Consider the following 57,671-nt stretch of genomic DNA (forward strand, 5'->3'; position numbering starts at 1 on the left):
GTGCCTTCCCGGCGGCGAGCACCGACTTCGAGTAGAAGCGTTTGACCAGCGGTCGCACCATGACCGGGATCGCTTTGGTCACGGTCTTGTTGGCCGCTTCCCCGCTCTTGATGGTGAAGGCCACGCGGATGAGCTTCCACAGGTCCTCGGGGTCGTGCACGTCGATCGGTACCCGGTAGAGGACGGAGATGTCGTAGGCCAGGCGGAGCTGGAGCTGGGAGATGAACGCGACGTCGACCATCATGGTCGCCACGGCTGCCGGGACGGTCGCCGGCGAGGCACCCCCGAGACTTCCGATGGTGGCGGCGACGGTCGCCGTGTACGCCCCGGCGGAGAGCCCGCCTTCGAGTGCGGCGTACCGGGCCGCCATCTTGATCCGCTGATCCACGATGACGTCCGCGGGCACACCCGCGTACCGGTCCTGGAAGTACTGCCAGTCGACCTTCTCCGTGTACGCGTTCATGGCGTGAGCGGCGAGCTTGGTGAACCAGTTGCCCGACTTGATGTCGTCCGCGCTCAGGCCCTTGACGAAGTCCTTGATCTCGGACTGCTCCTGCTCGACGACCTTCCGGTCGGCGGCGTCGTCGGCTCCGTCCGTGTCGGTGTCGGCAGCGTGCGTGGGCGCTTCTGTCACGGCGCGTTCCCCCAACTCTTCCGCGGTCGGCCGAGCCGCGGGCGCGGGCCCCGGCTGCCGTCTCCGCGCGTTGCTTCGTCGAGCGGTACCTCGGCCACTCGACGTCCTCCCCAAGAGGCGCAACCTTAGCGCCTCGTCACGCGATTCGCGCCGGTTTGGGGGCACGGGGACGCGGGTGTACAGGCGAGGGCTGTACGCGCGTGGGGCGGGCGCGTGTGCGCGGTAGGGGCGAACCGCACGAGGCAGCATCACGGCAACGCTGCGTGTCTTCAGAGTGAGCTGTGAGTGACGATCAGGTGTGGTGCCTGCGGCGGGGCGAGGTGCGGGCGGGCGCCTCCGTGCGGGTGAGTGAGGTGAGGTCACCGGTGACGGCTCAGGGCAGTGAGGGCGAGGCGGGCATCCTGCGGTGTGAGGAGCAGTGCGGCATCCTGCGTGCCCAGGCCCTGACCCCACGCGAGTCTCTGGGGCTCCCTTGAAAAGATGCTGGGAGAGCCATGAACGCGGAAGACGCGACGTACGGTCAGACCAACTTGCTCTGGCGCACGAGCAGTTACAGCATCGGGTCGGGCGGGGAGTGCGTTGAGGCGGCCCTGGCGGCCGACGGAGTACGAGTGCGCGACACGAAGCAGGTCGCGCAGGCTGGGCCAGTGCTCAAGGTGGGCTCGGCGGCGTGGGCAGCGTTGCTTCAGACGGTCTGAGCTGAACCGTTCGGCTGGTCGGTACTCCCTGTAGGCGGGGAGTGCCGACCAGCGCTATGGGGAAAGCTCCTCAGCTCTTGGACGGGGTCCAACGCCCGGCAGCGATCTCCTTATCCGAGCGAGCTTGGAAACAGGCGTGCGCGGCGCGCATCTCGGCCTAGTGATCCGCCTTGTAGAAGGAGCCTTGTGACCGGCCGGGGGTGGGGTGGTCTCCGGGTCTCAAGATGGGCCATGAGGTCGATGTAATCCTGTTTGTAGCCGTGCCGTCTCCTCCGCCAGACACGTCGCCCGCTGCGCCTCCGTCCGAAGCGCGTGCACGTGCCGGAATGCCTCCCCGTACCGCCGCTGCTCCTCCAGTGGCTGCAGGAGCAGGACCAGCCGGCCCGGGCTGACCGCCAGCGCCGCACTGCCAGTCGACGCGCCCGCGATGTTCTCCTCCGCACCCAGGAATCCGGCGAGGAACCAGGCGTCCAGGCCTGCCGGGTCCGGCCGGAAGAGGTGGACCTGTGCGGTGATACGCACGCAAGGGTCTCGACCGGACGGTGGATTCAAGGGGGGCCGTTCTCGCGTTGCGGAACGCGTCCGCGGCGGAGGGTGTTCTCGCCGGGCGGAGCGGCTGCCCTGATCCCCCGGACGGAGCCGGGCTCTTTCTTTTCTCTTCAACTTCTAGTCCAATAGCGCCACTTGGATCACACCCGTGTCATGCGTTGCGGATGTCCCCGACCAGGACGCCCCCTGTCCGCAGCCGACCGAGGAGACATACATGCCCAGTTCCCCCCTGAGTCGTCGCACGTTCGTGCTGCTCGGTGCCGCGGTCGCCGCGGCTGCCGGGGCCCGGACCTCGGTGGCCGTCGCCGCTCCCGCCCGTACGCCGACGCCCTTGCGGATCGTCGACGACAGGGCGACACCCGCCACCCGCGCGCTGTACGCCTATCTGAAGCGGCAGCAGGGCAAGGGCATCCTCTTCGGGCACCAGCACGACCTCACCTACGGCTTCACCTTCGCCACCCCCGACGGCAAGGCGTCCGACACCAGGGCGGCGGTCGGCGACTACCCCGCGGTCTTCGGCTGGGACACCCTCATCCTCGACGGCGACGAACGCCCCGGCATCGAGGGGGCACCCCACGCCGAGAACATCGCCGCGCTCAGCCGGTGCATCCGGCAGGGGGACGCACGCGGCGGGATCAACACCCTCAGCGCCCACCTGCCGAACTTCGTCACCGGCGGGGACTTCTACGACACCACGGGCCGCGTGGTCCGGCAGATCCTGCCCGGCGGCGCGAAGCACGCGGCGTTCAACGCCTTCCTCGACCGCGTCGCGAAGGCGGTCAAGGGCGCGCGCCGGCCCGACGGGACCGCGATCCCGGTGATCTTCCGCCCCTTCCACGAGAACAACGGCAGCTGGTTCTGGTGGGGCGCCGGCCACACCACCTCGGGTGAGTTCATCGAGCTGTTCCGCTACACCGTCGAGTACCTGCGCGACACCAGGGGCGTGCACAACCTGCTCTACGCCTACTCGCCCAACGCGAGCCTCGGCGGCGACCCGGCCGGCTACCTGAAGACGTATCCGGGCGACCGCTTCGTCGACATCCTCGGCTACGACTCCTACGACGAAGCCGCCGGACCGACCCCCTGGCTGGACGGCCTGGTGAGGGACCTGGCGATGGTGGTCCGGCTCGCCACCGAGCGCGACAAGGTGCCGGCCTTCACCGAGTTCGGGGAGAGCGGCACCGAGGTCCGCGACCCGCAGTGGTTCACCCACCTGTTGCAGGCCCTCAAGGCCGACCCGCTGGCCCGCCAGGTGACGTACATGGCCACCTGGGCCAACTTCGGCGGCACCAGGCGCGCCTACGTGCCGTACCCGGGCCACGCCCTGCTGCCGGACTTCGCCGCGTTCCACCGGGACTCCCACACTCTGTTCGCCGCCGACCTCCGAGGCGTGTTCTCGGCGCGCACCACCGCCGTCCGGAACGGCCCGGTCATGCATCTGGTGACCCCCACGGACCGACAGCGCCTGACGGCCTCCAGGACCACCGTCCGCGTGCGGGTCACGCCCGCGCGGGCGAGCCGGGTCACCTACTCCGTGAACGGCGGACGCGCCAGAGCGCTGCGTCTCGACGCCGACGGCTTCTACTCGGGCGACTGGTCGATCGGCCCGGCCCTGCGGAAGAACGGCTCGGCGACCCTCACCGTGCGCGCGCGGGTGGACGGCGAGACGCTCACCGACTCGGCCGTGGTCCTCCTCGGCGAGGCCGCACCGCTGCCCGCCGGCTGGATCGACGACTTCGAGGGGTACGCCGGTGACGACATCGCCCTGAGCGAGGCGTACACCCACCTCAACTCCCACAGCCTCGCCCTGTCGCCGGACCACAAGTCCTCGGGCTCCTACGGACTGGCCTTCGCGTACGACTTCTCCGGCGCCGAGTTCACCGGCATCGGCAGGTCGGTCGTCGCGGACTGGTCCGCGTTCACGTCCCTGGCGATGTGGCTGCGCGGCGACGGTTCGGAGAACGCCGGAGCGCTGGAGATCGTCGCCGACGGCATCCCGTTCCAGTACCGGTTCCCGCTCGCCGACACCGGCGGGCAGGAGATCACGGTGCCGTTCGGCGAGTTCCAGCCCGCGCCCTGGGACACCGCACACCCCGGAGCCGTGCTCGACGCGGCCCGCCTGGCCAAGGTCACGGCGTTCACCCTGTACCTCGGCCGGGGCAGCGGCACGGTGACCAAGGGCGTCGTGTACGTGGACAACATCAGGGCCGTCACGGAGCCGCGGAAAATACGGTGACCGGTCGCCTTCGCCGTCCCTACACTCGGCACACACCACGCGCCGCACCAGATCGCGGCGCGTGCTCCATGTGACGTGTGACGAGAGAGGGGAGACCGGCCGTGTGTGACCGCACCGCTGTCGTCGTCCCCTCTTCCCTGTACGAGGTGATCCTCGTGTCCTCGTCCGTCCGGTGCCCGCTGCGCGGCCGGTACCGGATGCCCGTGACGCGGGCCTGACGACGAATCCACGCGTCGAGGCGGAGGACAGCCCTGTCCTCGCCCCGTCCTCGGCATGCCCCGTCCTCCCCAGCCCCGCACGGGAATCGCGCTGCCCTGATACAGCTCAGCTGAAAGGCCACGGGCCATGCGCACCATCGACACCACCACTCTGACCGCCGTCCGCAATTTGGGCATCCTCGCCCACGTCGACGCCGGGAAGACCACCGTCACCGAGCGGATCCTCTATGCCACCGGGACCACGCACAAGCGGGGCGAGGTCCACGACGGGACCACCGTCACCGACTTCGACCCGCAGGAACGCGACCGGGGCATCACGATCTTCTCGGCGGCCGTGAGCTGCGTTTGGGACGGCCACCGGATCAACCTCATCGACACGCCGGGCCACGTCGACTTCGCCGACGAGGTGGAGCGCTCGCTGCGGGTGCTCGACGGCGCGATCGCCGTGTTCGACGCGGTCGCGGGCGTCGAGCCGCAGAGCGAATCGGTGTGGCGGCAGGCCGACCGGCACGGCGTCCCGAGGATCGCCTTCGTCAACAAGCTCGACCGTGCCGGAGCCGACCTCGACACCGCGGTCGACTCCATCCGGCGGCGGCTGCACCCCGCGCCGCTGGTCCTGCAGTTGCCCATCGGGACGGAGGACGGTTTCACCGGCGTGGTGGATCTGATCCGGATGCGGGCACTGACCTGGATCGACGGCAGCGACGTCGTCCACGAAGGACCCGTACCCGACGCTCTGCGCGACGAGGCGGAGCGCCGACGACGGCGGCTGGAGGAAGCCGTGGCGGAACTGCACCCCGTCGCCCTCGACGAGTTCTGCGCGCGGTCCACCCTCTCCGCGCAGACGCTCACCTCGGCACTGCGTGACCTGACCCGAACCGGCGAGGGCGTCGTCGTCCTGTGCGGCTCCGCCTACCGCAACCGCGGCATCGAACCACTGCTCGACGCGGCCGTGGCGTATCTGCCCTCACCGCTGGACGTGCCGCCCGTACGCGGCACGCACGACGGTACGGAGCAGGCACGGGCAGCCGACCCGGAGGCACCCCTCGCCGCGCTGGCGTTCAAGGTCAGCGCGACGGCCACCGGGCGGCTGACCTACCTGCGGCTGTACTCGGGGACGATCCGGAAGGGAGACACCGTGCTCGACGCGGGCACCCGGCGCACCGAGCGGATCGGCCGGATCCTGCGGGTGCAGGCCGACCGGCACGCCGAGCTGGACCGGGCGTCGGCCGGCGACATCGTCGCCGTGATCGGCCTCAAGGCGGCGCGACCGGGGACCACCCTGTGCACACCGGCGGCTCCGCTGCTCCTCGAACCGCCGTCCGTCGCCGATCCCGTGGTGTCGGTGGCCGTCGAGGCCCGCCGGAGCACGGACACCGACCGGCTGGCGTCGGCGCTGGCACGGCTGGCGGAGGAGGATCCCTCGCTGGTGGTGCGGACCGACCCCGAGACCGGGCAGACCGTGCTGTCCGGGATGGGGGAACTGCATCTGGAGGTGGCGGTGGAGAAGATCCGCCAGACGTCCGGCGTGGAGGTGACCGTCGGCCGGCCACGGGTCGCCTATCGCGAGACGGTCGTCCGGGGTGTGTCCGGCCTGGTCTTCCGGCACGTCAAACAGGACGGCGGCGCCGGGCAGTTCGCTCATGTCGTCCTCGACGTCGCCCCCCTGGAGGCGGCGGAGGAGGACACGGCGGGCGGTGCGACCGGCTTCGTCTTCCGTTCGACCGTCGTCGGCGGACGGGTGCCGCAGGAGTTCGTGCGCGCGGTCGAGGCCGGATGCCGTGACGCCCTCACCGAAGGGCCGCTCGCCGGTCACCCGGTGACCGGGCTGAGCGTCACCCTGACCGACGGGGCGACCCACTCCAAGGACTCCTCGGAGATGGCGTTCCGCACGGCCGGGCGGCTGGCGCTGCGCGAGGCGATGCGGGGCAGTGTGATGGCCCTGCTGGAACCGGTCGCCGAGGTCACCGTGACCGTGCCCGCGGAGGCGGTGGGCGGGGTGCTCGGGGATCTCGCGGCGCGGCGCGGGCGGGTGTCGGACTCGGTGGCCCGGGCGGGGTCGGTGGTGGTCACTGCGACCGTGCCGCTGGCCGAGCTGTTCGGGTACGCGACGCGGCTGCGCAGTCGTACGCAGGGGAGGGGGACGTTCACGGCTCGCCCCGCGGGATACGCGGTGGCCCCTGCCGCCGTGGGGGTGAGTGAGCGTTAGGGCCGCCCCCGCCCGCCGCTGCCGCCGTCTTCGCCCTTCAGGTCGGGGCCGGTTGCTCGACGGCGAGTGCGGGAGCGTGGTGCCAGGTCGCGCAGTTCCCCGCGCCCCTTTTCGGGGGGCGCGGGGAACTCTCTCCGCGTCAGGCCCAGGGGGTCGCCGCCGTGAAGGAGCTGTCGGCTCGGAAGGTGTCCGTGGCCTGGTAGGTGTCCACACGCAGCTCGTAGTTGTAGTGGCGCAGGTAGCGGCCCGGGTAGTTGTACGACTCCAGACTGACGGAGCCGGATGTGCTGCCCGGTCGGGCGCAGTACGTGGCGTCCTTGTCGAAGACGGCCGTGCCGTTGCTCGTGTCGAAGCGGACCCGGAAGTCCCAGTGGCGCAGATAGCGGCCGGAGGAGTCGCGGAAGGAGTAGCAGTTGGGATCGGCGAGGCCGGGCACGATCGTGAAGGTCGCGCTCTGCTTGACGGCGGTGGTGCTGGAGGAGGTCACCGGGTCGATGTAGCCGAGGCTGTCGGAGCGGACCACGGCATAGCGGCCGGGGAAGTTGACCGACTGCAACGACCGGGTGGTGTTGGTCGGCAGGGTCGCGCCGCCGGACACCGTCTCCTTCAGGACGGTCAGATGGCGGACGAAGCCGGTGAGGCCCGGCAGTTCGGTCGGGGTCGACCAGGTGGCGAAGTTGTCGTAGCTGTCGCTGTACCAGTACTTACCGGCGCTGTAGCCGTCGTAGTAGATGCGCCAGCCGCCGTTGTCGAGCGGGACCAGGGCCGGGCCCTCGACCCAGTCACCGAAGCCCGCCCAGTTGCCGGTCTTCCGGAAGGTGTAGGGGCCGGTGAGGCTGGAGGCGGTGGCGTACTCGATGTACTTCGTCGTCTCGTTCTTGGTGAACGCGTGGTACGTGGAGCCGACCTTGACGATGAAGGTGTCGATGTAGTTCGGGCCGATGCCGGACAGCTGGGTGGGCGTCGACCAGGTGGTCAGCGCGGAGTTGGTCGCCGTGATCTTGTAGGCGGTGAAGTGGGTGGCGGTGCTCGCCGACGTCAGGGACACGATGACGTTGACGCTGCCGTCGGTGTCGATGAACCACTCGGGCGCCCAGGTGCGGGTCAGGCCGCTGATCGGGATCGTGTAGTTGTACAGGAAAGTCCAGTTCACCCGGTCGGTGCTCCGGGCGAAACCGATCGTGTTCCCGGTCCAGTTGGTGGTGTAGGTGAGGTAGTAGAAGCCGTCGGTGTGCTTGAAGACGCTGGGGTCGCGGATCAGCCCGGAGGGTGGGGTGTACGCCGGGCCCTTGCGGAGGGTGAAGCCGGTCGCGTCCGGTGAGTCGTACACGTACATGTTCGACTCGCTGGAGTTGGTGAACGCGGTCATCGTGTACCGCGTCGCCTGCCCCGCCGGCGGATGGGCGGCTCCGGCCGGTCCGGCGAAGGCGGTGGTGAGGCCCAGCAGGGCGGCCACCGAGGTCAGCAGGGCGAGGACCGCCCTGAGGGTTCTGTTCAACGCTCGTCCCATTTCTGCGTGAACTGCCCTGAGGCGTGGGGATGTTGTTCGAAATGTCGCACATCGTGCGGAACTTCGGTCAGAAGATAAGAGTGAGGTATGTGCACGTCAATGGCTTGCGCAGGGGTTTCTGCGAAGCGTGATTCCGCTTTGCGCCCGCGGTGACTCCGCGGTGCCTCCCGCTCACCCCCGCGGGGGACCCCGGCGTTGCCTCCGGCCCCGCGTTTCCCCAGCTCACCCCGTGTTTCCCGACCACCTTCCCGGCGGGCAACAGGAAACCCGTCGACCGCCTGTGGGCAAGGGGGCAAGTCTGGATCCGTCAGCACGCAGCGAGACGGACCAGCGAGGCCGAGGGGGACCCGATGAGACGCACGCTCATGTCTCTGTGGGCAGTCGTGACGGTCGTGGCGACCGCCGCGACCGGATGCACCGGGGACGCCGAGGCGGACAGGCCCGGCTCGGCCACCACGGCCGCCCGCCAGGCCCGGCCCCAGCCGCTGACCTGGCGGCAGGAGCTGCGCGTCAGCGACGCCCAGCAGCGCCTGATGAAGCAGTGCATGAACCGCAAGGGCTTCGACTACTGGGAGGACCGCACCCTGACCCTGAGCGAGAGCCGCCCGGTGCGCTTCGTCCAGGACGACGTGGAGTGGGCCCGAGTACACGGGTACGGAGGCCGGATCGACGCGAAGAGCCGGCGTGTTCACGAGCGCAACCCCATCGGCACCTACCGCGAGGGCCTCTCCGCGTCCCGGCGTGCCGCCTTCGACACCGCGCTCGACGGGGGCGACGACGCACGCATCCTCACCGCACCAGTGCCGGGGCTCAAGGGCGAGATCCGCAAGAGGATCGGCGGCTGCACGGAGGAGGCCGAACGCAAGCTCTTCGGCGATCCGGCCGAGTGGTTCCGCACCGGCAAGGTCGCGACGGGTCTCAGTGGTGTCTACGGCGAGGACCTGATGAAGGACCGCCGGCTCACCGCGGCGATCGCGGCCTGGTCACGGTGCATGAAGAAGGCCGGGCAACCCTACAAGGACTCCCAGGCGGCCCGCGAAGCCGTCCGGGTCAACACCGTCCGACTGGGCGAGGCCCGCGCCGACGAGGCGTTCGCCGCCGAGCGGAGGACCGCCGTCGCGGACGCGACCTGCGCCCGCGAGACGTCCCTGCGGTCCGTGGCCCGGGCCCGGGAGACGTACTACGAAAACCGCCTGCGCGACCGGTACGGCAAGGACGTCGACACCTACCGACGTCTCGGTCAGCAGGCCCACGACCGGGCGGTGCGCATCGTCCCGGAGCGGGACTGACCATCTCGGCTCCGGACACGGGCACCGCTCTGCACCACCCACGCACACCAAGTGAAACGAGGGGAAACACCATGCGCAAGTTCACCGTCGCGGCAGCGCTCGTCGGACTCACAGCCCTGGGCGTCGTCGTACCCGCCGCTGCCTCGCAGGCGGCCGACAGCGCCGTCGCCGGCCCCGGCTGCAACGGGCAGTGGGGCCCGCGCAACGGCAACATGTACGCCTGGCAGGACCTGGACTGCTCGGGTCCCCTGCTGATCACCGCCGCCGGAGACAGCTCCAACTGGGGCAATGCCGCCAACGACAAGGCCACCTCCGTCATGAACCGCGGCTTCGTCGGCAGCCTCGACCACGTCGCGTTCTACGAGCACGACCAGTTCCGCGGCGGCCACGCCTGCCTGGCGCCGGGCGAGCTCTACGCCGACAACCTGACCGACGACCGGTTCACCAACGGCGTCATCGTGAACGACCAGATCACCTCGCACCGCTGGGTCAACCGGAGCGCCTGCGGCGCCTTCGTGCAGTAGTCCTCCCGATCGGCGGGTGCGGCCCGGGACCGACCGACCCGGGCCGCACCCGCCGCCTTCGGAGGGCACAGCACTCATCGACACAGGGAGGGAACGGCATGATGCGCAAGCTCACTGTCACAGCGGCGGTCCTCGGGCTCGCCGCACTCGGGCTCGCCGGGCCCACCACGGCCGCGCAGGCGGCAGTGGGCGCCGTCTCGAACTGCGAAGACAAATGGCCTCCGTCCGGCACGGCCGTCGCGGCCTGGGACGGCCCGAACTGCACCGGAGAACCTCTGGCCATCCCCCCGGCGGGCGACTGGGGCGCCGCCAGTGACAGGGCCTCTTCCGTGATGTACCGCAGCCCCTTCGTCGGCGGCCTCGACCACGTCGCCTTCTACGAGAACGCGAACTTCTCCGGCGGACACGTCTGTCTCGCGCCGGGCGAACTGTACGCCGCAGACCTGACCCACCACCGCTTCAGCAGCGGTGTCGTCGTCGACAACGACATCAGTGCGCACCGGTGGGTGAACAGGAGCGCGTGCGCGGCCTTCCTCAGCTGATGTCGCAGGTCTGAGGGAGAATTACATCCGGAACCGTCTGCCCGCGGTTCCGGATGTTCGTGTTTTCGCCACTCCGAGTGAAAGACTTGGCCGCCCCCCTGGACCCGGCAGTAACCTGGGCACCCGCCGTCTCACGGCCGCACTGCCTTGGGGGACACCTTGGGGGACCCGCAGCACGGACAGCAAGCAGACCCTCATCACGCACGGGACCGGGACGCGCTGACCACGCTGTCCTTCCCGGCACAACTGAGACGGCTGAGACAGGAACGCGGACTGTCGCTCACCGACCTGGCCCGGCAGATCCACTACAGCAAGGGCTACCTCAGCAAGATCGAGACCGGGACCAAGCGCGCGACCGTCGACGTGGCCCGGCTGTGCGACCAGGTGCTCGGCGCCGGCGGGGAGCTGCTGCGGCTGGTGCAGCAGGCACCGCCCCGTGACGGCGAACCCCGGACCGGCACAGACGCCGGGGAGCGGCAGTCCGACGAGAACTGCCCCTACCGCGGACTGGCGGCGTTCACCCCCCGGGACGCCGGCATGTTCTTCGGCCGGGACCGCGCGACGGCCGCGCTGGTGGAGCGGATCTTCGACCGGATCGGCAGCGGGCCGCTGATGCTCGTCGCACCGTCAGGCGCGGGCAAGTCGTCCCTGCTCAACGCCGGTCTCGTACCGGCGCTTCGACGCGGCGACCTCCCCATGCCGGGCGCCGACCGCTGGCCGGTGGTGCTGCTCACCCCCACCTCGCGCCCCCTGGACGAACTGCTGGAACGCATCGCGAAGGCGCTGGGCAGCGACCTCGGCATCACCGTCGACGAGGTGCGGGACAACCCGGGAGCCCTGCTCGGCGCCGTACGGGCCCGGTCCGACGACCCGCCGCGGGCCGAGGGGGTGCGGCGGCCCCCGCCGCCCCGACCGGTGCTGATCGTCGACCAGTTCGAGGAACTCTTCACTCTCTGCCCGGACGAGGAAGAACGCCGCTCCTACGTCCGGGTGCTCAGCGCCCTCGCGACCTCCCGGCCCGCGGAGCACCTGCACCCGGCGGCCGTCGTGGTGCTCGGCGTGCGCGCCGACTTCACCGGACGCTGCCTGGAACTCCCCGAACTGGCCCGGACCTTCACCGACGGGCTGTTCGTCCTGTCCCCGATGACCGTCGCGGAACTGCGGCAGTCCATCACACGCCCCGCCGAACTCGTCGGCATCGCCCTCGAACCCGGCCTGGTCCCCCTGCTGTTGAGGGACGCGGGACTCCGCGACGACCCGGACACCGGACCACGGTCCCTGACGATCGGCTCCGACGAGACACCTTCCGGCGCGCTCCCCCTCGTCTCCCACGCCCTCCTCGCCACCTGGCAGCGGCGCCGCGACTCCGCGCTGACCGTCGACGGGTACGAACGGGCCGGCGGCATCCAGGGGGCGGTCGCCCGCACCGCCGAGACCGTGTTCGCCCGGCTGTATCCCGCCGAACAGCAGACGATCCGCCGCATCCTGTCCCGGCTGGTCCTCGTCATGGACGGAGCCGGGGCGACCCGCCGCCGCATGAGCCGGGACGCCCTGATGGCGCAGCTCGGCGACGCGGACGGGGCCGCCGCCGCGCTCGACGCCTTCGTCCGCGCCCGGCTCATCACGATGGACAGCGACACCGTCGAGATCACCCACGAGGCCCTCCTGCACGCCTGGCCCCGGCTCCGCGACTGGATCCACGCCGACCGGGCCGGCCTGCTCCTCCACCAGCAACTCGCCCACGCCGCCGCCGAATGGGAGCGGGAGAACCGCGACCCCTCCGCCCTCTACCGGGGCGCCCGCCTCGACACCGTACGGACCTGGGCCGACGAGTCGGACGGCTGGAGCAGGCTCGCGCCCGACGAGGAGGCGTTCCTGAGGGCCAGTCAGGCCGAGGAGGACGGCCGCCGCAAACAGGCCCGACGGCAGGTACGGCTGCGGCAGTCCATGCTCGCCACGCTCGCCGTGCTGCTGGGTCTCGCCGTCACCGCTGGCGCACTCGCCTACCAGCAGCGCGAGGGCGCCCTCGACCAGGAGCGCGTCGCCCGCTCCCAGGCCCTCGCCGCGCGGTCCGCGTCCCTCGCCGGGGGCCGGCCGGAGGCGTCGATGCTGCTCGCGGAGGAGGCCTACCGGACCGCGACCACGGCCGAGGCCCGCGGCGCCCTGCTCAGCACCCAGTCGCAGCCCTTCTCCGCCCGGCTCGACGGCCACCGCGGACCGGTGAACGCGGTGGCCTTCGCCCCCGACGACCGCACCCTCGCCACGGCCAGCTCCGACGGCACGGTGACCCTGCGCAGCACGGCCGACGGCCGCCGTACCCTCGCCCGGTTCACCGTGCCCGGACGGGCGCGATCGGTCGCCTTCAGCCCCGACGGCCGTACGGTCGCGGTGACGTCGACCGACGGACCGGTGACCCTGTGGAGCACCACCGGTCACCGCAGGACGGGTGTGCTCCCCGACGCCACGAAGGGCGCGCGGGCGGTCGCCTTCGACCCGCGCGGGGGCAGACTCGCCGTCGCGGCCCCCGACGGCACCGTCCGGGTGTGGGACACCGGGCCCCGGCACCGGTCGGTCGCCACCCTCCGCGGACACGAGGGCACCGTCAACGCGCTGGCCTACGCTCCCGACGGGCGGACGCTCGTCTCCGCCGGCGCCGACCGCGCCGTACGGATCTGGGACACCCGACGGAACGAGTCCGTCGACGACCTCAAGGGCCACACCGACGAGGTGCTGGGTGTCGCCTTCTCCCCGGACGGCACCACGGTGGCCTCCGCCGGCGTCGACCGGACGGTACGCCTGTGGGACGTGCGCGACCGACGGCTGACCGCCACCTTCACCGGCAGCAGCGACGACATCAACGCCGTCGTCTTCACCCCGGACGGAACGACGGTCGTCGGCGCGGTCGGCGACGGGACGACACGGCTGTGGGACGTGCGCAGCGGCCGGCAGACATCGGTGCTCGCCGGGCACACCGACTACGTCCTCGGGGTGGCCGTGACCTCCGACGGCGCCCTGCTGGCCACGGCCGGCTTCGACCAGTCCGTCGTCCTGTGGGACCTGGCCGGGCCGGTCCTGACGTCCCGTCCGTTCACCGAGGTCTGGCAGACCGCGTACAGCCCCGACGGGAAACTGCTGGCCACCGCCGACGCCGACCGCACCGTACGGCTGTGGGACGCGCGGACGCACACGCTCGTGGCAGCGCTGGAGGGGCACACGGAGACCGTGTTCTCGGTGGCCTTCTCGCCCGACGGGCGGACTCTCGCGTCGGCGGGCTCCGACGGCACGGTCCGGCTGTGGGACGTCGCGGAGCGCGCGCCGCTGAAGAAGCTGACCGGGCACAGCGGGCAGGTCTTCGCCGTCGCCTTCGCCCCCGACGGACGGACCCTCGCCTCGGCGGGCGCCGACCACACGGTGCGCCTGTGGGACGTGCCGAAGCGCCGACAGCTCACCGTGCTCGGCGGCCACAAGGACTTCGTCAACGATGTCGCCTTCAGCCCCGACGGGCGTACCCTCGCCGGCGCCGGCGACGACCTGACGGTACGGCTGTGGGACGTCGCCTCCCACCGTGACCTGGGCGCGCTCAGGGGGCATTCGGGCGCCGTGCGGGGTGTGGCCTTCAGCCCGGACGGCCGTACCCTCGCCAGCAGCGGCAACGACGGCACCGTACGCCTGTGGGACGTCCGGCAGCGCCGCTTCAAGAACGCGCTCACCGGCCACTCGGGCGCGGTCCGCGGTGTGGCCTTCAGCCCGGACGGCCGCACCCTCGCCAGCAGCGGCAACGACCGCACGGTACGCCTGTGGGACGTCACCCGACGACAGCCGTGGGCGACGCTCACCGGCCACACGAACGCGGTGTGGGGCGTCGATTTCGCCCCCGACGGGCGGACCGTGGCCAGCAGCAGCACCGACGGCACCGTACGGCTGTGGGACCTCGACCCGGGCGCACGGCTGGCGGACATCTGCCGGCTGCGCGCGGAGATCGGCCCCGAGGAGCGCGCCACACTGCTGCCCGGGGTGCCCGACTCGGCGGACTCGGGGAACTGCGCGAACCGCTGAGAGACACGCCGGGGCGCTCCGCCGCCGCGCGGCAGCCCTCGGAAAACGCCCTGCTCACAGGGGGTTTCCCAGGTGTTTCCCGTTGCCCGGTGGGATGGGGCGACACCTGGATCTCGACGAGCGGGGTGGTGGTCGAGCAGGCTGCTGCCCGACCACCACCAGTTCATCGGACCAACAGGAAACGGGGGTTCCGGCATGGTGAGCCGGACCAGTCTCATCCGCACACTGATCGCACTCATGGCCCTGCTGATCTGGGCGCCGGTGTCCACGGCCGCCGCCGCCCCGACGGCCCCGGCCGCTCCCGCCGCCGGCTGCGGCGTCCTCGCGCCGGGCGCCTCGGCCGCCGCCGAGCGGGCGATCGCCGCGGCCTGCGCCGAGGTCGCCGCCGGCACCTGGTACACGTGGGGCGGCGGCCACGGCGCCCAGCCCGGAGCCACCTACGGGCAGGTGGACCCCACCGACCCGGCCAGTGAACACGACCCCGAGCGCCGCGGCTTCGACTGCTCCGGCCTCGTCCGGTACGCCTACGCCCGGGCCACCGGCTCCGACATCCTCAACGGCGTCGCCAGCCAGCAGTACTACACGCACCGCGCCGCCCAGCGCTTCACCGCCGCCCAGGGGCTCGCGCCGCTGCTGCCGGGCGACCTGCTGTCCTACGGCAACAAGAAGAACCTGCACCACATCGCCATCTACCTCGGCGCGGGCAAGATGGTCGAGGCCAAGCAATCCGGCACCAAGCTGATGGTCAGTGACGTCCGCCTCGGCGGCGACTACTACGGCGCCGTCCGCGTCAACACAGGCCAGGTCACCGGCCATATCCACCAGACGTGGGGCACCGACGTGTGGACCAAGGCCGAGCCCAGCATCGGGGCCGAGCGCGTCTACGCCTTCCCGTACTCGACCACCATCCGCGTGTACTGCCAGAAGCACGCGGAGAAGGTCAACGCGGAGGGCTACGAGAACGACGCCTGGTCCTACCTGCCGGACTACAAGGCATGGGTCACCAACATCTACATCAAGGGCCCGGCGTGGCTCTCGGGTGTACCCAACTGCGACGACGTGTCCTTCCCACCCCCCGGCCAGTGACACACCGCGCCGGTGACCGTCGGGGGGCGGCCACCGGCGCGAGCCGTGCCCGGACGACGTACCGCAGGGCACCCCGGCGCTGTGTGGGGACCTGGAAGAGATCAACTTCATTTCAGCGCGCCATGGGGGAGAGGGCGAAGTGCCCGCCGCGGTTGTCCGACTCCAGCACGATCCGCTCCAACTCCCCGTCCGTCTGAGGTGGGAGAAAAACTGCCCTGCAGAGGGATCAATCCGCGTTCCACGCGCGGCAGGGTGGGTGCGTCCCCGTACGCATCTACCCAAGGACCCAACCCACTTGCGCAACAGTCGAACAGCCTTCCTCCTGGCGGTCAGCGCCGTCACCACGCTGGTCCCCGCGCTGGCCCCCGCCACGGCATCCGCCGCGCCGTCCGCCGCGGAGAACCCTCTCCGCCCCTACCTCCAGCAGAAACCGGCCTGGCACCGCTGCGACAAGGCGCTGCCCGCCTCCCTTCAGTGCGCCACGATCAAGGTGCCGCTCGACTACGGCAGACCGGGAGCCAAGAAGCTCGACCTCGCGATATCCCGAATGAAGACGAGCACCAAGAAGGAACGCCGCGGTGTGCTCCTGCTCAACCCGGGTGGCCCGGGCGGGACGGGCGTCGACCTGCCGTACTTCTTGGCCGGCGAGCTGCCGAAGGCCGTGAAGAACAAGTACGACCTCGTCGGCTTCGACCCGCGTGGCATCGGCCGGAGCTCCCCCGTCAGCTGCGGCCTGAGGCCGAGCGAGCGGAACTGGGAACGGCCGTACAAGGCCGAGACGTTCGACAAGGACGTGAAGTGGGCCCGGACCGTCGCTGAGAAATGCGACAAGAAGCAGGGCGACAGACTGCGCCACATCACCACCCGCAACACCGCCCGGGACATGGACGTCATCCGCGCCGTGCTCGGCGAGAAGAAGATCTCCTACCTCGGATACTCCTACGGCACCTACCTCGGCGCCGTCTACACGCAGATGTTCCCCAAGCGCTCCGACCGCTTCGTGCTGGACAGCGCCGTCGACCCGGCCCGGATCTGGCGCGGGATGATCCAGGTCTGGGCGGAGGGCGCCGAGCCCGCCTTCACCCGATGGACCGAGTGGACCGCCGCACGGCATGCCACCTACCAGCTGGGCGCGACTCCCGAGGCGGTCCGCAAGACCTTCTACGACCTGGTCGCCCAGGCCGACCGCAAGCCGATCGACCTCAACGGCACGCTGCTGACCGGCGACGACATCCGCTCCGGCCTTCGGGGCACGTTCTTCGGCACGCGCGACGCCGCCGAAGCGGTCGTCCAGCTCAAGAAGGCCGCCGCCGGGGCTCGCCCGTCCGCCGACCGGGAGGTCAGGACGCCCGAGCCGCTTCCGCCGTCCTTCGGCCGGGCCGTGCCCGACGACAACGGCGACGCCGGCTTCTGGGCCGTCGTCTGCGCCGACACCCGTGCCTGGCCGCGTGATCCCGAGCAGTACCGCAAGGACGCGATCCAGGACAAGGCCAGGTATCCGCTGTACGGCGACTTCGCCTCCCACATCAAGCCGTGCGCCTTCTGGAAGAAGAACGGCAGCGAGCCCGCCACCAGGATCGGCAACAAGGTGCGTGCGCTGATCCTCCAGAACGAGTGGGATTCCCAGACGCCGCTGACCAGCGGCCAGGGGCTGCGCCGCGTCATGAAGGGTTCCCGGATGGTCACGGTCGCCGGAGGGGTCGGGCACGGCATCTACGGCACCAAGTCGTGCGCCGACAAGACGGCCACCACCTACCTGACCACCGGCAAGCTCCCCGCGAAGGACATGACCTGCAAGGCCCGTCCGGCCGCGGACGGGCGCACCGCCCCCAACCCGCTGCCGCTCCCGACACCCCCGGGCATCCCGGGGATGGTCAGCCGCTTCTGATCGTCAGGAGTCCCGGTGGGGCGGAGGGCTACGAGAACACGACCGCGGTACGTGGAAAGTCCCGGACAGACCCGCCTCACCTCACCACCGCGGCGGTGGGTGCCTCCCGTGCGGGGGCGCCCACCGCCCCGTCGTGTGCCTCCCGTGCGGGGGCGCCCACCGCCCCGTCGTGTGCCATCGCCGGGAGGCGCCGCCGTACCGGGCCGGTCAGTTGGCCAGCGGCAGCCGTTCGACGTGGGCGACCCGGATGGAGTCGATGTCGGCCAGCGTGTGGTCGTCCTCCAGCTCCACGTACTCGTCGAAGTCGCCCTTGTCGGAGTCCGTCTCGCCCGGTTCGAGGTGGGTGGCGCTGACGTACGCCTGGCCCACGAAGTCGCCGTCGTCGTCGAAACCGTTGACGAGCACCGTGTAGTTGGCGGGTTCGGCGCCCTTGTTGGTGATCTTGTAGTCGAACCGGTACGCCGTGCCCGCGTCGCAGTCGTTGTAGTCGAACTCGTCGCTGTCGTCGCACTGCTCGCCCTCGTCGAGCAGGTCGTTGTCCTCCTCCGTGAGCTTCCCGCCCGAGACCTCGACATGGCTCAGGGCGTCGTCGCCGTCGCCCACCGCCCACCAGGTGACGCCCGCGCCGACAAGCAGGGCCCCGACGACACCGACGGCGACCAGGACGCCCCGCTTGCCGGGCCGGGGTTGCGGGCCGGTCGCCGGATGCCCGTAGGGCGGTGGTGCGGCGTGGTACGGGGGCTGGGCCGGCGCGTACGCGGGGGCCGGGGTGGGCGCGGGTGCGGTCTGCGGTGACTGCGGTGATTCGTCGGTCATGGCGCGGCTCCTCGTCGGGATGGATGACTGTTCACCGTCATCCACACCGTCGGCGACGAAAAGGTTGCGCCGTTCGCCGATCACGGAAATGACCACCGCCCCGTGGCCCGGCCGTGGGGCGGACGGACCGGGCCACGGGAGTCCCGGATCAGTAGCCGTAGATCATCTTGTAGGCGACCTCGGGGAGGAACTGTCCGGCCGAGGAGCCGGAGCCGACGCCGCAGTTGCCGTCGGACTCCCCCGGGACCTTGATCCACAACAGCATCTCGGCGCCTCCGCCCATCTGGGTGGTGGGGCCGATACGGCGGCCCGAGGGGTTGCACCACTGGCCGTTGGAGCCGTTGCCGTTGCGGCTGGTGTCCACGACGAACGGCTTGGTGTAGCCGTAGCGCGCGCTGAGCTGGCTGTTCACGGCGTTGCCGTAGGCGGTGTTCTCGGCGGTGGTGAGGTAGTTGGAGATATTGAGCGAGAAGCCGTGGGCCTGGCGGAGGCCGGCTTCGTGCAGGCGCCGGGCCATGGTCGCCGCGTCCGTCCAGGCGGGGTTGCCGGCGTCCATGTACACCCAGGTGTTGGGGGCCTGGCGGCTGAACTGCGTGAGGGCACCGCTGAGCATGCCCTGGCGTTCGGCGATCTGCGCCTGGTTCATGCAGCCGTAGTCCCCGAGGGAGTCCGGCTCCAGGATCACCAGGGCGGGGCGGTTGCCGATCCCGCCGGCGAACTGGGAGATCCAGTTCGCGTAGGCGGACGGGGAGGCGGCCCCGCCCGCGGAGTGCCCGCCGCAGTAGTCGCGGTTGTAGATGTTGTACGCGACGAGGATGGGCAGCTTGTCCCGGCTGTCCGCGGCGCCCGTGAACTGGCCCGTGGCGGAGCCGATCGAACCGCTCCACGAGCCGAACCAGCGGGCCATCGGGGTGTTGGCGATGGAGGCGTTGATCGCGGACGCCCGGCCGTCGCCGGGGTTGGCTGCGACCCACCGCTTCGCGCTGGAGTCGGGGTCCACATAGAACCCGCTGGTCATGCTGGTCGGGTCGGCGGCATGGGCGGACGGAGCGGCGGTGAGGGCGAGCGGCAGAGCACAGAGCGCTGCCATCAGGACGCGGAGCCTGCGGCGCATGACATCACCTCGGTTTCCTGGCAAGGATGCGTCGCGCTTTCGTCCCGAGCGCGCGACGCGCGGAGGAAGTGCGTGGAGCGGCGTGCCCCAGATGAGGTGGGAGCGCTCCCATTGGAAGCGCTTCCAGTGGTGCTGAGAACCTTCGGGGTATGGTCGGTATCGTGTGGCTGGCTGGTAGAACTGTCAAGAGTCGAGGTGTGAAACTCCCTCTGTGCAGGGCGAGTTCCTGGCTCTATGGTCACCTGTGACCGGAAGCGCTCCCAGTTTCCGGCCAGGGGGAGGGGTGTGGGGGTCATGGCAGAGGATCCGTCGCGTCGCCAGCCCACGCTCGACGCCGTGGCCGAGCTCGCGGGCGTCTCCCGCTCCGTGGCCTCCCGCGTCCTCAACAACGCGCCGCACGTCAGCCGGGAGAAACGCGAGGCGGTCGAACGGGCCGTCCGGCGGCTCGGCTACGTGCCCAACCCGACCGCCCGCGCGCTGGCCACCCGTCAGACGGGGGCGGCTGCCCTGGTCGTTTCGGGTGAGGACCCGTCGATCTTCGCGGATCCGTTCTTCGCCCAGGTGATTGTGGGGGCGTCGGCCGCTCTGGAGGAGGCCGACCTGCATCTGATGCTGTGTCTGGCCGCGACCGACCGGGGCCGCAAGCGGGTGGAGGAACTGCTGCGCGGCAAGGGCGCCGACGGCGTCATGCTGATGGCCCTGCGGGAGAACGATCCGCTGGTCCGGACGGCCGAGGAGGCGGAGATGCCCGTCGTGTTCGGCGGACGCCCCGTCGGGACGGCTCCCCGCTGGTACGTGGACGTCGACAACACCGGCGGAGCGCGCGAGGCGACCGAGTACCTGCTCTCCTCCGGCAGGACCAGGGTGGCCGCGATCTGCGGGCGGCTGGACACCGAGGTGGGCCGCGCCCGGTACCGCGGCTACCGGGACGCCATGCTGGCCGCCGGTCTTTCTCCGTTCCCGCCGAACGAGGGGGACTTCACCGAGCCCAGCGGAGCCGCGGTCATGGCTGCCCTGCTGGCGGAACACCCCGATCTGGACGGGGTGTTCGCCGCCAACGACAACATGGGGGCGGGTGCACTGCGCACTCTGCGGGAGGCCGGGCGTCTGGTTCCCGCCGACGTCGCCGTGGTCGGGTTCGACGACCTGGCCGTGGCCCACATCTCCGATCCACCGCTCACCACCGTCCACCAGCCGATAACGGCCCTCGGACGGGAGACGGCGCGCATGCTCGTCGCGCTCGTCAACGGGCAGGACCCCACTCCGCTGATCCTGCCCACCCGCCTCGTCATCCGCTCCAGCGCCTGACACCGCGGTGCCCGGCCGGCAACCGGTCGGGCTCGTGCTCATCGCGGCTCGGGCTCATCAAGGCTCCGGACCGGGGAGGGTCTGCGCGCACCAGATCGTCTTGCCGTAGGTGGTGTGCCGGGTGCCCCAACCCTGCGTGAGCTGGGCGACGAGCAACAGGCCCCGGCCGCCCTCGTCGAAGGCGCGGGCCCGGCGCAGATGCGGGGCCGTGTTACTGGCGTCGGAGACCTCGCAGATCAGAGCGGTGTCACGGATCAGTCGCAGCCTGATCGGCGGCTCGCCGTATCTGATGGCGTTGGTCACCAGCTCACTGACGACCAGTTCGGTGACGAACGACGCCTCGCCCATGCCCCAGGCGTCCACCTGGTCGACGGCGAACTGCCTGGCCCGCGGCACCTGCGCCGGATCCGGTTCCACGTCCCAGTCGGCGACGTGGTGGGGGTCCAGCGCGTGGGTGCGCGCGAGCAGCAGGGCGGCGTCGTCGGTGCGGCGATCGGGAAGCATCGTGTCCATCACCGTGTCGCAGAGGGCCTTCAGCGAGGCGGCCGGCTGGTTCAGTACTTCGAGCAGTTCGGCGGTCCCCTGGTCGATGTCGCGCTCGCGGCTCTCCACCAGTCCGTCGGTATAGAGAGCGAGCAGACTGCCTTCGGCAAGCTCCAGCTCGGCCGTCTCGAAAGGCAGCCCGCCGATGCCGAGCGGCGGCCCCGGTGTGGCCGGCACCGGGGGCCTGGTGCCGTCCGGGGAGATGACCAGCGGCAGCGGGTGACCGGCGCTGGCCAACGCCAGGCGCCGGGAGACCGGGTCGTAGACGGCGTACAGGCAGGTGGCCCCGGACTCACCCGCCGGCTGGAAGCGGCTGTCCGGCCGGAGATCGCCGGCGAGGTGGATGACCAGGTCGTCGAGGTGGGTGAGCAGCTCGTCCGGCGGCAGGTCCACGTCAGCGAGGGTGCGGACCGCCGTGCGCAGCCGCCCCATGCTGGCCGAGGCATGCAGGCCGTGACCGACGACATCGCCGACGACCAGGGCGACTCGGGCCCCGGACAGTGGAATGACGTCGAACCAGTCACCGCCCACTTCCGCTTCCGTTCCCGCGGGCAGGTAGCGCGACGCCACATCCACCGCCTCCTGGCTCGGCAGCTGCTGGGGGAGCAGGCTGCTCTGCAGGGTCAGCGCGGTCGTGCGCTCGCGTGAATAGCGGCGGGCGTTGTCGATGGCCACGGCCGCCTTGGCGGTCAGCTCCTCGGCGAGGATCAGGTCGTCGGCGGTGAAGGACTCGGGCCGGTCGCTACGGGAGAACGCGACGACGCCGAGCAGCGCCCCGCGGGTACGGAGCGGCACGGTGATCCGGCAGGTCAGACCTTCTGCGGCGATGGACTCGTCGATCGTCGGGTTGCCCGGCGGCCAGAGGGCCGGGTCGGCGGCGAGCCCGGGCCCGAAGGCCCATTCACCGCCTTCGCCGGGTTCGGCCGCGAGCTGGACCGAGGACCTGCCGGTGGCCATGCAGCGGGCGGCGACGGAACCGGGTGCGTGGCGCACCGGTTTCGGGGGTCCGGGAGGCCGCGTGGTGTCCTCCGCCGCGCTGTGCCGGACGGCACGGCTGAGCGTGAGGGATTCACCGGGCGTGAACGCGGGCGGGGAGGGCGGTTCCTCTCCGCGCAGTACCTCGTCGAAGAGATCCACGGTGACCTGGTCGGCGAAGCCCGGCACCGGAGCTCTGGCCAGCTCCAGGGCGGTGCCGATCACGTCGAGTGTCCGGCCGATTCCGCCGCCGGCCTCGTTGAGGAGGAGCAGGCGCTGCCGGGCCCAGTACTCGGCGCTCATGTCGAATCCCCAGTTGGCGACCGCGCGGACCGTGCCCTCGGCGTCCCGGACGGGCCACATGCTGGTGGCCCAGGCGTTGGCGTAGTCGCTGCCCAGCGGCTGGAAGACGGTGATGAGACGCGCGGGCTCGCCCGTCCGCGCCACCTCGGAGAGCTTGTCGGTGTACGCCTTGTCGTCCAGCTCGGGAAACAGCTCGCGGTACTTCTCACCGAGCACCTGCTCCTCGGAGTGCGCCATCACCCGGCAAGCGGAGGCATTGACCCAAAGAAACCGCAGCTCAGGGTCGTAGACGCCCAGAGCGAAGGGGCACTGCTCGAAGGCCCGGTCTGCGATCACCGGGCGGCGACCCCAGCGCTGGACGGTCACCACGTGGCCCAGTGTCCGCCCGTCGGTGCCGAGCAGTGGGTGAGCCGTCACCACGCAGTCCACCGGAGGGCCGTCGCGGTGGCGCAGGGGGATGGACCGGGTGGTCCGGGGGCCGGTCCCGTGGCTCCCGGGGAAGCCGGGTGGCGGGGGACCGGCCAGCAGATCGGTGACAGGACGGCCGACGGTCTCCTTCGCCGTCCAGCCCAGCAGCAGCCGCCCGGCCTCGCTCCAGCCGCTCACCAGGCCGTCCGGGTCCACGACGACAGCGGCAGTAGGGGCATCCTGCTGGTCGGCCATTTCCACGCACCACGCCTCCGTCCGGACAGCCGGCCCGTCAGGGCTGGTTCCAGCGGCTGCTACCCAGCGTAGATCCGTCCCCGTGTCCCGGCGCTCCGACCGGTGCGGTCGGGAGCGCCGGGACACGGGGACCGTGGGGCCGGGGGCGCGCCCAGTGGTGCTCAGACGGCTTCCTTGCGTACCTCCTCCAGGAGCACCGGACGCCGCTCCGCCACCGACAGCGTGCACGCCTCGGCGATCCAGCTGGCCTCGATGGCGTCGGCGACCGTGCAGGGGGAGGGGCGGGTGCCGGCGACGACCTCGGTGAACGCGGTGAGTTCGGCGCGGTAGGCGGGGGCGAAACGGTCCATGAAGAAGTTGTGCGGCGGGCCGGCCGGGAACGTGACGCCCGGCTCGGCGGAGCGGAGGGGGAGCTGGCCGTCCAGGCCCGCCGCGATGCTGTCCTTCATACCGTGCACTTCGAGACGGACGTCATAACCGCGGGCGTTGTGACGGGTGTTGGAGATGACACCGATGGTGCCGTCGTCGAAGGTGAGGAGCGAGGACGCCGTGTCGACGTCACCGGCCTCCTTGATGTACTCCGCGCCCTTGTTGCCGCCCGTCGCGTACACCTCGACGACCTCGCGGCCCGTCACCCAGCGCACGATGTCGAAGTCGTGCACCGCGCAGTCCCGGAAGATGCCGCCCGACACCGCCACGTACGCCGCCGGCGGCGGGGCCGGGTCCAGGGTCGTCGACCGTACGGTGTGCAGCGCGCCCAGCTCACCGCTGAGGACCGCTTCTCGGGCGGTCACACAGCCCGCGTCGAAGCGGCGGTTGTAGCCGATCTGGACCTCGACGCCGCTGTCCCGCACGGCGCGCAGCACGGTGAGGCTGTCCTCGACCGTCTTCGCCACCGGCTTCTCGCAGAACACCGGGACGCCCGCCTCCACGGCGGCGAGGATCAGCCCGGGGTGCGCGTCCGTCGCCGCCGTGATCACGACTCCGTCGACCCCGGACGCGAACACCGCCTCGGGGGAGTCGGCCACCGTGGCGCCGAACTTCTCCGCCGCCGAGGCCGCGGCCGCGGCCACCGGGTCGGAGACCACCAGCTCCTCCACCACGTCCAGCCCGGCCAGTGTCCCTGCGTGGAAGGCGCCGATGCGGCCCAGCCCCAGGATGCCAATGCGCATGATCGAGTGTCCCTTTCAGATGTGCGGGGGAAAGAAGGATAAGAGCAGGTCAGAGGCTGTCAGTCGGAAGCGCCGATGACGTTCTGGTCCCAGTCGATCACCGAACCGGTGACCACACCACTGCGGTCGGACAGCAGGAAGACGACGAAGTCGGCGATCTCGTCGACCTGGCCGAGCCTGCCCATCGGCAGACGCTCCGCCGCTCGCTGCCGCCAGTCGTCGCCGGCACCGTGGAACTCCCGCTGGATCGCGTCCTCGCCCTCGGTCTCCGTCCAGCCGATGTTGAGGTCGTTGATCCGGATCCGGTCCCAGCGGTGGGCGTGGGCGGCGTTGCGGCTCAGACCCGCCAGACCGGCCTTCGCGGCGGAGTAGGGCGCCAGGAACGGAGGGCCGCCGTGCGCGCAGTTCGAGCCGATGTTGACGATCGTGCCGGGCACCCCGCGGGCCACCAGATGCGCCACCACCGCCTGCATCGCGAAGAAGGGGGCGCGCAGGTTGATCGCGATGTGCGCGTCGAACAGCTCCGGTGAGGTGTCGAGCAGCGAGCCGCGCGAGGTCAGACCGGCCGCGTTCACCAGGCTGTCGACACGGCCGTGGATCGCGATCACCTCGTCCACGCTGCCGCGCACCTGCGCCGGGTCGGCGAGGTCCGCCCGTACGAACGTGGCTCCGGTGTCCGCCGCCAGCTTCTCGCCGACCTCGGCACGGCGGCCCGTGAACGCGACGGTCGCGCCCTCGCGCAGGGCCGCGTGGACGATGCCCGCGCCGACGCCCTGGCTGCCGCCGTTGACGAGGACGACCTTGTCCTCCAGGAGTGCCATCCGGGGGTGCTTCCTTTCGTTCGGCTCCGACGCCTCGGCCGACCGGCGGTGCCGGCTGCCGGCCGCGGCCCTCGGGTCAGGTGCGGCGCCGCTCGGCGCCGGCTCGCAGTTCGTCGCGCAGCCGCGCCGGGCTCCAGCCCTCGGCCACCGCACGCCACAACGTGTCCGCCTGGGACGGCGGGGCGAGTCCGTCGACCGGGGGGTCCCGGTCCAGGTTCGTGGGGAAGGCGTAGCCCTCGGCGGTGGCCGCCACCACGCGGCGCAGCCAGTCCTCCGCGGCGCCCGCGGCCTTCCGGGCGAGCAGGGCGGGGAACACCGCGTTCGCCATGGCCTCGCGGTCCACCGTCTCCATCGCCCGGCCGAAGGCCGAGGAGACCTGGAGCAGGTTCGCCATCCGCCGGATATCCGTCGAACGGTTGTGCCCGGCGGCGTGGAACAGGGCCGGGTTGAAGAAGACCGCGTCGCCCTTCTCCAGCGGGAGCTGCACGTGGTGGGCGTCGAAGTACGCGACGAACCCGGGCAGGCGCCAGGCCAGGTAGCCGGGCTCGTACTTCTGCGAGTGCGGCAGGTACAGGGTCGGGCCGGACTCGACGGGCATGTCGCAGTGGGCCACCGCGCCCTGCAGGGTCAGCACGGGGGAGAGGCGGTGGACGTGCGCCGGATACGCGGCCGCCTGCTCCCGGCCGAGGAAGCCGAGGTGGTAGTCGCGGTGCGCGCTCTGCGCCGCTCCGCCCGGGTTGACCACGTTGATCTGTGACGTCACCTGGTAGCCGGGGCCGAGCCAGGCCTCAAAGACCAGCGCCAGCATGTCGTTGGCGTAGTAGTCGGCGAACGCCTCCGGGGCCCGTACGGCCGTCTTCTCCAGGGCGTTCCACACGCGGTCGTTGGCTCCGGGCTTCGCGAAGTGGTCACCGCGGGCGTCACCGGAGGCCCGTTCCTCCTCGATCAGCGCGGTGAAGACGGCGGTGGCCGCGTCCACGATCCGCGGGTCCGGGAAGGCCCGCCTGAGGACGACGACACCGGGACCGTCGAGCATCGCCCGGACGAGTTCCGCCTGCACCGCGCGCCGGTCCGTCGCCCTGCGCAGCCGCTCGCTGTCGTAGACGGGGACGTTCCGCTCGACGCCGTCCGCGTACGGGTGGTCGCCGGGGTCGGTGGTGCGCCCGACCACGGCACGGAACGTGTCGAGGTCGCAGTCCCTCTCGGACAGCCAGGTCGCCGAGCCCGCGGCGGTGAGGGCCATGCCGGGTCCTTTCACTGGTCTGGTCTGGTCGGTCGTCGACTCTCGGGGCGGTCGGGGCGGGACCTCGACCCGTGAGGCCGATCGACGGGTCCTCGGCTCACGGGACCCGGTCGGCCGGTCTTTCGCCGCGTCTCCGTCTCTGTCAGTCTTGGGCCCGGACCACCCTCATTCAACCCTCAGAAGCACCTCAAAAACCCCTCATTCACAGCCGGGAACGCAGCGATGGGACACCCCTACACGATCCGTGAGATCGCCCGTCAGGCCGGGCTGAGCCTGGCCACGGTCGACCGGGTCCTCAACGGCCGCGGCGGGGTGCGGGAGAGCACCGCCCGCGAGGTCGAGCAGGCGATCAAGGACCTGGACCGGCAGCGGACCCAGGTGCGCATCGGCGGCCGTACGTTCATGGTCGACATCGTGATGCAGTCGCCGGACCGGTTCTCCACCGCCGTCCGGGAGGCGCTGGAGGCCGAGCTGCCGTCCCTGCACCCGGCGGTCGTGCGCTCGCGTTTCCACTTCCGGGAGACCGGTCCCGTCTCGGAGATGGTCCGGACGCTCGACCGGATAGGGCGGCGCGGCTCGCAGGGCGTGATCCTCAAGGCCCCCGACGTCCCCGAGGTCACCGCCGCCATCGAACGGCTGGTAGCGGCCGGCGTCCCCGTCGTCACCCTCGCGACCGACCTGCCGAGCAGCCCGCGCAGCGCGTACGTCGGCATCGACAACCGGGCTGCCGGGGCGACCGCCGCGTATCTGGTCCGGCAGTGGCTCGGCGACCGGCCCGGCGCCGTGCTGGTCACGATCAGCCGGGGCTTCTACCGCAACGAGGAGGAGCGCGAGATGGGGTTCCGGGCCGCGATGCGGGCCGCCGAGCCGGGTCGACGACTCGTCGAGGTCACCGACAGCGACGGCCTCGACGCCACTCAGCGGGACCTGGTCCGTGACGCGCTGGAGCGGGAGCCGGACGTCGCCGCCGTCTACTCGATCGGTGGCGGGAACACCGCGACGCTCGACGCCTTCGCCGCGGCGGGCCGGGAGCCCCACGTCTTCGTCGCGCACGACCTGGACCACGACAACACCCGGCTGCTGCGGGCCGGCCGGCTGTCCGCCGTGCTCCACCACGACCTCCGCCAGGACCTGCGCCGCGCCTGCCAGACCATCATGCGGGCCCACCAGGCCCTCCCGGACGAGGGCCCGTCCCTGCCCTCGGCGATCCAGGTGGTCACGCCGTACAACATGCCGCCGGGGAACGGGTAGAGGGAGAACGCCGAGAGGTCGGTCGGTTCGCCGTCTCATACCTACGGGCAGCCATTGCGTACCGGGGTTACGTAACCTCACCGACGTGTCCGGCACGCACCCCGGCTACAACATGGACATGACGACACTGAGAGCGGACAAGGGCACCCCCGAGAAGATGCCGAGCGCCCTGAAGTGGGCCGTCGGCCTGCTGTGGCTGCAGGGCGTGCTGGCCGTCGCGGGCGGTTTTCTCCTGCTGGGCGTCGTGAACGACGCCGCCGACCACGGCCAGGAGGACACCGGTGTACTGGGTTTCTTCGCGGTCCTCCAGCTGGTGCTGGGTGTGCTCCTCATCGTGGGGGCCGCCCTCGCCCCGAGACGGTTCTCCGCGGTGCGCATGATGGTCATCGTGATCGAGACCCTGAACGTGGCCGGTGGAGTGATCGGCCTGTTCGCGGGAGGCGTCAACTTCCTCCCGGGGATCGTCATCGGCATCGTCATCCTGCGGTCACTCGCCTCGCGGGAGGGCAGGGCCTGGTTCAACCGCTGAACGACGGCCCAGTCGTCCGCCCGGCCATCAGCGCCGCCAGGGCGGCCCGGGAGGAGACCCCCGTCTTCCGGTAGACCCTGGAGATGTGGGTCTCGACCGTGCGGCGGCTCAGGCAGAGCCGGTCGGCGATCGCCGGGCTGGTGAGGCCCTCCGTGACCAGTTCGGCGATCTCCCGTTCACGAGCCGTCAGTTCCGCCAGCCGCCGCTCCGGGCCGTCGGCGTCGGCCACCGCCGGGCGGGTCGCCTCGGCCAGGCCGGTCAGCATCAGGGCGCCACCGCCGGCGGCGAGCTGGTGTCCGCGGTGCCAGGCGGCCTGCCCGCGCCGCGCACCGTCCGGATCCGCCGCCAGCGCGGGGGCGCCGAGGAGCAGGGCGAACGCCTCCCAGAACGCCGCACCGCTGCGGTGGCTCTCCTCGGCCGCCTCCGCGAACAGTTCGGCCGCCGCGCGGGTGTCACCGAGGCTGAGCGGTATGTGGGCCTGGCTGCGCAGGGCCGAGGCCCGCTGTACGGGCAGGTCCAGACGCTCGGCCTCGGCGCGGGCCCGCTGCGCCCAGTCGCCCGCCGCGTCGAGATCGCCCGTGGTGACGGCGGCGGTCACGAGAATCTCCAGGAACAGCGGACGCATGGAGGGCTGGAGCCGCCGCAGGTCCGGGCCGCCCGCGCGCAGCAACGCCTCCCGTGCCCGGGCCGGGTCACCACCGATCAGCGCCGCATAGCCGAGCACGCTCCACGCGATGGAGGCCCACCAACCGACGCCCAGGCCCACCGCGGCCACCGCCTCCTCGGCCGTGGCCAGGGGCCGGGGATCGCCCGGCGGGCAGGCCGCGATCAGCGCGTGCGCCTTCGTCGCGAGCACGAACGCGAGGAGTTCGTCGCTGCCGAGACCCCGGGCGATCTCCTCGGCCTCCTCCGCCAGCTCCACCGCCGACGACAGCCGGCAGGTCTGTACCCGGACATGTGTCCCGCACAGCAGCAGATGGGGCAGGAGCGAGAGCCGGCCGGTGCGGCGTGCCACGGCCAGGCCGCGGTCTGCGTGCCGCTCGGCGTCGGCGAACCGCTCCAGGAACGCCTCGGCCCAGCCCAGCCGGGCCAGCGGTTCGCACAGGTCGGTCAGGTCGTCGTCCGGCAGGGCGTCCACGATGGCCGCCGCCTCGCGGGCGAAACCGCTCGCCGCCGCCGTCTCGCCCTCGTACGCCTCCCCCAGCGCGGCGACGGTCAGCGCAGCCACCACCGCGCTCTCGTCACCCAGGGAACGGGCAACCGCCAGGGTGCGCGCCACTTCGGAGCGCACGGTCGGATACGCCGTGTCGTGCGGGGCCGAGGACCCCAGCTCCAGCCCCAGCGCCACCTGGTCGGCGGGCGACGGCGCCGGGTCGCGGTGCAGTTCACGGCGGAGCAGGGCGACCGCCTCCGCGTACCGCCCCAGGTGTCGCTCCATGACGGCGCACAGCACGACGGCCGAGGCGTGCGACGCCCTCCCGTCACCCGGATCGGGCAGCGCCATCACTTCGTGCAACAGGTCACGGCTGGCGCGCAGTTGGCCGCAGGCGCCCAGCGCGCGGGCCCGCAGCAGCATCAGCTCCCGCCGCCGACCGGCGTGTTCCGGTGTGTGCGGCAACTGCCGGAGCACCACCCCCAGCCAGTGGGCGCAGCTCGCGGGCGCCGTGCGGGCGGCCTGTTCGGCGGCCTCGGTGAGCACGGCCGCGGCGTCCGGGTCCCAGCCGGACAACGAGTGCTCGGCGTGGTGCGCCCGTTCGGCCAGGGGGGCGCCGATACGGGCCAGTTCGGCGGCGGCCCGCCGGTGCGTCTCCGCGCGCAGCCAGGGGTCGGTACCGTCGTGGACGAGGCTCCGCAGCACGGGATGCCGCAGTGTCAGCCGCCCCTGCGGGTCCGTCCGCAGCAGGTCGCGTCGGGTCAGAACGGCCAGGTCGGCGGTCAGCCCGGCCTCCTCGTGGCCGCTCACCGGGCCGAGCAGGGCGGGCGTGGCGTGGTCGCCGAGCGCGGCCACCACCTCGATGAGCCGGCGCTGCGCCGCGGTGAGCGGGGACAACTCGTCGAGCAGGAGGGCACCGAGACCGGTCGCGGACAGCCGGCTGACCGACGCGCCCTCACGGCGGGCCTGGAGCAGGGTCAGCAGGTACAGCGGGTTGCCCTCGCTGGCGGCAACCAGCCGTACGGCCTCGGCCCGCTCCAGGTCGGGGGTGAACCCCTCGACGCACTCCCGCTCGCCGAGCGGCCCGAGGCCCATGCTCCGGACCAGTCCGGTGTCCGCGCCCCGGGCCAAGGTCGCGGCGAGCGGGGGCGGGGTCTGCCGGTCGCGACGGGCCACGACCAGCAGGACACTGGCGCGCACGGGATGGCGGACGAGATGGTCGAGGAGCTCCAGTGACGCGGCGTCCGCCCAGTGCAGGTCGTCGAGCACCACGACCAGGGGGGAGACGCCGGCGTGGGTCAGCAGGGCGGCCGCGGCCCGGTGGAGGCCGAAGCGGTCCCCCAGGTTCGGAGTGCCGCTCAGCAGGGGGGCGGCCTCGACGAGCGAGGGGCAGGACGCGAGCACCTCGCGATCGAGGTCGGCGAGGGCGTCGGTGAACGGCTGGAACGGGATGTGCCGCTCGTACTCCGTCGCCCGCCCCCGCAGCACTGTCGCCCCGCGCCCCGCCGCGCGCAGGCAGAGCTCGTGGACGAGCCGGCTCTTGCCGATGCCCGCCTCACCGCTGACGTCGAGTACCGCGGGCCGCCCTCCAGCGTCGTCGCCCGGCCCCGGCGGCCGTTCCAGCAGGGTCAGCAGCCGGTCGAGGTGCCCGAGTTCCGCCTGCCTGCCGACCAGCGGTGTCCGTTCCGTTCCCATGTGTCTCCATGTCCCCCGCGAGGTCGCCCAGTGCATCTTGTCCCACGTCACTGACAATCCCCCGATGCCCCCTCGGAACCGGGATCGCGCGGCGCCGCCCGCCAGCGGTCCGCCGGTGCCGGGCGGCCGCCGACCCGGTCCCGCGCCGACCGGACGGAGCCGGTGAACTTCCCCGGCCCACGGGCTCATAGGTACTGAGCTTGAACTCGTGATGTCGCGTATGGCTGACTGGCTGGCCATCTACTACCTGCCGCCCTGTGCCCCCACCTCAATCCCGTCGAGGGCATCCGGGCCCTGCTACGGCGCGGATGGCTTTCCAACGTCGCCTTCACCGCCCCGGAGCACCTCATGCAGCGCGTCCGAAGCGGCCTTGGCCACGTCCAGTACCGCAACCACCTCATGGACGGCTGCCCTACCGAGACAGGACTGACGATCAGCCCTTGATCACCGACGGCACATGATCGAGCGTGGGCGAGTGTCAGTCCGGCCAGATGATCACCGCGTCTCCGTCCCGGGCTGCTGCTTGGAAGTACGGCGCCAGGGGGAGGCCCCACGGGAGAGGGTGTGACAGGCCCGGCAGTTCATTGGATCAGGTCGGTGTGTGGATGCTCGGGGGAGGTCGGGCAAACGTAGAGCTGCATGTTGTCCGTGCTGCCCACTTCGACCTTCGTCGGCTGCGCCGGGTCCTGGCCGGCGCGATGACTGGCGGCGTAGGCGGAGGCTTGGTCCTCGTACGGCGCCCAGCCGCGCTTGCCGTAGTCCCATTCGAAGGAGGCAATGGTCAGCAGCGGGACCATCTGCACCTCGCAGACACTGCAGTATCGGGGGTCGGGGTCGGTGCGGCCCCACGGGGGCCAGCCGCCGGCCTTCCAGCCAGGAGCGTTTGCCAGATTGCAGTCATAGAACTCCGCCGGACAGCTCGCGTACGAGCTGTCCACGTCGGCGCCGGCGGCCTGCCATCTGCTCCAGTCTCCCACCATCAGTCGCATCTCCGGGCTGAGATCGAGGCTGTGGGGATACTCGGTGATCGCTTCTGGTGCCAGTCGACAGGGCTCCGGCACGTAGCCGTCCCAGTCCGCCTCGTACGGGTCCGGCGGCAGTGCCAGGACATCGTCGACATCGGCCGCAGATCGCCAGAAGAGTGCAGTCGCGGGCTTCGCATACGGTTCGTGGTCGTAGGGACACCACAGCACTTGGAGCACGTCGGCATTCCCGGGCGGCCGCAGGAGAGGGACATCGCGCACGTACAGCTGGGCGACGGGCAGCATGGGGACCGGACTCTCCGCGGGCCAGGGAGGGCCGGCTTCGAGTCGCTCCATGAACGTGGCGTTGTTGCGGTGCTGGATCGCCGTCTCCTCCGGCGTGGAGTGAGGACCTTGGGGATCACGGTGGAGTCGGGCTCGTCGGCGCCTGTCGAGGCGTATGTCTGCCGGCGACTTGCTCCGTCCGGTGCCGGGGTGCACGGCTTCGCAGTGCGGCCACGGCTCCTCGGCGGGCCACAGCAACGGGCCACCGACAGAGCTGTCCCGTACCGAGGGCGACCCGGCACGTGGATGCAGCCGAATCGCCGCACGCGCCAACGGAGCCAGCTCAGGAAAGACCGCGGTCACCTCAACAGGCCGCGGGGGAGTCGTACGCACGAAAACCATGCCGGTGATCCTGCCACCAGCCACCGACAGTCCCCTGCCACCTCAACCGGCGTCAACGCTCAACTGGCTGTAACGCCCACCCACCCAGCCACGGTGGCGACAAGTCTGCCTAAGGGCTGTCCCGTAATCCCCGGCGGGCGCACGACGCCGGCTACGGCACCTCGCCGCGTTGTCGGAACGCCCGCATACATCCAGTATGCGGACGCCCCTCCGCCTTGCGATGCACCGCATCCGACGCCGTGCGCTGATCCACCGCGGATTACGGGACAGCCCTTAGGCGGCAACCATCGTGCCTCTGCTCACGCTGCCGGGGAACCAGGGCTTGCGCCACCCGACGTCACGAGTTCAAGCTCAGTAATCCGGGTACGGAACACCACGCTCCTCACGGCACCGCACCCGCATGACGACCAAGTGACCGGCGCACCACCGCCGTTGCCGGACTCGGATCGGAACCCAGGCGTTTCACGACTCCGCGGAGGACGGATGCTGATCACCGGTGTGCCGGCGGGGGTCGTCCTCCTGCTCCTGCCGGCGCCCCGGCCGGCGCGGAACGTACTGCGCCCCAAGTCCGAGGCGGCGTGCGAGATGGCGGTAGGCGACCGGAGACTCGTCGCCGTGTGGACGGACGGCCCTGTTGGCGGCCGGCGGCCGGGACGCAGTGGTCCGGGCCCGCCCCGTGCTCGCGGCGCACCGTGGTCCGCCACGACACGGTGTGGACCGATCTCCCTCGGCAGGGAGCCGGCCTCGTTCGACGCCCTGTGGAGCCCCCGCATCGTCACGCGCGTCAACGACTACGACGTCCGCGTCGCCAAGGTCGAGGGCGAGCACGTCTGGCACGTCCACGATGCCACCGAGTTCTTCCTGGTGCTCGACGGAGAGCTGCACATCTCCTTGCGCGAGCCCGCCGGGGAACGCACGGTCCTGCCCCCGCGAGGGTCGGTCCTCACCGTGCCACGAGGCACGGAGCACAAGGCGTACGCCCCGTCCGGCGCCGCGATCCTCATGTTCGAGCCCGCCGGCACACTGACCGTGGGCGACCGCCACGAGGAGATCCCGGACCATGTGGACGCCACGACCGGCCACCCACTCGGCACCTGAGCCGGCATCCGGGCGTGCCCCTGTCGGCCGAGCGTGCGCGCCGTCGCGTCCGTCAGCTCGACACCAGCTCGGGCGCGCGGCGCTTGGCGGGGGCCTCCACCGTCACGGTCACCGTCACCGGCTCCGGGACCCCAACCGGCTCCGGCACGGTCACCGTGGCCGTCGCCGTCTCCCGGCCCTCACGGTTGCGGTACAGCCAGGCGATGTCCCGCCCGAACGACCAGAGCAGCGAGCCCAGCGCGACGGCGACGACGGCGAAGTCCGCCGCGTACGGCAGCAGTCCGGAGGCGGCCACCAGCAGGAACACACCCTGGATCGCGGCGACCGTCTTGCGGGCCATGCTGTGCGGGAGAGAACCGTTCAGCCACGGCATGGCCTTGGCGGCGGCGACGAAGCCGTACCGCATCAGGCCGATCAGCAGCACCCACGGGCCGAGCGACATCGACACGTACACGCTCAGCACGAGGATCAGGAACGCGTCGACCTCCATGTCGAAGCGGGCGCCCAGCGCGGTCGACGTTCCGGTGCGCCGGGCCACCTTGCCGTCGACACCGTCGAGTATCAGGGCCACGGCGGTCAGCGCGACGAACAGGGAGACGGGCGGCGAGCTCTGGAAGGAGTCGGCGACCAGCGCGGTGACGGCGCCGACCAGCACCGCCCGGCCGAGCGTGACCCGGTTCGCGGGGCCGAAGGAGCGGGGCCGGGTGCGCAGCAGCGCGCGGTTGAGGACCGCCCAGGTGGCGAACGCGAACGCCAGCCCGGTCAGCCAGCCCGCAGGACCCAGTCCGATCGCCGTGCCCAGGAAGGCGAGGAGCAGCACCTGGGCGCCGGCGCCCACCGCCGTCTCAGAGAGCACCAGCCGGCCGTCGTAAGTGTTGTTCAGGGCCACCGCAAACCTTCCGAACGTGTGTGGAAGAGTCGATCATCGCCGCGTACCGTTCCGCGACTTCCACCGCTGCGTACGTGGAGAACCGCCCGACCGTTCACGGAGACCCTCATGAAACACACAGCCCGCGCCTTCTGGCTCAGCTCCCCCGGACAGGGCGAGATCCGTGAGGAGCGCCTCGCCGCCCCGGCCGACGGCGAGGTGCTCGTCCGCGCGCTGTACTCCGGTGTCAGCCGTGGCACGGAGACCCTCGTGTTCAGCGGTCACGTACCCGAGAACCAGTACGCGACGATGCGTGCGCCCTTCCAGGAAGGGGAGTTCCCGGCACCGGTGAAGTACGGCTATCTCAGCGTCGGCCGGGTCGAAGAAGGGCCGGACGCACTGGTCGGCCGGAACGTCTTCTGCCTGTATCCGCACCAGAGTCGCTACGTCGTCCCGACGAGCGCCGTCACCGTGGTGCCGGAGTCCGTTCCCGCAGCCCGTGCCGTCCTCGCCGGCACCGTCGAGACCGCCGTCAACGCGCTGTGGGACGCCGCGCCCCTCGTCGGTGACCGGGTCGCCGTCGTCGGGGGCGGCATGGTCGGCTGCTCGGTCGCCGCCCTCCTCGCCAGGTACCCCGGCGTACGGGTCCAACTCGTCGACGCCGACCCCGCCCGCGCCGACACCGCCCGCGCCCTCGGCGTGGACTTCGCGCTGCCCGGCGACGCGCTCGGGGAGTGCGACCTCGTGGTGCACGCCAGCGCCAGCGAACAGGGTCTCGTGACCTCGCTCGGCCTCCTCGCCGCCGAGGGCACCGTCGTCGAGCTGAGCTGGTACGGCGACCGCCGGATCGCCCTGCCGCTCGGCGAGGCCTTCCACTCGCGCCGGCTCACCATCCGCAGCAGCCAGGTCGGCACCGTCTCCCCGGCCGGGCGCCCCGGCCGTACGTACGCCGACCGGTTGGCGCTCGCCCTCGAACTCCTCGCCGACGCGCGCTTCGACGCGCTCGTCACGGGGGAGTGCGCCTTCGAGGAACTCCCGGACGTGCTGCCGAGGCTCGCCGGCGGAGAGCTGCCGGGGCTCTGCCATCGGGTACGGTACGCCGCCGAGTGACCCACTGATCGGTCAGCGCAGCCGCCCCACCCGCCCCTGAACTGCCCCGACGGAACGCTGACCTCCAAGAAACCGCAAAACTCGGCTGAACAACGGGTAGGGAGCAGCCGTACTACACGGCATGCCCCGGCCCGGGGGCAGACGTACCGCACTGGAGGGTCGTCCGTTGTTCAGCATCACCGTCCGCGATCACATCATGATCGCCCACAGCTTCCGCGGGGAGGTCTTCGGACCCGCGCAGCGTCTGCACGGCGCCACCTTCCTCGTGGACGCCACCTTCCGGCGCGCCGAGCTGGACGACGACAACATCGTCGTAGACATCGGGCTGGCCACACAGGAGCTGGGCGCCGTGGTGAGCGAGTTGAACTACCGCAACCTCGACAACGAGCCCGACTTCGCGAACACCAACACCTCGACGGAGTTCCTGGCCAAGGTGATCGCGGACCGGCTCGCCGAGCGGATCCACAAGGGCGCCATGGGCGAGAACGCCAAGGGCATCGCGGGCATCACGGTCACCCTGCACGAATCGCACATCGCCTGGGCGAGTTACGAGCGTGCCCTGTGACCGACACGACCATCGACCGGGCGGACCTCGGCACCGCCCCCCAGGCAAACGGTGCCGCTCAGGCGGACGGGGGAGAGCAAGTGAGGCTCGGCTACGTGCCCGTGCAGAACGCGGCGCTGAAGAACGCCGCGATCGTGCCCATGTCGCTGCGCTCCGTGCACTTCGTGATGCCGGGCGGCGTCGACGACCTGGCCCGCCCCAGCGGCGGCAACGCCTACGACCGCCGGATCTGCCTCGACCTGCCCGGCTTCGGCTGGCAGGTGCACCGGCACGCGCTGCCGGGCAGCTGGCCGCGCCCCGGCGCGGAGGCGCGCGCCGAACTCGCCCGTACGCTGCGGGAACTCCCCGACGGCACGGTCGTCCTCCTGGACGGGCTGGTCGCGTGCGGTGTCCCCGAGATCATCCTCCCCGAGGCCGAACGCCTCTGCCTGGCCGTCCTGGTGCACCTGCCGCTCGGCGACGAGACCGGCCTGGAGCCGGACGTGGCCGCCGAACTCGACGCCAAGGAGCGCACGACCCTGCGGGGCGTGCCGGCCGTGATCGCGACCAGCGACTGGGCGGTCCGGCGACTGGTGTCCCACCACGGCCTCGCCCCCGAGCGGGTCCATGTCGCCGCCCCCGGCGCCGACATCGCCCCCCTCGCCTCCGGCACCGACGGCGTCTCCCGGCTGCTGTGCGTCGCCGCGGTCACCCCGCGCAAGGGGCAGCACCGGCTGGTCGAGGCCCTCGCGACGGTCACCGACCTGCCGTGGAGCTGCGTCCTGGTCGGCGGTATCGACCAGGACCCCGAGTACGTCGACCACATCCGCTCTCTCGTCGCCAAGTTCGGCCTGGAGGACCGGCTGCACCTCGCCGGGCCGCAGGCGGGCGCCGAACTCGACGCGAGCTACGCCGCCGCCGACCTCATGGTCCTCACCTCGTACGCGGAGACCTACGGCATGGCGGTCACCGAGGCGCTCGCCAGAGGAATCCCCGTGCTGGCCACGGACGTCGGCGGTCTCCCGGAGGCCGTCGGCCGCGCTCCCGACGGCGGGGTGCCCGGCATCCTCGTTCCGCCGGAGAACCCCGCGGCCATCGCGTCGGAGCTGCGCGGCTGGTTCGGGGAGGCCGACGTACGGCGTCGGCTGAAGGCCGCGGCGCGCGGGCGCCGCGCCGCGCTCGACGGCTGGGCGACCACGGCCCGCAGCCTGGCCCACGTCCTCGGACGACTGCGCCACGAACCTCGGAGGGCGGCATGACCACTTCAGCCGAAACGGCCACCACGACGACCGCGTCCGCGGGGACCCCGACGGGCGCGGGTGCGGAGGGTTCACTGGGCGGGACGGCTGCCGGGGCGGCCGTGCCCGTTCTCGGCGCCGCCTCCGGCGCGGCGCTCAGCATGGCGGGGCGGGGCGGTGACACCCCGGAGGCCGAGGGGCACCAGTACGCGCCGCAGTGGCTGGAGTTGCGGGAGAGCGCCGATGCCGCCGCCCGCGCGGTGGATCTGCTCGACCCGCTGCGCATACGTCTCGCGAACCTGCCCCGCCGGGCCACCGGGCTGGTCGTCCACGACCTCGGCTGCGGCACCGGCTCGATGGGCCGCTGGCTCGCGCCCCGGCTCGACGGCGCCCAGCAGTGGGTCCTGCACGACCAGGACCCCGCCCTGCTGCGGCTGGCCGTCGAGCGGGCCCCGCGCGCGGCCGCCGACGGCAGCCCCGTGACGGTCACCACCCGCCGCGGCGACATCGGGCGGCTGAGGGCCGAGGACCTGGCCGGCGCCTCGCTGGTCACCGCGTCCGCGCTGCTCGACGTCCTCACCCGCGAGGAGATCGAGACGCTCGCCGGGGCCTGCGCGGGCGCCGGTGTTCCCGCGCTGCTGACCCTCTCCGTCGTCGGCCGTGTCGACCTCGTACCGGCCCACCCCCTGGACCAGGAGATGGCCGAGGCGTTCAACGCCCACCAGCGCGCGAGCGATCTGCTCGGTCCCGACGCGATCACCGTGGCCTGCGAGGCGTTCGCCCAGCGGGGTGCCACGGTCCGGGTCAACCCGAGCCCCTGGCAGCTCGACGACCGGCACATCGCCCTTACCGAGGAGTGGCTGCGCGGCTGGGTCGGCGCGGCGTGCGAACAGCGCCCCGAACTCACCGAGCGAGCCGACGCCTACCTGCGTGACCGCCTGGCGGCCTGCGCGGCGGGCGAGTTGCGCGTCACCCTCCACCACAGCGACCTCCTGGCCCTGCCCCGGCCGACGGGCGGCACCACGTGACGGTACGGGTGGACACGCACACGCAGGCGGGCGAGCGACGGGTCCGCGTACGGCCGAAGGGCGTCCGGGCACGTGTCAGGGCGAGCGCCCCCTCGGCGCGAGCCCGTATGCGCACGAGCGCACCCGTCACGCTCCCGCGTCAGCGCCCGCCGGCCGAGCCGTGCGAGGCCGGGGTGCCGGGCGAGGAGCGGGGAACGGCGGGTTCGCCGGCCGCGCAGCCCCTCGCGCCCAGCCCGGGACAGGCCGGGCCCGCCACGAACGCCGCTCCGGCCATGACCTCGGCCGTGGTCACCCCGGCTGTTCGCCGCCCCCCGACGGCTCCGGTCCGCGCGCCCCGGGCATCCTCGACGCCCCTGCCCGCCCGTGGGATCGCGACGGACGCCCCCGCCGGGCCGTGCGACGCCCCGCGGACCGGGGCCGTACCGTCGCGCGGGCCCGAGCCGCTCCGCACGCCGGACGACGCCACGTCGTCGGGAGCCGCCGTCACCACGCCTGACGACACCTCCGCCGGCATCCCGGCGGAGTCCCGCCGCCGTCCCGCCGCCACGGTGCTCCGCGCCCTGCGCGCGCACTTCGGCAGCATCGCCGGAACGATCATTCTCGCGGTCGTCGTGTGGCGGCTGGGGACCGGTGTGTTCGTGGACGGGCTGCGGCGGATCGACGGCGGGACGCTGGTCGCGGCCGTGGGGATCGGCGTGGTGACGACCGTGTTCAGCGCCTGGCGCTGGTGCGCGGTGACGAGGGCGCTCGGCATCCGGCTGCCCCTCGGCCCCGCCGTCGCGGACTACTACCGGGCGCTGTTCCTCAACGCGGCGCTTCCCGGCGGTGTCCTCGGCGATGTGGACCGGGCCGTCCGGCACGGGCAGAGCTCCGGGGACATGGGACGCGGCGTACGCGCGGTGGTGATCGAGCGGACGGCGGGTCAGCTGGTGCTGGCCGTCGTGGGCGTCGCGGTCCTGCTGACCATGCCGTCCCCGGTGCTGGAGCAGACCCGTCACACGGCGGGCGTGCTGGCGCTCGTCACCCTGGGCGCCGTCGCCATCTGGGCGGCGCTGCGGATGGGACGCAGGCCGGCCCCCGCGCGCGGCGGCCGGGGCGGTCGGGTCCGCGCCGCGCTCACCGAGGCGCGCGGCGCCCTGCTGAACCGCGACAGCGGCCCGGCCGTGCTGATCTCCTCCATGGTGGTGCTCGCCGGGTACGTGGCGATGTTCCTGCTCGCCGCACACGTCGCCGGCTCCGCGGCGGCCCCGGCGACGGTGGTCCCCCTCGCGCTGCTGGCCCTGATCGCCATGAGCCTGCCGCTGAACGTCGGCGGCTGGGGCCCCCGGGAGGGCGTCACCGCCTGGTCGTTCGGCGCGGCGGGACTGGGCGCCTCCCAGGGCCTGACGGTGGCCGTCGTCTACGGCGTGCTCAGCTTCGCGGCGGCGCTGCCGGGGGCCCTGGTCCTCGTCGGACGCTGGTACGGCTCGCTGCGGGCGCGCCGTCAGTCAGCCGCCGGGGCGGCCGGCGTCGAGGAGGGCGCCGAGCCGACCACCGAATCCGGTGCCGACCGCACCTGCGGCGGGAGCGCCCCCTTGTCCCAGGCGTCCGAGGTGACCACGGAGAAGTACGCACCGAAGGCCTGGACGAACCCCGCCAGCAACTCCTTCCCCTTCGCGGCGGACGCCAGCGACGGACGGCCGATCACACCGGAATCGGTGTAGGCCGACATACCGAGGGAGAGGAGATGACGGCGGTCGTCGGCAAGGAAATCGGTGGTCTCGTGACCGGGCCGGACCAATTCCGGATGGCAATGCAGAAGTATGGAGGTCTCAATTTCTCCCGCATGCATATCACTGAGCAACGAGGTCTCTATACCAGCCCGTTCACGGGCTGCCTCCCAGTCCTCCATCGCCGGGAAAAGCGCCATTCGATGTCCCGCCGCGGTGGATTCCTGGACGACGTTGCCCAGGACGTAATTCCCCCCGTGACCGTTCACCACGACCAGCGCCTCGACGCCCGACCGGCGCAGGGAGTCGGCGATGTCGCGGACCATCGCGTGCAGGGTCGTCGCGGAAATGCTCACCGTGCCCGGCCAGCCGGCGTGCTCGTGCGAGCAGGCGATGGTCACGGGCGGCAGGAGGTGCACCGGATGGGCGGCGGCTATCTCCCGCGCTATGGCGCACGCCACCAGCGTGTCCGTGGCCAGCGGCAGATACGGGCCGTGCTGCTCGAAGCTGCCGACCGGAAGCACCGCGACCTGCCGGACGGCCCCCGCACCGCGCTCCCGTACGTCCGCGGTGGTGTCGGCGGGCAGCAGACCGTATACCGTCGGCTGCGCCCCCCGACCCACCGGAGACGAATCGGACTTCGCTCCCGAACTGCTCATCTTTTCCCGGCCTTTCGTCTCTGCTGATGCTCCGTCATTTTCGCATGACGTCAGGACTCACCAGATAGGAACCAGATCATGACAGAAAATGTTGGCGTACTCGGCGCTCATGCCCAGTCCTCCGGTGCCGTCCGCGTGGTCAACGCACCGCTGCCCACGACGTACGGCGACTTCGAGGCCGTAGGTTATCTCGACCAGGACCGCGGCGAGGAACAAGTGGCGCTGGTGTACGGCGACATCAGTGGCGGCGAGAACATACTCATCCGGCTGCACTCCGAGTGCCTGACCGGTGACGCGTTCGGCTCCCAGCACTGCGAGTGCGGGGAGCAGCTCGACAGCGCCTTGCGCGCCATCGTCGCGGAGGGGCGCGGCATCCTCGTGTACCTCCGCGGCCACGAGGGGCGCGGCATCGGGCTGCTCGCCAAGCTCCAGGCGATGAAGCTCCAGGCCGAGGGCCTGGACACGGTCGAGGCGAACCTCGCCCTCGGACTGCCGGTGGACGCCCGTGACTACCGGGTCGCGGCCGAGATGCTGCACGACCTCGGCGTACGGTCCGTGCGGCTGATGTCGAACAACCCGCGCAAGCGGGAGGCCCTGCTGCGCCACGGCATCCAGGTCTCCGAGCAGGTGCCCCTGCTGATCGCGCCGTGCGAGGACAACATCACCTACCTGCGCACCAAGCGCGAGCGGCTGGACCACTACCTGCCCCACCTGGACGCGGTGGTCCACTCCTCCTGAGCGCCGGACCACACGAGTTCCCGCACGCCGCACGGGGTCGCGCGGCGGCCGTCATCGGAGGTGTCCGACACCGGCCGCCGCGCCCGCCGGAACGTTACGGCGGGCCGGTCCGCACGGCGCGCCCCCGAGGCGACTCCGCTGCCCTACCGCATGAACGTTCGCCTGTGGTGGAAGACCTGACTCCGTCGGGCGAACCGACCACGACCGGACGAAGGGAGCCGCGTACGTGATCCGCAGCGCACGGGTCGTCGTCATAGGCGGCGGTGTCATCGGCACGAGCATCGCCTACCATCTGGCCTCCGCAGGGGTGGACGACGTCGTCCTCGTCGAACGGGACGAACTCGCCTCCGGCTCCACCGCACGGGCCGCCGGCGGCGTACGCGCACAGTTCTCCGACGAGCTCAACATCCAGCTCGGCGCCCGCAGTCTGGAGGCGTTCGGCCGCTTCGGACAGGAGCTGGGCCACGACATCGGCCTGCACCGGGTCGGCTATCTCTTCCTGCTGTCCACCCCCGACGAGGTCGCCCAGTTCGAGGCCGGCGTACGGCTGCAGAACGACCTGGGCGTACCCAGCCGCATGATCGACCCCGTCGAGGCCCAGCGGCTCTCCCCGCTGATCAGCACCGACGGTCTGCTCGCCGCCGCGTTCTCGCCCGACGACGGCCACTGCACCCCCGAGTCCGTGGTCCACGGCTACGCGGCCGGGGCCCGCCGCCACGGCGCGACCGTCCTGCGCAACTGCGAGGTGCTCGGCATCGAGACCTGGCGGGACACGATCACGGCGGTGGTCACCGGCAAGGGCCGTATCGTCACCGACACCGTGGTGTGCGCGGCCGGTGCCTGGTCCCGGTCGGTCGGCGCCATGGTCGGCGTGGACCTCCCGGTGGAGCCGCTGCGCCGCCAGATCGCGGTCACCGAACCGGTGCCGGGCCTGCCGCCCGACCTGCCGATGACCATCGACTTCACCAGCAGCCTCTACTTCCACACCGAGGGCCCCGGCCTCCTGGTCGGCATGTCCGACCCCGATGAACGGCCCGGCTTCGCCACCGACACGCACGACCGCTGGATCCCCCGCCTGTACGCGGCCATGGAGCACCGGGCGCCCGCCCTGCTCGACCTGCGCCGGACGGGCGGCTGGGCGGGCCTGTACGAGATCACGCCGGACCACAACGCCCTGATCGGAGAGGCCGGTTCGTGCTCCCGGTTCCTCTACGCGACCGGCTTCTCCGGCCACGGGTTCCTCCAGGGCCCGGCGGTCGGCGAGGTGGTCCGCGACCTGTACCTCGGCCGCGTACCCTTCGTCGACATCAGCCCCTTGAGCGTCGACCGCTTCACGGCCGACGCGTTGCGCCCGGAGGCCAACCTCGTATGACCGATCGCCACTTGTGGCTCCGCCACGAGACCCGTACCACCGAACGCCGCACCCCGATCGTCCCGTCGGACGCCCGGCGGCTCGTCGAGAGCGGAGCGCGGATCACCGTCGAGGACTCCCCGCAGCGGATCTTCCCGACGGAGGCGTACGAGGAGGCGGGCTGTCGGGTCACCGGCCCGGGCCGATGGCCGTCGGCGCCGTCGAACGCCGTGATCGTCGGACTGAAGGAACTTCCCGACGAGCCCGCCGAACTGACCCACCGGCACATCTTCTTCGGGCACGCCTACAAGGGGCAGCCCGGTGCCGAGGCGCTGCTGCGCAGGTTCGCCGCCGGGGGCGGTGCGCTGCTCGACCTGGAGTACCTGGTGGACGACCAGGGGCGCAGGCTCGCCGCGTTCGGCTTCTGGGCCGGCTATCTCGGCGCGGCCCTCGCGGTGCTGCACCACCGGGGCGGCCTGGACAGCCCCCTGGTGCCCATGGCCAAGGAGGAGATGGAGGCCCGGCTCCGCGCCTCCGAGGGCGAACTGACCGCACTTGTGGTCGGCGCCCTGGGCCGCAGCGGCCGTGGAGCGCGCGTCGCGCTCGACGAGGCCGGGGTCGAGCCCACCTGCTGGGACGTGGCAGAGACCCGCGACCTCGACAGGGGCGCCCTGCTCGCCCACGACCTGATGATCAACACCGTGCTGACGACGAGCCCGGTCCCGCCGTTCCTCACGGACAAGGACCTCGACGACCCGAACCGCCGGCTGCGCACCCTCGCCGATGTCACCGTCGACGTCGGCTCGCCCATGAACGTCCTGCCGATCTACGACACCACGACCGACTGGGACCACCCGGTCCGGCGACTGCGCGAGCGCCCGCCCCTCGACCTGATTGCCATCGACAACCTGCCCTCCCTGCTGCCCCGTGAGGCGAGCACCGATTTCTCCGCCGCGCTGCTGCCGCAGCTGCTGGACTTCGGGACCGGCGGCGCGTGGGGCCGCTGCCTGGACCGTTTCCGCCAGGCCTCCCATGAACTCGGTCTGCTGACAGAGGAGTTGCCGGATGACTGATGGCTCGGTCCCCGCGAGCGGCACCGTCCACTGGGTCGGTGCCGGTCTCTCCACGGGCAGCGGCCTGGCCAGGGTGTGCGACAGCGCCGCCCGGGTACGGCTGTGGCACCGCACCGAGGAGCGCGCCGAGCGGGCCCTGGCCGCCCGGAGCCTCACGGGCCGCGCCGAGCCCCGCGCATACACACCGGCGGCGCTCGCGGCCGAGCTGGGGCCCGGCGACGTCGTCGTCTCGATGCTCCCGGCCCCGGAGCACGCACCGCTGCTCGCGGCCTGCGTCGAGGCGCGGGCGCACTTCGCCTGCTCCAGCTATGTCTCGGACGCGGTCCTGGAGCTGGCACCGGCGGCCGGGGCCGCGGGGATCACCGTCCTCACCGAGGCGGGCCTCGACCCGGGCATCGACCACCTCTTCGCCCACAGTCTGATCGCCCGGGCGACCGCGGCGATCGGACCGCAGACGGCCGCCTCGTACACCCTGACCTCGTACTGCGGCGGCGTCCCGGCCGTGCCCAACGACTTCAGGTACCGCTTCAGCTGGGCCCCCGCCGGAGTCCTGAACGCCTTGCGCGCACCGGCCTGCTACATCGAGGACGGTACGGAGACGACGTCCGGGCGCCCGTGGCGGGCGACCCGTCGGTACGTCGTCGACGGCGAGACCTTCGAGGCCTACCCCAACCGCGACAGCGTGCCCTTCGTCGCCCAGTACGGCCTCCCGCCGGCCTGGAAGCCGCGCACCTTCGTCCGGGGCACCCTCCGCCTCGACGGCTGGCTCACCGCGTGGGCGCCGGTCTTCGCGGAACTCGAACGCGACGACGACGGACGCATCGCCGCCCTGGCCCGCGAACTCGCCGCCCGCCACCCGATGACCGATGCCGACCGGGACCGTGTCGTCCTGGCCGTCACCCTCGACGTCCGCGCCGGCTCCGGCGACCGCTGGTCCGGGCGCTACCTCCTCGACCTGACCGGCACGGCCGGGGAGAGCGCCATGGCCCGCTGTGTCTCCCGCCCCCTGGCTCTCGGCATCACCCGCATCCTCGACGGCTCCCTGCCCCCGGGCCTCCTCCGCGCGGCGGAGACGGGGGAGCGGTCGCAGGCGTGGCTCACCGAACTCGCCGAGGACGGGATGGAGTTCGAGCTGCGGGTCGAGAGCTGAAACGGGTGGGGGCACGCGCCCCCAAACAGGAGGGGCGGGCATAGTGAAAGGACCCCTTACCCGCACCGGTGACCGCCGCGGGACGACGGCGACGCGGGCTCAGTCCACGACCGCCTCGTGGACCAGCCGCTTCAGCTCCGGGTAGACCGAGAACGACGAGCGGCGCCGTACCTGGGTCATGAACTGGACGGTCAGGTCTCGGCGGGGGTCCACCCAGAAGATCGTGGTGGCGGCGCCGGTCCAGCCGAAGGTACCGGGGGAGGACGGGCTCTCGGTGGCCTCGGGGTCGATGACGACGGAGACGCCGAGACCGAAGCCGACGCCCACATTGCCGGGCTGCCGGTGGAAGCGGCTGCCGTAGGTGTGGATGTCGACGCCGCCCGGCAGCTGATTGGAGGCCATCGTGGCGACCGACTCGGGGGTCAGCAGGCGGACGCCGTCGAGTTCGCCGCGGCGGCGCAGGAACTCGGCGAAGCGGTGGTAGTCACGGGCGGTGGCGACCATGCCGCCGCTGCCGGACAGGAAGCGCGGCCGGCCATGCAGGGGCAGACCCGGCACCGGGGCGATCGAGCCGTCCTCCTGCTCGCCGTAGAGCTGGGCCAGCCGCCCGGCCTGCGCGGGGGAGACCTGGAAACCCGCGTCGGTCATCCCCAGCGGGCCGAGGATCCGCTCGGCGAGGAACTCGTCCAGAGCCTGCCCCGACACCACCTCGATGATCCGGCCGAGGACGTTGCTGGCGACGGAGTAGTTCCACTGCGTACCCGGCTCGAACTGCAGGGGCAGGCGCGCGTACTCCGCGCAGGTCTGGGCGAGGTCGGCGCCCGGCCGGACCGAACTCTCCAGACCCGCGTCCCGGTAGAGCGCGTCCACCGGGTGGTCGTAGTAGAAGCCGAACGTCAGTCCCGAGGTGTGGGTCATCAGGTGCCGGACGAGGATCGGCTGCCGCGCCGGACGGGTCCGGGTGTCGGCGCCCTCGCCGGACTCGTACACCCGGGGCTCGGCGAACTCCGGGAGGTAGCGGGAGACCGGGTCCGTGAGGGACAGCCGCCCCTCCTCGACCAGTATCAGCGCGGCCACCGACGTGACCGGCTTCGTCATCGAGTAGATCCGCCACAAGGTGTCGGTCTCGACGGGCAGCCGCGCGTCCAGGTCGCGCTGCCCGTACGTCGTGAGGTGGGCGACGCGGCCGTGCCGGGCGAGGCAGAGCAGATAGCCGGGCAGCCGGCCGTCGTCGACCTGGCGGGCGAGGTACTCGTCGAGGCGGGCCAGGGTCTTCGGGTCGAGGCCGGCCTCGCGCGGCTCGCTCTCTCGGCGCAGTCGTTCCATGGTGGTTCTCCTCCGGTGCCCCGGGTTACGGCTCACTGACGTCCTTGCCTTCATCGTTCCGTACCGATCGCGATCCATCCCTCGGAGAACGGGCGGGTCGGGGCATTCGTCCGGCAAGTGGCGCACCCAGCGCCGACAGGGCGGCAAGCAGCCACAACGCGGGCCCCGCGGAGAGGGGCAGCAGGGTCGCGGCCGCGGCGACTCCGATCGTCGGCCCCACGTTCATCGCGGTCTGCTGGAGCCCGCCCACCACCCCCGCCGACTCCGGCGGAGCGTCCCGTACCACGACCGCGGTGGCCGTCACCATCACCGCGCCGAAACCGGCGCCCAGGAGGAGGAAGCCGGCGCCGATCACCGCCGTCGGGGAGCCCGGGCGCACCCCCGACAGCACCAGCACCCCGGTGGTGAGCAGCAAGGTCCCGGTCAGGGCCGTCGGGCGGGCGCCCCACCGGCGCAGCAGCACGGCCGAGAGCGGGGCGCCGAGGATCATCATCACGCCGCCGGGCAGCGCGACGAGGCTGGTGCGCAGCGGGTCCATGCCGAGCACGTCCTGCAGGAGGTGGCTGCCGACGAACAGCGCGCCCATCATCGCCGCCGACGCGGTCACCAGTACCCCGAGTGCCGCGCCCGCCGTCGCCGAGCCCAGCACGGCGGGCGGCAACAGCGGGTCGGGCGTTCGCCGTTCGTGCCGTACCAGGGCACCGGCCGCGGCGGCGGCCACGAGCAGGCCGAGCACGCCGGGCACCGTCCAGCCGTGCCCCGGGATTCCGACCAGGGTGTGCACGAGCGCCGCGAGCGCCACGGCGAGCAGGGCCGCGCCGGGGGTGTCGAGGCGGCCGACGGGCCCGCTCCGGGCCTCCGGCACGCGGACCGCGAGGGCCGGCACGCCCATGACCAGCGCCGGTATCACGTTCAGGAAGAACACCGCCCGCCAGCCCAGCTCCGCCACCAGCACCCCGCCCACCAGTGGCCCGGCCGCGGCGGCCACCCCGATGGCGCTGGTCCGCAGCGCGACGGGCATCCCCAGTCGGTCGGGCGGGAACGAGGCCCGCAGCATCCCGAGTGTGGCCGGCTGCAGCAGTGCCCCGAACACCCCCTGGACGACCCGCAGCGCGATCACCCAGCCCACCCCGGGCGCGAAGCCGATGCCCGCCGAGGCCGCGCCGAACCCCAACACGCCCCATGCGAACAACCGTTGATGCCCGTACCGGTCGCCCAGCCGCCCCGCGAAGACCAGCAGACTCGCCACGGCGATCAGATAGCCGGTGCTGGTCCACTGCACCTCGGCGAAGGAGGCGTCCAGGTCCCGGCGCAGGCTGGGCTGGGCGATCGTCAGCACGGTCCCGTCGAGGGCGACGATCACCGCGCCGAGCACGCTGTTCGCGAGCGTCAGCCGACGGTGCGGTACGGGTGTGGTTGCCCGTGCGCCCGCGCCGGCCTCCCGCATGACCTCCGTCAACGGTCCTCCCTCCCCAGATGTGCGTCGAGAGCCGCGTCGAGCAGCGGGGTGACGTCATCGGCACCCGTGGTGAGCTGGAGGCTGCCCCAGGTCCACAGCTGGGCGATGCCGTACAGGTTCGCCAGGAGCGCCCCGGCGACCAGCCGCGCGTCGGCGTCGGGCAGGACCCGGCCGACGAGGTCCACCAGCAGCCCGAACACCGGCAGGCTGGCGTCGCGCAGCCCCAACGTGTTGCTCTCCAGCAGGTCGTGACGGAACATCAGCTCGTGCATGCCCCGGTTGGTGAGGGCGAAGTCGAGGTACACCCGGCCCAGCGTCGCCACCTGCTGTCGGGGGCTCGCCGTGCCGTCGCCGACGGCCGCGGCCCCCCTGGCCGCGAGGTCCTCGAAGCCCCGGCGCGCGATCGCCGACAGCAGCTCCAGGTGCGTGGGGAAGTACCGGCGCGGCGCCCCGTGCGACACCCCCGCCCGCCGCGCGATCTCCCGCAGTGACAGCGCCTGCACCCCCTCGCTCGTCACCAGCTCGACCCCGACATCGACGAGCCGGGTTCTGAGCCCGGCGTCCCGCTCACTCATAGACACTGTCTACCGCACGCGAGTAGACAGTGTCTACTCAGGGGGGGTGCCTCTATGTCTTTCGTCAAGGCACCAAGGTTCGGTTGGGGGTTTGACCTGTGGGGGTCATGCGGCGAGTTCGACGTCCTCGGGGATGCGGGGTTCGTAGAAGGTGCCGTCGCGGAGCATGGCGAACAGGACGCTGATGCGTTGACGGGCCAGTCGGAGGAGGGCCTGGGTGTGGGTCTTTCCGCGGCCTCGCTGGCGGTCGTAGTAGGTGCGGGAGGCGGGGTCGGCGTTCATGCAGGCGAAGGCGGAGAGGAACATGGCGCGTTTGAGCTGCCGGTTTCCGCCTCGGGGCGCGTGTTCGCCGTGGATCGAGGTCCCGGACTGTTTGGTTGCCGGGGCGAGTCCGGCGTAGGAGGCGAGGTGGGCGGCGGTGGGGAAGTTGGTGCCGTCGCCGACGGTGACCAGGAGGACTGCGGCGGTCCTGACGCCGACGCCGGGCATCGACGTCAGGACCGGGGAAAGAGGGTGGGCCTCCAGCAGGGTGTTGATCTGGGCTTCCATTGCCCGGCGCTGGGTGTGGACGGCGGCGAGCGAGGCGGCCAGGGAGGGCACGACGATGTCGAGGGTGCCGGTGCCGGGCACGACGACGGTCTGTTCGTCGAGAGCGTCGAAGACCTCGTCGATCAGCCGCTGGGCCATGCGCGGCGCCTTGGGCCGGATCAGCTCGACGAGTCTGCGGCGTCCGGCTTTGCGCAGGGCGGCCGGGGAGCCGTGACGCTCCAGGAGCCAGGTGACGGCCTGGTGGTCGAGGCGGGGGCCCAGGACACGCTCCAGCGAGGGGTGGAACTGGGTGAGCAGGCCGCGTATCCGGTTGCTGGTGCGGGTGGCCTCGGCCGCGAGGTCCTGGTCGAAGCCGACCAGCACGGTCAGCTCGGCGGTGATCTCGTCGGTCAGTTCCAGCGAGCGCAGGGTGTGCGGCATGGTGCGGGCTGCGTCGGCGATGACCGCCGCGTCCTTCGCGTCGGTCTTCGCCTCGCCCGGATACAGGTCGGCGATCCGCCTCATGGCGAGTCCGGGCAGGTAGGCGACCTTGCAGCCCGCGTCACGGGCGACGGTCAGCGGGAGGGCTCCGATCGAGGCGGGCTGGTCCACGATCACCAGGACGGCGCCGAACTTCGCGATCAGCTTGTCGAAGACGGCTCGCAGTTTCGGCTCGCTGTTGGGCAGCTGCTTGTCGAGGACCTTCTTGCCGGCCGGGGTGAGTCCGTGGCCGTGATGGCTGCTCTTGCCGACGTCCAGGCCGAGGAACACGCCCACGTCTTCGGTGTCGAACATCGCGCCCTTCCAGGGGAGTCGTCCAGGCCGGCCTCGGCTCGGGTGTCGTGCTCGCGCATCCACGTTATGCAGACCTGCCGCCCGCAAGCTGTCCGGCGTTGCGCCGGACCGGGCGGTGGCCGGACCTCTGATCAGCGTCTCCGACGAACACCCCCGGGCCCGGTGACACCACCCCCCAGGTCATCCGTTCGACAGGGGGCAACAGTCATGCCGGGCCCGGAGGCCAGCGGCCCTCTTGCAGGACCGCGAAAAAGATAACGGGGGAGGCGGAGCCTGCGGCTGATCGGGGAATCGCGGGCCACCGCCGGAACGTTGACCGGTCATGGCCTCGGACACACATGACACGGACGCCACACAGAACGCCCTGCTCGGCCTGGTCTCCGAGCTCGACGGCGGAGTGCTGGTCACGCTCAAGGCGGACGGCCGCCCTCAGCTCTCGAACGTCAACCACGCCTACTACCCCGACGAGCGGACGATCCGGGTCTCGATCACCGACGCGCGCGCCAAGACCCGCAACATGCGCCGCGACCCCCGCGTCTCGTACCACGTGACCAGCGCCGACCGCTGGGCGTACACGGTCGTCGAGGGCACGGCCGACCTCACCCCGGTGGCGGAGGACCCCTACGACGAGACCGTCGAGGAACTGGTCCGGCTGTACCGGGACGTGCGGGGCGAGCACCCCGACTGGGACGAGTACCGAGCGGCGATGGTCCACGACCGCCGGCTCGTGCTGCGGCTGCGGGTGGATCGGGCGTACGGCGTCCCGAAGCGCTGAGGTGTCATCCGGCGGCCCCGCCGACCTTGTCCAGCACGCACAGGTCCCCGAGGTCGGGGTCACCGATGAACATCCACATGACGGCCTTCCGGGACGTCCCCCGCGCCTCGTACCGCGTCCACACCCCGCCGGGCCTGAAGGTGAGGCGGACCTCCGACATGGGCGTGCCGTTGTCGGTCTCCTCCGACGCGCGGTGCTCCCAGGTGCCGCTGCCGGGGTCGGGTGCCCGGGCCTCACCGAGGTCGTCGCCGTTGAAGTCGCCGCACACCCCGTCCGAGGTGAACGTCCCGTCCTCGCGCAGCACCAGCCGGCCGCCGGAGTCGTCCCGCCAGGTGCCGACGATCTGCTCCTCCCGCAGGACGAGCGGCTCGCCGTCCGGGACCCGGGGCGGATTCAGTACCTGGCCCAGGAGCATCAGCGTGACCGCCCCGACGACCAGCAGGACGGGGGCGAGCAGCAGGCACCCCACTCCGGCCGTCACACCGATCAGCGCACCCTTGCGGGACTTCGCTCTCTTCATCCCCCACCCCCGCTCGGCCCGCGTGACCGCGGCGCCGGCGTCATCATCCCTCCGACCTGCGCGGACCTCCGCGGCGGGGTGCCCGCTCGCGGTACGGCGACCGTCCGGACGCCCGCAAGGCCGCAGCGGACGCAGGGCAGGGCCCCGGGCACCACCGGTGCTCGGGGCCCACGGCGGGGGTCCGGCGGTCAGGCGGCGACCCGCTCCCGGTCGTTCGTCGCGTCGGCCGTGCGGACACCGAGGAGTTCGGTCGGGACCTTGCTGGTCTCGCGGGCGGTGAGGGCCGCGACCACCGGCGGCACGCACAGCGCCGCGGTGAACAGCGCCACCGCGAACCAGTCGTCCCCGTCGGGCCCGGCGATCTGGGCGGCGAAGGTGACGGCGAAACCGGCGACCGCGAAGCCGATCTGGGTGCCGACGGCCATGCCGGACAACCGGACCCTGGTGGAGAACATCTCGCCGTAGAAGGAGGGCCAGACACCGTTCGCGGCGCTGTAGACGACACCGAAGGTGACGATGCCGATGCCGAGGACCAGCGGGTAGGCGGCGGTGGAGACCGCCCACAGGTAGACGAACATCATCACCGCGCTGCCGGCCGCGCCGATCAGGAACACCGGGCGGCGGCCGACGCGGTCGGAGAGGGCGGCCCACAACGGGATCGCGGCGAGCGCGACCAGGTTGGCCAGCGCGCCCACCCACAGCATCGAGGAACGCGACAGGCCGACCGACTCGCTCGTGCCGTACGCCAGCGCCCACACGGTGAAGATCGTCGAGACCGAGGCGACCAGCGCGCCCGCGATCACCCGCAGCACATCCGCCCAGTGCTCGCGCATCAGCACGGCGAGCGGCAGCTTCGCGACCCCCTCGGACGCGGTCTGCTGCCGGGTGAACGCCGGGGTCTCGTCCAGCGTGCGGCGGATGACGTAGCCGGCGACGGCGACCGCGATGCTCAGCCAGAACGGGACGCGCCAGCCCCAGGACAGCAGCTGTTCCTCGGGGAGCGCGGCGATCGGGAGGAAGACCAGCGTCGCGAGCAGCTGGCCGCCCTGGGTGCCGCTCAGCGTGAAGCTGGTGAAGAAGCCGCGCCGGTCCTCAGGCGCGTGTTCCAGCGTCATGGAGTTGGCGCTGGCCTGCTCGCCGGCCGCCGAGATGCCCTGAAGGACGCGGCACATCACCAGCAGGACCGGGGCGAGGGCGCCGACCTGGTCCCGGGTGGGCAGGCAGCCGATGAGGAACGTCGACAGACCCATCAGGATCAGCGTGAAGACCATGATCTTCTTGCGGCCCAGCCGGTCGCCGAAGTGACCGAGGAAGAGCGCGCCGACCGGCCGCGCCGCGTACGCGACACCGAAGGTGGCCAAGGACAGCAGGGTCGCGGTCGCCGGGTCGGACTCGTCGAAGAAGACCTTCGGGAAGATCAGGGCGGCGGCGCTGCCGTAGATGAAGAAGTCGTAGTACTCCAGGGCGCTGCCGATCCAGGCGGCCGTGGCGGCCTTCCTGGGCTGGCCGGCAGGTGCGGCGGGGACGGACACGGCGTGCTCCTTCGAGGGATCTCCCCCATTGAGGGGAGTGAAGCGGAGGAAGGCAAGGCAGGGCGGTGCGAGGCGGGGGGAGAGGGGAGCCGGGCCCCCGGGGTGCTGGGGCGGCCGTGCAAGGTGCTAACCGGCTAATTAACGCACTGGATAGTTAGTGGCGTGGCTACGGATGTTGCGCCCACGTTTCCCAGGTGTCAAGGGGTGGTACCGAACGAACCTCCCGACCGGGAGCGGGCCGGGGCGGCGCCGTCAGTCCGTCGCCCGGTCCGCCGTGAGATACGCGATCACCATGTCGCCGAGCATCGTGCGGTAGTGCTCTCGCTGCTCGGGGGCGACCAGGTCGCGGCCGAAGAGAGCGCCGAAGGTGTGCCGGTTGGAGACCCGGAAGAAGCAGAAGGCGCTGATCATCGCGTGCAGGTCGACGGCGTCGACGTCGGCCGTGAACAGGCCGGACTTCTGCCCCGACTCCAGGATGCGGCGGATCACGTCCAGCGCCGGCGAGCCGATCCTGCCCAGCTTCTCGGAGGCGGCGATGTGCTCGGCCTCGTGGATGTTCTCGATGCTGACCAGACGGATGAAGTCCGGGTGCCGCTCGTGGTGGTCGAAGGTGACCTCGGCCAGGCGCCGGATGGCGGCGACCGGGTCCAGGTGCTCGACGTCCAGCTCCTGCTCCGCCTGCCGGATCACGGAGTACGCCCGCTCCAGCACGGCCGTGAAGAGCTGCTCCTTGCCGCCGAAGTAGTAGTAGATCATCCGCTTGGTGGTGCGGGTGCGGGCGGCGATCTCGTCGACCCGGGCCCCCGCGAAACCGGAGCGGGCGAACTCCTTGGTCGCGACGTCGAGGATCTCGGCCTTGGTGCGGGCCGCGTCACGGATGCGCCCGTTCGGTCGTGCCGGTTCTTCGACGCTGGTCATCGGGTTCCTTCGGGCAAGGGGCCAATGACGGCGATTGTAGAAGAGGGCTTCCCCTGCTCGACCCGGGCTGCTATCACTAACGTACTAGTTCGTACATTAGTGAGCCCCGTAGGAGGCCCCGTCGTGCCCCAGGTCCCGAACCACGTCCCGACGCGGGAGTCGTATCTCGTCGGCCTCATCGGGTCCGGCATCGGGCCCTCACTCAGCCCCGCGCTGCACGAGCGGGAGGCCGACCGGCAGGGGCTGCGGTATCTGTACCGGCTGATCGACATCGACGGCCTCGGGGTCGGCCCCGAGAAGGTGGGCGACCTGGTGCGCGCCGCCCGGGACCTGGGCTTCGACGGGCTCAACATCACCCACCCCTGCAAGCAGCTCGTCATCGAGCATCTCGACGCCCTCGCCCCGCAGGCCGCCGCGCTCGGCGCCGTCAACACCGTCGTCTTCGAGGACGGCCGCGCCATCGGCCACAACACGGACGTCACCGGCTTCGCCGCCTCGTTCGCGCGCGGACTGCCCGACGTCCCGCTGGAGAAGGTCGTGCAGCTGGGCGCCGGGGGCGCGGGCGCGGCCGTCGCGCACGCCACGCTCACCCTCGGCGCGGAGCACGTCACCGTCGTCGACCCGATGCCCGACCGCGCGGCCGGCCTCGCCACGGCGCTCGACCGGCACTTCGGGGCCGGACGCGCGACCGCGGCGACGCCGGACACGCTGCCGGCGCTGCTGGGGGCGGCCGACGGGGTGGTGCACGCGACGCCGACCGGGATGGCGGCGCACCCCGGGCTGCCCTTCGCCGCGGAGCTGCTGCATCCCGGGTTGTGGGTGGCCGAGGTGGTGTACCGCCCCCTGGAGACGGCGCTGCTGCGGACGGCTCGTGCGCTGGGGTGCGCCACCTTGGACGGGGGAGGGATGGCGGCGTTCCAGGCGGCGGACGCGTTCCGCCTGTTCACGGGCAGGGAGGCGGACGCGCCACGGATGCTGGCCGACATCGCCGAGCTGGCCGGTGCCGCAGGGGCCGCGCGGTAGCCCCGTCGACGCGTCCCCGCGGGGACCTTCCCGGTCGTCGGCAGCACAGCTGGAATCACCCGGTCGTCGGCAGCACAGCCGGAACCAGAGGAGCACCATCATGCGCACATCCATCGCCACCGTCTCCCTCAGCGGGTCCCTCACCGAGAAGCTCACGGCCGCCGCCCGGGCCGGGTTCGACGGGGTGGAGATCTTCGAGAACGATCTGCTGGCCAGCCCGCTCGCCCCGGAGGAGATCCGGGCCCGGTGCGCGGACCTGGGGCTGGGTATCGACCTCTACCAGCCGATGCGGGACATCGAGGCCGTGCCGGCCGACGAGTTCGAGCGGAACCTGCGGCGGGCCCGGCACAAGTTCGAGCTGATGCGGCGGCTCGGCGCCGACACGGTCCTGGTGTGCTCCAGCGTGCATCCGCTCGCCGAGGACGACGACGCCCTCGCCGCCGGCCAACTGCGCCGACTGGCCGACCTGGCGCAGGACTTCGGGATCCGGGTCGCGTACGAGGCGCTGGCCTGGGGACGGCACGTCAGCACGTACGACCACGCCTGGCGCATCGTCGAGGCCGCCGACCACCCCGCGCTCGGCACCTGCCTGGACAGCTTCCACATCCTCGCCCGGGGGTCCGACCCCAAGGGCATCGAGGACATCCCCGGCGAGAAGATCTTCTTCCTGCAGCTGGCCGACGCCCCGCTGATGGCGATGGACGTGCTCCAGTGGAGCCGCCACTACCGCTGCTTCCCCGGCCAGGGCGGCTTCGACCTCACGGGCCTCGTCCGGCATGTGCGGGCGGCCGGATACCGGGGCCCCTTGTCCCTGGAGGTCTTCAACGACGTGTTCCGGCAGGCCGAGGCGGGCCCCACCGCCGTCGACGCCCACCGCTCCCTGCTGATGCTCCAGGAGGCGGCGGGCCTGGCCACGCTGCCGGAGCCCGTGGTGCCCACCGGGGTCGCGTTCACCGAACTCGTCACCCCCGACGCCGAGCCCGTGGCCGCGCTGCTCGGCGCCCTCGGCTTCGCCCGCACCGCCCGCCACCGCAGCAAGCCGGTGGACCTGTGGCGGCAGGGCGAGGCACGGGTCCTGGTCAACACCGGCCCCGCAGTCCGGCGCGACGGCACCCAGCTCGCCGCGATCGGCCTGGAGTCACCGGACCCGGCAGGCGCCGCCCACCGCGCCGAAGCCCTGCTCGCCCCGGTCCTGCCCCGCCGCCGCGCCCCGGAGGACGTCGCCCTGGACGCGGTCGCCGCCCCCGACGGCACCGAACTCTTCTTCTGCGCCACCGACCGCCCCGAACTCCCCAGCTGGACCGATGACTTCCAGTCCGTGCCCCACGCGGAGCCCGCACGGCACGTCCACCGGGTGGACCATCTCGCCCTCACCCAGCCCTGGCACCAGTTCGACGAGGCGGCCCTCTTCCACCGCACCGTGCTCGGCCTGCCCGCCCACGAGAGCGTGGACGTCGCCGACCCCTACGGCCTGTTCCGCAGCCGGCCGACCGGCAACGCGGACGGCAGCGTCCGGATCGCCCTCGGCGTCGGCCCCGCACCGACGGACGACACCGCCCGCGCCCAGCACATCGCCCTCGCCACGGACGACGTGGTCGCCGCGGCCCGCGCGTTCCGCGACGCCGGGGGCCGCCTGCTGGCAGTCCCCGCGAACTACTACGACGACCTGGCCGCCCGCTTCGAGTTCACCGACGGCGAGCTGGAGACGTACCGTGAGCTCGGCATCCTCTACGACCGTGACGCGGACGGCGAGTTCCGCCACTGCTACACCGAGACCGTCGGCCGCCTCTTCTTCGAACTCGTCCAGCGCGACGGCGACTACCGGGGCTACGGGGCCCACAACGCCCCGGTCCGGCTCGCCGCGCAACACGTCCAACGCCAGGTCAGGTGACGGGAGCCGGGTTCCGCGACCGGTCTCATCGGGACTCACCCGCGGCCGGACACCGGGGCCTCACTGGCGGCTGACGGTGCGGGTCACACCCGTGACCACCGTCGTCGCCAGGATCCACCCCGTGATGATGAGGACGTACGACAGCCACTGTGCCCAGCCCTCGGGCGCGTACGCCCGCTCCTGGCCGAAGTCGATGATCGGCAGCAGCAGGTCGAGGGTGTAGACGACCGGGTTGAAGACCGGGGCCTCGTCGGCCTTCAGTGGCTGCGGCGGGTGCAGCGCGTACGCCACCGAGCCCACCGCCATCAACGACAGCAGCCAGACGGCCGCGCGCAGCGGACGGAACCCGTAGCCGACCGCGGCGTCCTGGACCAGGCCCCACAGCCGCCCGTACCAGGGAAGGGTGGCCCGGCGCCGACGCTGCTTGGCGAGCTGGACGAGCCGGGCCGCGTCGTCGTCGCCGATACGGCGGTACGCGGCGGTCAGCTGCTCGTAGGAGTGGGGGATGAACCCGTCCTCGTCCCGCGCCAGCATGGGAAGCCGCAGCGAGGCCGGGAGGTGGGAGAGAAGGGAGGTGTACGTCAGGTCGTTGAGGCGTACCTTGTCGGGAACCACGTCGGGTTCCATGAGGAGCACCTCGATCTGGGACCGGCGGAGGTTGAGACTGCCCTCCATCCGGGGGCCGGCGCGCAGCCACAGCTCACCGATGACGCAACTGCTGGCCCGTAACGCCGTACCGCCGGGGTGCGCCAGTCGTGCGTACGACAGGTCGAGGCGCCCCGACACCCGGGCGCCGCGCATCTCCACCCGCCCCCGCACCTGCGCGCGGCGCAGTTCGACGTCGGCCTCGGCGGTGAGCGTCTCGGCGGTGAGGGCGATGCCGTCCGACCGGTCCAGGCGCGCGTCGTTGAGGTTGACCGACCCGGCGACCCGGGCGCCGACGAGTCTGACCTCGCCCCGCGCCCGCAGCCCCGGGGCGCACAGCTCCTCCCCGATCTCGGCCTGGTTCAGCCGCAGCGCGGGTTCCCCGTCGTCCGGCGCGGTGAACTCGGCCCGTTCCATGAAGAGGGTCCCGGATATCTGCGCCCC

At 71.9% G+C, this 57,671-nt stretch carries 44 protein-coding genes and 4 pseudogenes (2 of these 48 cut by a window edge); 27 read left to right on the plus strand and 21 right to left on the minus strand.

Annotated features, from left to right (window positions below; genetic code table 11):
* Positions 1 to 634, minus strand: partial view of a hypothetical protein gene (locus ACZ43N_RS03990; RefSeq protein WP_468094774.1) — the 5' portion only. The gene continues 503 nt to the left of window position 1, outside the view; the window shows 634 of its 1,137 coding nt (coding positions 1-634); the start codon lies at positions 632 to 634; its stop codon lies beyond the left edge, outside the window.
* Between the two features lie 281 nt (positions 635 to 915).
* Here ACZ43N_RS03990 and ACZ43N_RS03995 point away from each other — a divergent pair, with 281 nt between their 5' ends.
* On the plus strand, positions 916 to 1,110 hold the full coding sequence (locus ACZ43N_RS03995; RefSeq protein ID WP_468094775.1) for a hypothetical protein: 195 nt from the start codon (positions 916 to 918) through the stop codon (positions 1,108 to 1,110).
* A gap of 18 nt (positions 1,111 to 1,128) precedes the next feature.
* Positions 1,129 to 1,332, plus strand: coding sequence for a DUF397 domain-containing protein (locus ACZ43N_RS04000; RefSeq protein WP_468094776.1), 204 nt, complete (start codon positions 1,129 to 1,131; stop codon positions 1,330 to 1,332).
* 219 nt (positions 1,333 to 1,551) lie between these two features.
* Here ACZ43N_RS04000 and ACZ43N_RS04005 read toward each other — a convergent pair.
* Positions 1,552 to 1,839, minus strand: a pseudogene (locus ACZ43N_RS04005) (restriction endonuclease subunit S domain-containing protein); the annotation flags it as partial.
* 256 nt (positions 1,840 to 2,095) lie between these two features.
* On the opposite strand from ACZ43N_RS04005, the gene ACZ43N_RS04010 reads away from it, so the two are divergent.
* Both ACZ43N_RS04010 and fusA read left to right on the plus strand, forming a co-directional pair.
* Positions 2,096 to 4,117, plus strand: a complete 2,022-nt coding sequence (locus ACZ43N_RS04010; protein ID WP_468094777.1) for a glycosyl hydrolase — start codon at positions 2,096 to 2,098, stop codon at positions 4,115 to 4,117.
* A 345-nt stretch (positions 4,118 to 4,462) separates the two neighbouring features.
* Positions 4,463 to 6,544, plus strand: coding sequence for an elongation factor G (fusA, locus tag ACZ43N_RS04015; protein WP_468094778.1), 2,082 nt, complete (start codon positions 4,463 to 4,465; stop codon positions 6,542 to 6,544).
* A 139-nt stretch (positions 6,545 to 6,683) separates the two neighbouring features.
* On the opposite strand, the gene ACZ43N_RS04020 is transcribed toward fusA, so the two are convergent.
* Positions 6,684 to 8,042 carry a glycoside hydrolase family 43 protein gene (locus ACZ43N_RS04020; protein ID WP_468094779.1) on the minus strand — a complete coding sequence of 453 codons (1,359 nt, stop codon included), beginning with the start codon at positions 8,040 to 8,042 and terminating at the stop codon, positions 6,684 to 6,686.
* Positions 8,043 to 8,419: 377 nt separating this feature from the next.
* Between ACZ43N_RS04020 and ACZ43N_RS04025 the strand changes: the two genes are divergently transcribed.
* The 6 genes from ACZ43N_RS04025 (at position 8,420) to ACZ43N_RS04050 (ending at position 17,439) form a co-directional block, all read left to right on the plus strand.
* Positions 8,420 to 9,343: a hypothetical protein gene (locus ACZ43N_RS04025; RefSeq protein WP_468094780.1), complete on the plus strand. Its 924-nt coding sequence runs from the start codon at positions 8,420 to 8,422 to the stop codon at positions 9,341 to 9,343.
* Between the two features lie 71 nt (positions 9,344 to 9,414).
* Positions 9,415 to 9,867, plus strand: coding sequence for a peptidase inhibitor family I36 protein (locus ACZ43N_RS04030; protein ID WP_468094781.1), 453 nt, complete (start codon positions 9,415 to 9,417; stop codon positions 9,865 to 9,867).
* 98 nt (positions 9,868 to 9,965) lie between these two features.
* Positions 9,966 to 10,409, plus strand: a complete 444-nt coding sequence (locus tag ACZ43N_RS04035) for a hypothetical protein (protein ID WP_468094782.1) — start codon at positions 9,966 to 9,968, stop codon at positions 10,407 to 10,409.
* A gap of 159 nt (positions 10,410 to 10,568) precedes the next feature.
* Positions 10,569 to 14,465, plus strand: coding sequence for an nSTAND1 domain-containing NTPase (locus tag ACZ43N_RS04040; RefSeq protein ID WP_468094783.1), 3,897 nt, complete (start codon positions 10,569 to 10,571; stop codon positions 14,463 to 14,465).
* Between the two features lie 195 nt (positions 14,466 to 14,660).
* Positions 14,661 to 15,551, plus strand: a complete 891-nt coding sequence (locus ACZ43N_RS04045; RefSeq protein WP_468094784.1) for an NlpC/P60 family protein — start codon at positions 14,661 to 14,663, stop codon at positions 15,549 to 15,551.
* 295 nt (positions 15,552 to 15,846) lie between these two features.
* A complete protein-coding gene (locus ACZ43N_RS04050) occupies positions 15,847 to 17,439 on the plus strand; it encodes an alpha/beta hydrolase (protein ID WP_468094785.1) in 1,593 nt (530 codons plus the stop codon).
* A 207-nt stretch (positions 17,440 to 17,646) separates the two neighbouring features.
* Here ACZ43N_RS04050 and ACZ43N_RS04055 read toward each other — a convergent pair whose 3' ends face one another.
* Positions 17,647 to 18,255, minus strand: coding sequence for a hypothetical protein (locus tag ACZ43N_RS04055; protein WP_468094786.1), 609 nt, complete (start codon positions 18,253 to 18,255; stop codon positions 17,647 to 17,649).
* A 148-nt stretch (positions 18,256 to 18,403) separates the two neighbouring features.
* On the minus strand, positions 18,404 to 19,369 hold the full coding sequence (locus tag ACZ43N_RS04060) for a glycoside hydrolase family 6 protein (protein ID WP_468094787.1): 966 nt from the start codon (positions 19,367 to 19,369) through the stop codon (positions 18,404 to 18,406).
* Between the two features lie 294 nt (positions 19,370 to 19,663).
* On the opposite strand from ACZ43N_RS04060, the gene ACZ43N_RS04065 reads away from it, so the two are divergent.
* Positions 19,664 to 20,677, plus strand: a complete 1,014-nt coding sequence (locus ACZ43N_RS04065) for a LacI family DNA-binding transcriptional regulator (RefSeq protein WP_468094788.1) — start codon at positions 19,664 to 19,666, stop codon at positions 20,675 to 20,677.
* 57 nt (positions 20,678 to 20,734) lie between these two features.
* On the opposite strand, the gene ACZ43N_RS04070 is transcribed toward ACZ43N_RS04065, so the two are convergent.
* The 4 genes from ACZ43N_RS04070 to ACZ43N_RS04085 form a co-directional block, all read right to left on the minus strand.
* Positions 20,735 to 23,161, minus strand: a complete 2,427-nt coding sequence (locus tag ACZ43N_RS04070; RefSeq protein WP_468094789.1) for a SpoIIE family protein phosphatase — start codon at positions 23,159 to 23,161, stop codon at positions 20,735 to 20,737.
* 161 nt (positions 23,162 to 23,322) lie between these two features.
* Positions 23,323 to 24,333, minus strand: a complete 1,011-nt coding sequence (locus tag ACZ43N_RS04075; RefSeq protein ID WP_468094790.1) for a Gfo/Idh/MocA family protein — start codon at positions 24,331 to 24,333, stop codon at positions 23,323 to 23,325.
* Positions 24,334 to 24,392: 59 nt separating this feature from the next.
* Positions 24,393 to 25,154: an SDR family oxidoreductase gene (locus tag ACZ43N_RS04080; RefSeq protein ID WP_468094791.1), complete on the minus strand. Its 762-nt coding sequence runs from the start codon at positions 25,152 to 25,154 to the stop codon at positions 24,393 to 24,395.
* 76 nt (positions 25,155 to 25,230) lie between these two features.
* Positions 25,231 to 26,397, minus strand: coding sequence for a phytanoyl-CoA dioxygenase family protein (locus ACZ43N_RS04085; RefSeq protein ID WP_468094792.1), 1,167 nt, complete (start codon positions 26,395 to 26,397; stop codon positions 25,231 to 25,233).
* 222 nt (positions 26,398 to 26,619) lie between these two features.
* On the opposite strand from ACZ43N_RS04085, the gene ACZ43N_RS04090 reads away from it, so the two are divergent.
* Positions 26,620 to 27,648: a LacI family DNA-binding transcriptional regulator gene (locus tag ACZ43N_RS04090; protein ID WP_468094793.1), complete on the plus strand. Its 1,029-nt coding sequence runs from the start codon at positions 26,620 to 26,622 to the stop codon at positions 27,646 to 27,648.
* A gap of 85 nt (positions 27,649 to 27,733) precedes the next feature.
* Complete coding sequence (locus ACZ43N_RS04095) at positions 27,734 to 28,177, plus strand: hypothetical protein (RefSeq protein ID WP_468094794.1); 444 nt, start codon at positions 27,734 to 27,736, stop codon at positions 28,175 to 28,177.
* Here ACZ43N_RS04095 and ACZ43N_RS04100 read toward each other — a convergent pair.
* Positions 28,167 to 31,025 (minus strand): ATP-binding protein, encoded by a 2,859-nt coding sequence (locus tag ACZ43N_RS04100; RefSeq protein ID WP_468094795.1) that lies wholly within the window; start codon positions 31,023 to 31,025, stop codon positions 28,167 to 28,169. The two genes, ACZ43N_RS04095 and ACZ43N_RS04100, sit on opposite strands and share 11 nt — an antisense overlap.
* 226 nt (positions 31,026 to 31,251) lie before the next feature.
* Here ACZ43N_RS04100 and ACZ43N_RS04105 point away from each other — a divergent pair.
* Positions 31,252 to 31,469 (plus strand): annotated as a pseudogene (locus ACZ43N_RS04105) (IS630 family transposase); the annotation flags it as partial.
* Positions 31,470 to 31,606: 137 nt separating this feature from the next.
* Here the strand turns inward: ACZ43N_RS04105 and ACZ43N_RS04110 are convergent.
* On the minus strand, positions 31,607 to 32,674 hold the full coding sequence (locus ACZ43N_RS04110; protein ID WP_468094796.1) for a hypothetical protein: 1,068 nt from the start codon (positions 32,672 to 32,674) through the stop codon (positions 31,607 to 31,609).
* Between the two features lie 720 nt (positions 32,675 to 33,394).
* On the opposite strand from ACZ43N_RS04110, the gene ACZ43N_RS04115 reads away from it, so the two are divergent.
* Positions 33,395 to 33,772, plus strand: a complete 378-nt coding sequence (locus ACZ43N_RS04115) for a cupin domain-containing protein (RefSeq protein ID WP_468095492.1) — start codon at positions 33,395 to 33,397, stop codon at positions 33,770 to 33,772.
* A gap of 52 nt (positions 33,773 to 33,824) precedes the next feature.
* Here the strand turns inward: ACZ43N_RS04115 and ACZ43N_RS04120 are convergent, their stop codons facing one another.
* The gene (locus tag ACZ43N_RS04120; protein ID WP_468094797.1) at positions 33,825 to 34,661 is read right to left on the minus strand and encodes a CDP-alcohol phosphatidyltransferase family protein; all 837 of its coding nucleotides are present in this window, start codon (positions 34,659 to 34,661) and stop codon (positions 33,825 to 33,827) included.
* 108 nt (positions 34,662 to 34,769) lie between these two features.
* Here ACZ43N_RS04120 and ACZ43N_RS04125 point away from each other — a divergent pair, with 108 nt between their 5' ends.
* The 5 genes and pseudogenes from ACZ43N_RS04125 to ACZ43N_RS04145 form a co-directional block, all read left to right on the plus strand.
* A complete protein-coding gene (locus ACZ43N_RS04125) occupies positions 34,770 to 35,750 on the plus strand; it encodes a zinc-dependent alcohol dehydrogenase (RefSeq protein WP_468094798.1) in 981 nt (326 codons plus the stop codon).
* Positions 35,751 to 35,916: 166 nt separating this feature from the next.
* Positions 35,917 to 36,315: a 6-pyruvoyl trahydropterin synthase family protein gene (locus ACZ43N_RS04130; protein WP_055519615.1), complete on the plus strand. Its 399-nt coding sequence runs from the start codon at positions 35,917 to 35,919 to the stop codon at positions 36,313 to 36,315.
* Entirely contained in the window at positions 36,312 to 37,553 is a 1,242-nt protein-coding gene (locus ACZ43N_RS04135; protein WP_468094799.1) for a glycosyltransferase family 4 protein, read from the plus strand. The genes ACZ43N_RS04130 and ACZ43N_RS04135 overlap by 4 nt, the downstream gene beginning before the upstream one ends.
* A complete protein-coding gene (locus ACZ43N_RS04140) occupies positions 37,550 to 38,560 on the plus strand; it encodes a class I SAM-dependent methyltransferase (RefSeq protein ID WP_468094800.1) in 1,011 nt (336 codons plus the stop codon). Before ACZ43N_RS04135 ends, ACZ43N_RS04140 begins: the two co-directional genes overlap by 4 nt.
* 272 nt (positions 38,561 to 38,832) lie before the next feature.
* A pseudogene (locus tag ACZ43N_RS04145) lies at positions 38,833 to 39,924 on the plus strand (lysylphosphatidylglycerol synthase transmembrane domain-containing protein); the annotation flags it as partial.
* A gap of 119 nt (positions 39,925 to 40,043) precedes the next feature.
* On the opposite strand, the gene ACZ43N_RS04150 reads toward ACZ43N_RS04145, so the two are convergent.
* Positions 40,044 to 40,928 (minus strand): creatininase family protein, encoded by an 885-nt coding sequence (locus ACZ43N_RS04150; protein ID WP_468094801.1) that lies wholly within the window; start codon positions 40,926 to 40,928, stop codon positions 40,044 to 40,046.
* A gap of 78 nt (positions 40,929 to 41,006) precedes the next feature.
* Between ACZ43N_RS04150 and ribA the strand changes: the two genes are divergently transcribed.
* From ribA to ACZ43N_RS04170, 4 genes and pseudogenes are all read left to right on the plus strand, one after another.
* Positions 41,007 to 41,666 (plus strand): GTP cyclohydrolase II, encoded by a 660-nt coding sequence (gene ribA, locus ACZ43N_RS04155; RefSeq protein ID WP_468094802.1) that lies wholly within the window; start codon positions 41,007 to 41,009, stop codon positions 41,664 to 41,666.
* A 208-nt stretch (positions 41,667 to 41,874) separates the two neighbouring features.
* Positions 41,875 to 43,038 (plus strand): annotated as a pseudogene (locus ACZ43N_RS04160) (NAD(P)/FAD-dependent oxidoreductase); the annotation flags it as partial.
* Positions 43,035 to 44,090 carry a saccharopine dehydrogenase gene (locus tag ACZ43N_RS04165; RefSeq protein ID WP_468094803.1) on the plus strand — a complete coding sequence of 352 codons (1,056 nt, stop codon included), beginning with the start codon at positions 43,035 to 43,037 and terminating at the stop codon, positions 44,088 to 44,090. The pseudogene ACZ43N_RS04160 and the gene ACZ43N_RS04165, both read left to right, overlap by 4 nt.
* Complete coding sequence (locus tag ACZ43N_RS04170) at positions 44,083 to 45,240, plus strand: saccharopine dehydrogenase family protein (protein ID WP_468094805.1); 1,158 nt, start codon at positions 44,083 to 44,085, stop codon at positions 45,238 to 45,240. Before ACZ43N_RS04165 ends, ACZ43N_RS04170 begins: the two co-directional genes overlap by 8 nt.
* 99 nt (positions 45,241 to 45,339) lie before the next feature.
* On the opposite strand, the gene ACZ43N_RS04175 is transcribed toward ACZ43N_RS04170, so the two are convergent.
* The 4 genes from ACZ43N_RS04175 to ACZ43N_RS04190 form a co-directional block, all read right to left on the minus strand.
* Positions 45,340 to 46,566, minus strand: coding sequence for a serine hydrolase domain-containing protein (locus ACZ43N_RS04175; protein ID WP_468094806.1), 1,227 nt, complete (start codon positions 46,564 to 46,566; stop codon positions 45,340 to 45,342).
* 25 nt (positions 46,567 to 46,591) lie between these two features.
* Positions 46,592 to 48,013: an MFS transporter gene (locus ACZ43N_RS04180; RefSeq protein ID WP_468095494.1), complete on the minus strand. Its 1,422-nt coding sequence runs from the start codon at positions 48,011 to 48,013 to the stop codon at positions 46,592 to 46,594.
* Between the two features lie 8 nt (positions 48,014 to 48,021).
* Positions 48,022 to 48,600 (minus strand): TetR/AcrR family transcriptional regulator, encoded by a 579-nt coding sequence (locus ACZ43N_RS04185; protein WP_468094808.1) that lies wholly within the window; start codon positions 48,598 to 48,600, stop codon positions 48,022 to 48,024.
* Positions 48,601 to 48,705: 105 nt separating this feature from the next.
* Positions 48,706 to 49,923 (minus strand): IS110 family RNA-guided transposase, encoded by a 1,218-nt coding sequence (locus ACZ43N_RS04190; RefSeq protein ID WP_468094809.1) that lies wholly within the window; start codon positions 49,921 to 49,923, stop codon positions 48,706 to 48,708.
* 322 nt (positions 49,924 to 50,245) lie between these two features.
* On the opposite strand from ACZ43N_RS04190, the gene ACZ43N_RS04195 reads away from it, so the two are divergent.
* On the plus strand, positions 50,246 to 50,698 hold the full coding sequence (locus ACZ43N_RS04195) for a PPOX class F420-dependent oxidoreductase (RefSeq protein ID WP_468094811.1): 453 nt from the start codon (positions 50,246 to 50,248) through the stop codon (positions 50,696 to 50,698).
* 4 nt (positions 50,699 to 50,702) lie between these two features.
* Here ACZ43N_RS04195 and ACZ43N_RS04200 read toward each other — a convergent pair whose 3' ends face one another.
* From ACZ43N_RS04200 to ACZ43N_RS04210, 3 genes are all read right to left on the minus strand, one after another.
* Entirely contained in the window at positions 50,703 to 51,218 is a 516-nt protein-coding gene (locus ACZ43N_RS04200) for a hypothetical protein (protein ID WP_468094813.1), read from the minus strand.
* A gap of 188 nt (positions 51,219 to 51,406) precedes the next feature.
* Positions 51,407 to 52,750: an MFS transporter gene (locus tag ACZ43N_RS04205; protein ID WP_468094815.1), complete on the minus strand. Its 1,344-nt coding sequence runs from the start codon at positions 52,748 to 52,750 to the stop codon at positions 51,407 to 51,409.
* 252 nt (positions 52,751 to 53,002) lie between these two features.
* Positions 53,003 to 53,668 (minus strand): TetR/AcrR family transcriptional regulator, encoded by a 666-nt coding sequence (locus ACZ43N_RS04210; RefSeq protein WP_468094817.1) that lies wholly within the window; start codon positions 53,666 to 53,668, stop codon positions 53,003 to 53,005.
* Positions 53,669 to 53,791: 123 nt separating this feature from the next.
* Here ACZ43N_RS04210 and ACZ43N_RS04215 point away from each other — a divergent pair, with 123 nt between their 5' ends.
* Positions 53,792 to 54,691, plus strand: coding sequence for a shikimate dehydrogenase (locus ACZ43N_RS04215; RefSeq protein ID WP_468094818.1), 900 nt, complete (start codon positions 53,792 to 53,794; stop codon positions 54,689 to 54,691).
* 100 nt (positions 54,692 to 54,791) lie between these two features.
* Positions 54,792 to 56,582 carry a bifunctional sugar phosphate isomerase/epimerase/4-hydroxyphenylpyruvate dioxygenase family protein gene (locus ACZ43N_RS04220; RefSeq protein ID WP_468094819.1) on the plus strand — a complete coding sequence of 597 codons (1,791 nt, stop codon included), beginning with the start codon at positions 54,792 to 54,794 and terminating at the stop codon, positions 56,580 to 56,582.
* Between the two features lie 60 nt (positions 56,583 to 56,642).
* On the opposite strand, the gene ACZ43N_RS04225 is transcribed toward ACZ43N_RS04220, so the two are convergent.
* On the minus strand, positions 56,643 to 57,671 hold the 3' portion of the coding sequence (locus ACZ43N_RS04225; protein WP_468094820.1) for a membrane-associated oxidoreductase. Its footprint extends 435 nt past the window's final position; 1,029 of the gene's 1,464 nt are visible here — the last part of the coding sequence; its start codon lies off the right edge, out of view — the gene reads right to left on this strand; the stop codon is at positions 56,643 to 56,645.

This window comes from Streptomyces sp. NPDC030814 (assembly GCF_055572155.1).

Coding starts and splice junctions, on each gene's coding strand:
- ACZ43N_RS04000 (WP_468094776.1), top strand. CDS start 1,129: ATGAACGCGGAAGACGCGACGTACGGTCAGACCAACTTGCTCTGGCGC.
- ACZ43N_RS04010 (WP_468094777.1), top strand. CDS start 2,096: ATGCCCAGTTCCCCCCTGAGTCGTCGCACGTTCGTGCTGCTCGGTGCC.
- fusA (WP_468094778.1), top strand. CDS start 4,463: ATGCGCACCATCGACACCACCACTCTGACCGCCGTCCGCAATTTGGGC.
- ACZ43N_RS04025 (WP_468094780.1), top strand. CDS start 8,420: ATGTCTCTGTGGGCAGTCGTGACGGTCGTGGCGACCGCCGCGACCGGA.
- ACZ43N_RS04030 (WP_468094781.1), top strand. CDS start 9,415: ATGCGCAAGTTCACCGTCGCGGCAGCGCTCGTCGGACTCACAGCCCTG.
- ACZ43N_RS04035 (WP_468094782.1), top strand. CDS start 9,966: ATGATGCGCAAGCTCACTGTCACAGCGGCGGTCCTCGGGCTCGCCGCA.
- ACZ43N_RS04045 (WP_468094784.1), top strand. CDS start 14,661: ATGGTGAGCCGGACCAGTCTCATCCGCACACTGATCGCACTCATGGCC.
- ACZ43N_RS04055 (WP_468094786.1), bottom strand. CDS start 18,255: ATGACCGACGAATCACCGCAGTCACCGCAGACCGCACCCGCGCCCACC.
- ACZ43N_RS04060 (WP_468094787.1), bottom strand. CDS start 19,369: ATGCGCCGCAGGCTCCGCGTCCTGATGGCAGCGCTCTGTGCTCTGCCG.
- ACZ43N_RS04065 (WP_468094788.1), top strand. CDS start 19,664: ATGGCAGAGGATCCGTCGCGTCGCCAGCCCACGCTCGACGCCGTGGCC.
- ACZ43N_RS04070 (WP_468094789.1), bottom strand. CDS start 23,161: ATGGCCGACCAGCAGGATGCCCCTACTGCCGCTGTCGTCGTGGACCCG.
- ACZ43N_RS04075 (WP_468094790.1), bottom strand. CDS start 24,333: ATGCGCATTGGCATCCTGGGGCTGGGCCGCATCGGCGCCTTCCACGCA.
- ACZ43N_RS04080 (WP_468094791.1), bottom strand. CDS start 25,154: ATGGCACTCCTGGAGGACAAGGTCGTCCTCGTCAACGGCGGCAGCCAG.
- ACZ43N_RS04085 (WP_468094792.1), bottom strand. CDS start 26,397: ATGGCCCTCACCGCCGCGGGCTCGGCGACCTGGCTGTCCGAGAGGGAC.
- ACZ43N_RS04090 (WP_468094793.1), top strand. CDS start 26,620: ATGGGACACCCCTACACGATCCGTGAGATCGCCCGTCAGGCCGGGCTG.
- ACZ43N_RS04100 (WP_468094795.1), bottom strand. CDS start 31,025: ATGGGAACGGAACGGACACCGCTGGTCGGCAGGCAGGCGGAACTCGGG.
- ACZ43N_RS04110 (WP_468094796.1), bottom strand. CDS start 32,674: ATGGTTTTCGTGCGTACGACTCCCCCGCGGCCTGTTGAGGTGACCGCG.
- ACZ43N_RS04125 (WP_468094798.1), top strand. CDS start 34,770: ATGAAACACACAGCCCGCGCCTTCTGGCTCAGCTCCCCCGGACAGGGC.
- ACZ43N_RS04140 (WP_468094800.1), top strand. CDS start 37,550: ATGACCACTTCAGCCGAAACGGCCACCACGACGACCGCGTCCGCGGGG.
- ACZ43N_RS04150 (WP_468094801.1), bottom strand. CDS start 40,928: ATGAGCAGTTCGGGAGCGAAGTCCGATTCGTCTCCGGTGGGTCGGGGG.
- ribA (WP_468094802.1), top strand. CDS start 41,007: ATGACAGAAAATGTTGGCGTACTCGGCGCTCATGCCCAGTCCTCCGGT.
- ACZ43N_RS04165 (WP_468094803.1), top strand. CDS start 43,035: ATGACCGATCGCCACTTGTGGCTCCGCCACGAGACCCGTACCACCGAA.
- ACZ43N_RS04170 (WP_468094805.1), top strand. CDS start 44,083: ATGACTGATGGCTCGGTCCCCGCGAGCGGCACCGTCCACTGGGTCGGT.
- ACZ43N_RS04175 (WP_468094806.1), bottom strand. CDS start 46,566: ATGGAACGACTGCGCCGAGAGAGCGAGCCGCGCGAGGCCGGCCTCGAC.
- ACZ43N_RS04180 (WP_468095494.1), bottom strand. CDS start 48,013: ATGCGGGAGGCCGGCGCGGGCGCACGGGCAACCACACCCGTACCGCAC.
- ACZ43N_RS04185 (WP_468094808.1), bottom strand. CDS start 48,600: ATGAGTGAGCGGGACGCCGGGCTCAGAACCCGGCTCGTCGATGTCGGG.
- ACZ43N_RS04190 (WP_468094809.1), bottom strand. CDS start 49,923: ATGTTCGACACCGAAGACGTGGGCGTGTTCCTCGGCCTGGACGTCGGC.
- ACZ43N_RS04195 (WP_468094811.1), top strand. CDS start 50,246: ATGGCCTCGGACACACATGACACGGACGCCACACAGAACGCCCTGCTC.
- ACZ43N_RS04200 (WP_468094813.1), bottom strand. CDS start 51,218: ATGAAGAGAGCGAAGTCCCGCAAGGGTGCGCTGATCGGTGTGACGGCC.
- ACZ43N_RS04210 (WP_468094817.1), bottom strand. CDS start 53,668: ATGACCAGCGTCGAAGAACCGGCACGACCGAACGGGCGCATCCGTGAC.
- ACZ43N_RS04220 (WP_468094819.1), top strand. CDS start 54,792: ATGCGCACATCCATCGCCACCGTCTCCCTCAGCGGGTCCCTCACCGAG.